This window comes from Actinorhabdospora filicis (assembly GCF_030269765.1).
GTDB classification, from domain to species: domain Bacteria; phylum Actinomycetota; class Actinomycetes; order Mycobacteriales; family Micromonosporaceae; genus Actinorhabdospora; species Actinorhabdospora filicis.
In genome coordinates this window covers 1,179,508-1,237,178 of sequence record NZ_BSTX01000001.1, presented here as the reverse complement: position 1 = coordinate 1,237,178, position 57,671 = coordinate 1,179,508, and the positions used below count along the sequence as shown (strand labels likewise).

The window sequence follows — 57,671 nt, the reverse complement described above, 5'->3', positions numbered from 1 at the left end:
GCTCAGCGCAACGGTGATCGTGGAGGTGCAGCGCAAGCGCGACGACATGAAGCAGCGAACCTGGCCGCTGTACATGGCCAGTGTCTGGGCGCGCAAAGGCTGCGCGGTCTACCTTCTCGTCATCTGCCCCAGTGCCAAGATCGCGACGTGGGCGGGAGAGCCGATTCGGATCGGCTCGCAGATGGTCGTACAGCCGACTGCCATCTCGCCGGAGAGCTTCCCAAAGGTCACCGATTCAGACGATTACGAGGAAGACGCGGAGATCGCCGTTTTCTCGGCTCTACTGCACGCGAAGAAACCTGATATCGAAGAGGTGCTGGAGGCACTGATGACCGTGCTCGCGAAAATCCCGGTTGACCAGGCACAAGGCTATGCTGGGGTCTTGGACGAGGTGCTGCCCGTCCAGGCCCGAGAGATCCTGGAGAGGTTGATGGCAACCGGCACTCACGAGTTCCAGCGGATGAACGAGCGGATCTACTCGCGAGGGATCTCCGAGGGTGAAGCGCGAGGTGAGGCCCGAGGTGAAGCGCGAGGTGAGGCCCGCGGCGAGCTGAGGCGGCAGCGTCAGATGACGGTGGCACTGCTCGCGATCAGGGGAATCGGCACGCCCGAGGCCGTCGAGCGCATCGAGTCCTGCGAGGACCTCGACACGCTCACCATCTGGTTCACCCGCGCGGCCACCGCCGCCACCGCCGAAGAGATCTTCGGCTAGCGCGACCCAACCCCTCACACCCCTCACCCCTCACTTCCCCAGCCGTCCCCCTCCCGCGATCGCGTTCCCCTGCGCGTACTCCCGGTACCAGTCCAGCTTGTGCTCCACGCGGGCCTTCTTCGACAGCAGGTCGCCGATGTGGTCCTCCACGCGGGAGTTGTGGGTTTCCAGCAGGGCGATGCGCTCGGGGATCGTGTGGTCGCCTTCGCGGCACAGTTCGGCGTAGCGGCGCATCTCGGCGATCGGCATGCCGGTGTCGCGCAGGCAGGCGAGGGTGCCGAGCCAGGCGAGGTCGTCATCGCTGAAGCGGCGGTGGCCGGAGCTGGCGCGGTGGGGCGCGTCCAGGAGGAGGCCGGCCTTCTCGTAGTAGCGCAGCGTGTCGAGGCTGAATCCGGTGCGCTCGACGGTTTCGGCGGGGCTGTAGTAGGTCGTCATGCGGGCAAGGATATTGACCTGGAGCGCGCTCCAGGTTGCACGCTGGGACGCATGACTTACGAACTCGCGCTCGGATCGTGCGGCTGGGGCACCGTTGTCGACGAGGACCGGGTCTTCCGGCTGCTGGACCGGTTCTTCGAACTCGGCGGGCGGATCATCGACACCGCCGACAACTACTCCTTCTGGGACGAGGGCGCCACCGGCCGGGAGGCCGAGGAGGTCATCGGACGCTGGCTCGCCTCGCGTAAGCCCGCCGACGCCGTGGTGGCCACCAAGCTCGGCGCGCAGCCGACCGGCCCGAAGGAGGACTGGCCGGGCAACTGGGAGGGCCTGTCGGCCGAGACCGTGCACGGCGCGCTCGACGGTTCGCTGGAGCGGCTGGGCGTGGACCGGGTCGCCGCGCTGTACGCGCACATCGACGACCGGACGGTGCCGCTGGCGGAGACGCTGGAGGCCCTGCACGAGGAGGTCGTGGCCGGGCGGGTGGAGCGGCTCGGCCTGAGCAACTACGCCACGTGGCGCATCGAGCGGGCACGGGCGATCATCGAGGCGAACGGCTGGACGCCGGTGGAGTGGCTTCAGCACCGGCACTCCCTCGTCCGGCGGGCCACGCGCGGGGACCTGTGGGAGGCGCGCTTCAACGACGCCGGTCCCGAGCTGATCGACTACCTGCGCGAGCACGAGGGCCTGACCCTGTTCGCCTACTCCTCGATGGTCTTCGGCGCCTACGCCGGGCGCGAGCTGCCCGAGGCCTACCGCGACTCGGTCACCGAGCGGCGGCTGGCGCTGGTCGGCGAGGCGGCGGAGAAGCTCGGCGCCACGCCGAGCCAGGTCGTGCTCGCGTGGCTCATGGGCGGTCCGGTGAAGACCGTCCCGATCCTGGGCACCACGCGGCTGGAGACGCTGGAGGAGAACATGGCCGCCCGCGAGCTGAGCCTCCCGGACGAGGTCAGGGCCACTCTGGACGCCGCGTAGGCTCACCGCATGACCATCCCGGAGCTCTTCGCCGCCGCCGCGGGCGCCGACCCCGCGCGACCGTTCCTGACCTACTACGACGACGCGACCGGCGAGCGCATCGAGCTGTCCTACCTGACCCTGGCCAACTGGGCGAACAAGACGGCGAACCTGCTCGTCGACGGCCTGGGGCTGGACGCGGGATCGGTGGCGGCGGTGGACATGCCCGCGCACTGGCTGACGGCGGCGCTGCTGACCGGCTGCTGGAGCGCGGGCCTGGCGGTCGCGCACGAGCCGTCCGATGTGGACGTGGCCTTCGTGGGCGAGGACCGGCTGGGCGAGGCGCCGAAGGCGCCGGAGGTCTTCGGCGTGGGCCTGCGGCCGATGGCGTTGCGGCTGGCGCAGGAGCATCCGGGAGTGGTCGACTTTCTGACAGAGGTCCGCACCTACGGTGACCACTTCCGGCCGGTCGCGCCGGTCGCCGGGGACGCGCCCGCGCTCGTCGCGCTGCCGCGCGGTGGGCAGCGCACGCAGGACGAGATCGTGGCCTCCGCGCGGGCTCGCGCGCAGGAGCTGGGGCTGGCGCCGGGCGCGCGGGTCCTGGTCGCCGGTGAGCGGCTGCGTCCACTGGACTGGCTGCTCACGCCCATGGCCGCGCACGGTTCGGTGGTGCTGTGCCGCAACGCCGAGGGCGTGGACCTGGACGCGCGGGCGGCCAGTGAGCGGGCCGTCCGGCTCGATCTGGGGTAAGGACCGGGCCGCCGATCATCCCTGACATTATCTAGTGTGATCCGCATCACAGTTTTGCGTCAGGGATTCGGCGGTTACCTCCCTATCTTGGGTGGTCATGGGGCTTTCCCGGGTCCATTTCGCGTGGAAAAACCAGGAGAGGACCGTCCGACCTGGCGGTTAATGTTCGGGCCATGCCCTCAACCACACATCCTCCTGATGCCGAGCCGCGTCCACAGCGGCACGCCATGTCCAATTTGTGGCGACTTCGCGAGTACCTGAGGCCCTATGCGGGCCGCATGGCCGCGATGCTCGTGCTGGCCGTCTTCGCCTCCCTGGCGGCCCTCGCCACGCCCCGCATGATCCAGGCCGTCATCGACGGTCCCGTCACGCGCGCCGACGACGACGGGCTCTGGTGGCTCGCGGCGGCCATCCTCGCCCTCGGTGTCGCCGAGGCCTTCCTGGTGTGGCTGCGGCGCTACATCCAGGCCACCGTGGCGCTCGGCGTCGAGGCCGACATGCGCCGCGACATCTACGCCCACGTCCAGAAGCTGCACGCCGGTTTCCACGACAGGTTCCAGACCGGGCAGCTGCTGTCCCGGGCCACCGGCGACCTCGGCCGCATCCGCAGGTTCGCCGCCTGGGGCATGATCTTCCTGGTCATCAACGTGTTCACCTACGTGGCCGTGATCGCCCAGCTGCTCCAGATCTACTGGCCGCTCGGGCTCGTGGTCGCCGCCAGCGCCGTCCCGCTGTTCTTCCTGTCCCGCAGCTTCGCGCGCGGCTACATCCGCGCCTCGCGCGCCGAGCAGGACCAGGCCGGCGAGGTGGCCAACACCGCCGAGGAGACCGCCCAGGGCATCCGTGTGGTGAAGGCCTTCGGCCGGTCCCGGCACGTGATCGAGCGCTTCGAGGGCGAGGCGGCCAAGCTGCGCGACATCTCCGTCGGCAAGGTCAGGATGCTGTCGAAGTCGTGGTCGATGTTCGACGCGATTCCGAACCTGGTGCTGGCCGCCGTCCTCATCGGCGGGTCCATCGCGGTGGCCGCCGGCGCCATGACCATCGGTGAGCTGGTCGCCTTCGTGACCCTGCAGCTGATGCTGGTGTGGCCCATCGAGGCGCTCGGCTGGATCATCGCCAACGGCAATGAGGCGATGACGGCCGCCGACCGCATCTTCGACGTGCTGGACACCGAACCGGCCATCGTGGACCGGCCCGGCGCCACCGACCTGGACCGTGCGGACGCCAAGGGACACCTGCGTTTCGAGGGAGTGCGGTTCGGTTACGAGGGCACCGGCAAGGAGATCCTCACCGGCCTAGACCTGGACGTCCGGCCCGGCGAGACCCTGGCCATCGCCGGTGTCACCGGCTGCGGCAAGACCACGCTGCTGTCGCTGGCGCCGCGCCTCTACGACGTCACCGAGGGCCGCGTGACGATCGACGGCCGCGACGTGCGCGACCTGACCCTGTCCAGCCTGCGCCGCAACGTCGCCACCGCCTTCGAGGACCCGACCCTGTTCTCGATGAGCGTCCGGGAGAACCTGACCCTGGGCCGCGAGGACGCCACCGAGGCCGACATCGAGGAGGCCCTCCAGGTCGCGCAGGCCGAGTTCGTCTACGACCTGCCCTGGGGCCTGGACACCCGCATCGGCGAGCAGGGCCTGTCGCTGTCCGGTGGGCAGCGGCAGCGGCTGGCGCTGGCCCGCGCGGTCATCGTCAAGCCCGCCGTGCTGATCCTGGACGACCCGCTGTCGGCGCTCGACGTGCACACCGAGGAGCTGGTGGAGCGCGCGCTGGCCTCGGTGCTGAAGGGCACGACCGCGCTGGTGGCGGTGCACCGTCCGTCCACGGTGGCGCTGGCCGACCGGGTGGCGCTGTTGCAGGACGGGACGATCGTGGCCGTCGGCACGCACTCGGAGCTGCTGGAGTCCACCCCCGCCTACCGGGCGGTGCTCTCCGCCGAGGCCGACACCGTGGGAGCCGCCGCGTGACAGTCCAGACACCCCCGAAACCCGAGGTCAAGGAGTCTCACGCGTGGCGTGGGATCGCCGACACCGAGGAGGCGGAGCGCACCTCCGCCGAGCAGGACGACGCGAGTTCGATCAAGGCGCTGCGGGCCCGCGGGCGCAAGCTGCTGGGCTCGCTGATCCGGCCCTACCGCAAGGTCCTGCTGTGGACGGTCGTGCTGCTGCTGATCCAGAACGCGGCGGGCATGGCCGGTCCGTTGCTGGTGAAGCTCGGCATCGACGCCGGCATCCCCCCGATCGTGGAGAACGAGAACTACGCGACGCTGATCGCGGTCGGCGCGGCCTTCCTGGCCGCGATCGCGGTGGAGTACCTGACCAAGCGCGGCTTCCTGTCGCTGTCGGGCAAGGTGGGGCAGCAGATCCTGCTCGACCTGCGGCGGCGGGTCTTCACGCACTTCCAGAAGCTGTCGATCGCCTTCCACGAGCGTTTCACCTCCGGCCGGGTGGTCGCCCGTCTCACCAGTGACATGGACGCCATCCGCGAGCTGGCCGACGGCGGCGTCAACGACCTGGTCCTGTCGGCCCTGAGCATCGTCACGATCTCGGTGATCCTGCTGGTGCTGGACCCGATGCTGGCGCTGGTGGCGCTGCTGTCGTTCCCGGTGATGCTGTGGCTGTCCAACTGGTTCCGGGTCAACTCCGCCCGCGTCTACCGCCGGACCCGCGAGACGATCGCGCTGGTGATCGTCTACTTCGTGGAGTCGATGGGCGGCGTGCGCGCGGTGCAGGCCTACCGGCGCGAGCCGCGCAACCAGCGCATCTTCGACGACCTGAACGAGGACAACCGCGCCGAGAACGTCGCCGGGCACCGGCTGTCGGCGACCTTCGCCGGCGGCGTCAAGGGCATCGGCAACCTGACCACGGCGCTGGTGCTGGCCTACGGCGCCTACCGGGTCCTGCACCACCAGACCGACGTGGGCGTGCTGGCCGCGTTCGTGCTGTACCTGCGCCGGTTCTTCGACCCGATGCAGGAACTGTCGATGTTCTACAACACGCTCCAGTCGGCCAACGCCGCGCTGGACAAGCTGGCCGGGGTCCTGGCCGAGGAACCGGACGTGCCCGAGCCGGCCGAGCCGAAGCCGCTGCCCGCCGCCCGTGGCGAGCTGCGCTTCGACCGGGTGCGCTTCTGGTACCACAAGGACAAGGTGGTCCTGCCGACCTTCGACCTGCACATCCCGGCGGGCCAGACGGTGGCGCTGGTGGGCGCGACCGGCGCGGGCAAGACCACGATCGCCAAGCTGGTGTCGCGGTTCTACGACCCGAGCGAGGGCGTGGTGAGCCTGGACGGGGTGTCGCTGAAGGACATCGCCGAGCCGGAGCTGCGGCGGGCGGTGGCGATGGTGACGCAGGAGAACTTCCTGTTCGCCGGGACCATCGGGGAGAACATCGCCTTCGGGCGTCCCGACGCCACCCGCGAGCAGATCGAGGAGGCCGCCCGGGCCATCGGCGCCCACGAGTTCATCACCGGCCTGCCCGAGGGCTACGACACCGACGTCCGCAAGCGCGGCGGCCGCCTGTCGGCCGGGCAGCGGCAGCTGGTGGCGTTCGCGCGGGCGTTCCTGGCCGACCCGCGCGTCCTGATCCTGGACGAGGCGACCAGCTCGCTGGACATCCCCAGCGAGCGGCTGGTGCAGCGGGCCCTGCGCACGATCCTGGCCGACCGGACCGCGATCGTCATCGCCCACCGGCTGTCCACGGTCGAGATCGCCGACCGGGTGCTGGTCCTGGACGGCGGGCAGGTGGTCGAGGACGGACCGCCGTCGGCGCTGATCGACGGCGGCGGCCGGTACGCCAAGCTGCACGAGCAGTGGCAGGACAGCCTGGTCTGACGGGCTGTGGAGGGCGGGCGCTTCGGCGCCCGCCCGCGATGTTTCAAAGATCGGGTCATGCTCGCGCGCGGCCCTCGGGGATCACGATCGGCGTCCCCGCCACCGGGCATTCGATGACCCGCACGGCCAGCCCGAAGACCTCGGCGACCAGTTCCGGGGTGACCACCTCGGACGGGTCACCGGCGGCGATCACCTCGCCGCCCTTCATCGCCACCAGGTGGTCGGCGTAGCGGGCGGCCTGGTTGAGGTCGTGCAGGACCATCACCACGGTCGTCCCGTCGCGATGGTTGAGGTCGCGGACGAGCTCCAGCACGTCCACCTGGAAGGCCAGGTCGAGGTAGGTGGTCGGCTCGTCCAGCAGCAGCACGCCGGTGTCCTGGGCCAGCGCCATGGCGATCCAGACGCGCTGGCGCTGCCCGCCGGACAGCTCGTCGAGGGTGCGCTCGGACAGGTCGAGCGCACCGGTGGCGCGCAGGGCGGCGTCCACGGCCTTCGCGTCGGCCGCCGACCACTGCCGCCACCAGCGCTGGTGGGGCGTGCGGCCGCGCGCGACGAGGTCCCACACGGTGATGCCGTCGGGCGCGACGGGCGTCTGCGGGAGCAGCGCCAGGCGCTGCGCCAACTCGCGTCCGGGCAGCTCGGCGATGGGGTCCTCGCCCAGGTAGACGGCCCCGTGCCTGGGGACCAGGAGCCGGGCCAGGGCGCGCAGGGCGGTGGACTTGCCGCACGCGTTGGGGCCGACGAGGACGCTGACCTTCCCGGCGGGCAGGGCCAGGTCGAGGTGCTCGGCGACGACGCGGTCCCCGTAGGACAGTCGCAGGTCCCTGCCGGTGAGGGCGGCCGATTCCTTATAGACCATGTCAGCCTCCCGTTCCGGCCCGGTTCTTACGGGCCAGCAGCCACATCAGGTAGGGGGCGCCGATGGCGCCGGTGACCACGCCGACGGGCAGTTCGATGTCCCCGAAGGCGGTGCGGGCGATGAGGTCGGCGATCATCACCAGCGCCGAGCCGACCAGCCCGCTGGTCAGCAGCGGCAGGTTCGCCGTCCCGGTCAGCCGGCGGGCGATCTGCGGCGCGGCCAGGGCCACGAAACCGATCGGGCCCGCGGCGGCGGTGGCGAAGGCGGCCAGGACGACGCCGAGCAGCAGCAGCGCCATGCGGGTGCGGGCCAGCGGCAGCCCGAGGCCGCGCGCGGTGTCGTCCCCGTACTGGAGGAGCTGGTAGGGCCGCGACAGCGCGATCGCGCACGGCACGACCACGGCCAGCGCGCAGCCGATCCAGGTCGCGTGCTCGAAGCCGCGCCCGTTCAGGCTGCCCGTCAGCCACACCATGGCCCGCCCGGCCTGGTCGATGTCGGCGCGGGTGAGCAGCCATCCGGTGAGCGCCGAGAGCGCGCCGTTGACGCCGATGCCGACCAGCACGAAGCGGTAGCCGGTGACCGTCCCGCCCCGGAAGGCCATGACGTAGATGAACGCCGCCGCGGCGAGGGCCCCGGCGAACGCGCCGAAGGGGACCGTGCCCAGCGAGCCCGCGCCCGCCGCGGTGACCCCGCTGAACAGGATCATCGCCACGCCACCGGCGCTGGCCCCGGCCGAGACGCCGATCAGGTCCGGGCTGGCCAGGGGATTGCGGGTGACGGCCTGGAACAGCGCACCCGCCAGCCCGAAGGCCAGCCCGACGAGGACGCCGGTGAGGGCGCGCGGCATGCGCAGCTTGAAGACGATGAGTTCGCTGGCGCGACTCCCGTCCCCGAACAGGGTCTCGATGACCTTGGCGGGCGGGGTGAAGGTCAGGCCCAGGCACAGCGAGGCCACGAACCCGGCGGCGATGACGGCGAGCACCAGCGCGAAGACCAGGCTCGTGCGCAGCCGGAGCGGGAAGCCGACCGCGCCGATCTGCACGCCCTTCACCGGGTGTGCTCCTTCAGACGCCCGCGTTTGACCAGGTACACCAGGAACGGCGCGCCGATCAGCGCGGTGACCACACCGGCCTGGAGTTCGCCCGGGTAGTCCAGGAGGCGCCCGGCGGTGTCGGCGGTCAGCAGCAGGATCGCGCCGCCGATCGCCGAGAACGGCATCAGCCAGCGCAGGTCGGGTCCGGTGAAGGCGCGCACGACGTGCGGCACGACCAGCCCGACGAAGGTGATGGGCCCGGCGGCGGCGACCGAGGCGCCGGTGAGCAGGATGACGGCCACCGCGCCCAGCGCGCGCGTGACGCCGACCTTCGCGCCGAGCGAGGTCGCCAGGTCATCGCCGAGGGCGAGGGCGTTCAGGCGCGGCAGCAGGCCCACGGTGAGGGCGGTGCCGATGACGATGAACGGGAGCATCCGCAGCGCCAGCGAACCGTCGCGGCCGGCGAGCGAGCCCACCGCCCAGTGCCGGTACTGGTCGAGGGTGCGCACGTCCAGCAGCACCAGCGCGTAGGTGACGCTGCCCAGCAGCGCGGTCACCGCCGCCCCGGCCAGGGCCAGTTTCGCCGGCGAGTTCTGCGAGCGTCCCGCGCCGCTGACGGCGTACACCAGGATCCCCGCCAGGGCCGCCCCCAGGAACGCGAACCACACGTAGGCGAACGGGCTCGTCAGCCCCAGCACGCCGATGCTGGCCGCGACCGCGACGGCCGCGCCCGCCGAGACGCCCAGCAGCCCCGGGTCGGCCAGCGGGTTGCGGGTCAGCTCCTGCGCGAGCGCCCCGGCCAGGCCGAGCGCGAGTCCCACGATCAGGCCGAGGACCGTCCGGGGCATGCGCAGCGAGGCGACGACCAGCGCGTCGCCGTCCCGGTTCCCGAAGACGGCGGCGAGGACGTCGCCGAACGCGATCGCCTTCGACCCGACCGCGAGGCTGAGAACAACCGCCGCGGCCAGGCCGAAGACGAGGACGGGCGCGATCAGCGCCCGCCGGAGGCTACTTCGCGGCATCGACGCCGAAGGCGGCCGCCAGGTCGTCCAGGATCATGTGCGCGCCCTGGACGGAGACCGAGGTCATCCAGATCTCGTCGCGGACGTCCTTGACCTGCCCGCTCTTGACGCCCTCCAGCCGCTGCCACAGCGGGTTCGACTCGAACTTGGACTTGCTGTCGGCGCCGCCCTTGTAGGTGGTCACGAAGATCCACTTGGCGTCGGCCTTCTCGATCTGCTCCTCGGAGATCTCCACGGAGAACTCGTCGACGTTCTGCGCCTCGGGCCGCGCCAGGCCCGCGTCGGACAGCACGATGCCGATGAAGGACTTCTTGCCCATCAGCCGCGTCGGGCCGTCCAGGAACCGCACGATCGAGATGGTCGGGTTCGCCGCCTTCGCGTTGATCGCGTCGCCGACCTTCTTCGCGCGCGCCTTGAAGTCGGCGAGCTTCGTGGCGGCCTTCTGCTCCTCGCCCATCGCCTGCGCGACCAGGCCCAGGTTGTCCTGCCACTGCGGGCCGGTGGTCTTCACGAACACCGTCGGGGCGATCTCGGACAGCTTGTCGTACAGCGCGTCGTGGCGGACCGTCGCCGAGACGATCAGGTCCGGCTCCAGCTGCGCGATGAGCTCCAGGTTCGGGCTGTCCAGCGGCCCGACCTCCTTGGTGTCCTTCACCGCGTCACCCAGGTACTCCGGGAAACCCGTCAGGTTCCGGTACGAGCCGATGCCGCCCACCAGCTTCCCGTCCAGCAGCACGACCGCCTCGACCAGCGAGTTGTCCAGCGCGACGATCTTCTGCGGCTTCGCGTCGATCTTCGTCTGGCCCTTGTCGTGGGTGACCGTGCGCGGCCAGGAACCGGCGTCACCGGACGCCGCGGCGTCGGGCTTGTCGTCCTTCGCACTGCCACACGCGGCCAGGCCGAGCGTCAGCACGGCGGCGGCGAGCATGGCCGTGAGGGCACGGCGGATCGGGCGGGACATGAAGGGCTCCTCGCGATCGGGGGGTCGGCGCGAGTGAGGTTAGCCTTAGCTTTGCTGGTCGTCCATCTGGGGGGTGGCGCGGGGGAGGCGAGTCACCTCGGCGGTGTGCCGCGCGAGGGTGACGGGGTCGAGGCGGGCGAGGGCGGCGGAGTACCAGAACTCGCCGCGCAGGTCGCCGTCGAGCTGGAAGGTGAGACCGTCGCCGTGGACGGCGGCGGAGCCCACCTCCAGGGAGATGAGGGTGGTGACGTGCTCGCCCTGGGGGGTCCAGATGCGCAGGAGGCCGTCCTGGCCGCCGGTGAGGAGTTTGGTGCCGTCGGGGGAGAAGGACATCGTGGTGACGGGGCCGTCGTGGGCGGTCCAGGAGTCGATGACGGGGCCGGCGCGCCAGGTTTTGACGAGGCCAGAGTCATCGGCGGAGGCCACCAGGCCGGTATGCCGGGCGACGTCGATCGCGAAGACGGGGCGGTCGTGCAGGTCGAACGTCGCCACGGAAGCGTCCCGGTCCAGATCGAAGATCTCAATGGCACCGTCGGCCAGTGCCCTGAGCACGGTGCCATCGTCGAGGATCGCGAAGACGGGCAGGTGGTGTCCGCTGCCGGGGACGACGCGGATGTCGCCGTTCCTGAGTGGCAGCCGCCGGATGGTCCCGTCTTGGCCGACGGCGAGCAGGAGTTCCTCGCTCAGCCAGCGTGCGTCGCGGATCCCGGTGATGTCCCAGCGGGTGTTCTCCTCCGGCAGGTCCACCGGCCGGACCACCAGACCCCGCGCGTTCCAGATGGCCAGCAGATCGCCGGATGGGGAGTGTCCGGCCGCCGCCCCCGAAACCTCAAGCCGCGCATCGGTCGGCTGGCCGCTTCTCGCCTGCACGTAGCGGATGAAGCCGCCGCGCTCGACGGCGATCCGGTCGCCGCTGCGGTCCCAGTCGGCCCAGGAGGCTTGTTGCGACCAGAGTGCGGTGGACGACTCGACCGACCACGCGGTGAGCCGGTCGCGGCCGTGCACCGAGGCGATCCGGTCACCCGAGGGCGACCAGGCCGCGCCGGTGACGGCCGCGCTGGACGGGGCGAAGGGCTCCCGGAGCGAACCGTCGGCCAAGTCCACCATGCGCAGCTCGCCGGGGCCCAGTAGGAGACACGTTCCGTCGAGGACGTAGGAGGCTTCGGTGCCCTTGTGCGTGATGGCCGGGGTCCGTCGCTCGACATCGTCGACGTAGGTCTCACTGAGGTAACCGAATCCATCAGCGGCCAGGATCCGTTCGCCATCGCCGGACCAGTCGAGCGAGGTGATCCCCGTGGTGTGCGCGCTAGGCAACGTCACCTCGCTCTCGCCGGACGGCGTTCGGCAGCGCAGTCTCCCGTGGGCGTCGCCGTAGGCGAGTCGGGACCCGTCCGGTGACCAGGCCACGGCCGTCGCCGACAGCGGCAGCATCGGCAGCGGGTCGGAGACGAAGGGCCCGGCCAGCAGGATGCCGTCCGGAGAGAAGGCCATCGGCCCGCTCGTGACGGCGAGCCGGCTCAGGCGGGAGACGCCGTCGTTGATGAAGTACAGGCGCCCCTCGGCGGTGGTAACGGCGATCTCGCCGTCGCTCGACCAGGTGACCGCCAGGATGTCGCTGGGGAGGACCACTTCCCACAGGACCCGCTCGCTGACCACGTCCCGGGCTCGCAGCACGTCTCCGATGCCGATGGCCAGCAGAGTTCCTTCCGGTGACCAGCGCAGTACCGCGATCACGGTGTCGCATTCGCGCCACTGCTTGAGCAGCCGTCCCGAGGCGAGGTCGGTGATCCGGACCCAGCCGACGGGATCGCAGGTGGCGACCAGGGTGGAGGTTGGGCTCGGCACGTGGAAGCCGCTCAGGTGGCATGGCTTGTACTGCACGCTCACCGGCTCGCCGGGCAGGGCGGTGCCGAATAGCGAGGCGGCATCGGCGAGCTGCGCCAGGGTGACCTCGGTGCCCAGGAGAGAGACGAAGTCGAGGGCCGACCCGTCGAACCTGGTCCGCTCCAGTTTCGCCCCGGAGAGGTTCACCCCGGTCAGGTCCGAGCTCAGGAACTTCGTCCCGGTGAGATCGTGCCCGGCGAGGTCGGCATCGGCGAGCGTGGAGTTGCGGTAGGTCGCTCCGATCAGGGTGTCGGCGCTGAAGTCATGCCCCCGCGCATCGGTGTCCCCGAAGTACAAGCCCTCGGAGTCCCCGATCAGCGCGATGTTGCGGCCCTCCACCTCCCCCGACGAACTCCCGGTGACCGTCCCGCCGAGCTCTCGATAGAACCGCGCCGCCTGCCCGGACAGTGTCCGCCTTCCCAGGAGCCCGGGGTCGGCGACCATCGACTTCGCCACCAGCCACTCCTGCACCGAGCGGTGGATGAACCCCAGATCGCCGTCCTCGTGCCGGATCAGCACGCTGCCCGAGCCGACCTGCCGGATGCGCGCGTCGGCGTCCACATGCGACAGCAGGTCCGCCGCCGCGCCCAGGTCCTCCACCGCGATCGATTCCCGCTCGGTGGTCCACAGATAGACCGCCAGCTTCGTGACCGCCGCCCACAGCTCCTCCGTGGTCAGCGCGGGCTTCTCGCCGGGACGCCGGAGTCGCTCCGCCTCGCGGTCCATCCACTGGTTCAGCAGGGCGCGGTAGAGCTCGGCGGAGTTGATCTCGCCGCCGCTGTCGTCGGCGGCCCGGCGCAGCCGGTCGGGTTCCAGGAGCGCCAGGAAGGAGAGCATGCGCGGGTTGCGTGCCACTTCCGGCAGCGGGCCGACGCTGCCGAGCAGCGCCAGGCGCTCGCGGGCGGCGGCGGGTGAGCCGAGGAATCTGGTCAGGAACTCCTCGACCTGGTCGTCGGCGAAGTCCTCCACGTGCAGTGCGCGGCGTCCGGACAGGGCGGCCGAGTTGCCGCCGAGGGCCTTGAGCACCTCTCGGTTGGACAGGAACTCGGTGTCGCGGGCGGTGATGACCACTTTCGCCTTGCCCTTGACCTTCTCGCTGATGGCCGACAGGTGTCCCACGGCACGGTCGTATCCACCGTGGACGGTCAGCTCGTCGAGCCCGTCCAGCAGCAGCGCGATGTGCCCCTGCTCCAGGTAGTAGTTGAAGCGGCCCATGTCGATGCGGTGTTCCTGGGCGTCGGCGAAGCGGCCCGCCACGTAGACGTCGAGGTTGGGGACGCGTTCCAGCTCGCGCAGCTGGAGGTAGACGGGGGTGAGCGGGCCGTCGTCGGCGGACAGCCGCTCGGCGAGGGTGCGCAGGAGGAAGGTCTTGCCGGCTCCGGCCGAGCCGAGGACGACCACGAGGCGGGCGGCGTCGTCGCCGAGCCAGGAGAGGATCTGCCGGTGCAGGTTCTCCTCGGGGGCGGGATCGCCGTAGCCGTCGTCGAAGGTCCCGCTGGAGGACACGCGGCGGTAGCGCTGGGGAATGTAGAGGTCGGCGGGGTAGCGGCGGTCGGCGGCGAGACGGGCCGTCTGCCAGCGGACGAAGGCGCGGGGGTCCCAGCTGAACTGGAACTGGCGGAAGCTGATCAGGCTCACCCGGTGGCGTCGCGCGTATTCGCTCACGCGCGGGTCGGGGAGGGGTCCGAAGTAGACGAGCTGCGCCTGGAGCAGGTCGTCGGTGGCGCGCAGCCGTTCGAGGACGCCGGTGGCGAACGCGTCCACATCGGACTCGTACACGCGGCCGGTGCGGACGCCCACCGCGTAGCCGCCGGTGGGCACCGCGCCGCCGCCGAAGTCGTGGGTGGTCACCACGTGGATGTACCGGTGGTCCCGGTGGACGATGAGGCGCGCGCCGGGCTCGCGGAACTCCAGGGCGCGCTGGACGCGGTCCATCTCGTCGGGTGCGGGCTTGGGCGGCCGGGTGATGACGGCTTCTCTGGCGGGCAACCCGATCGTCTCGGGTTCTGCCATCGCGAAGCCGGTGCCGTCGTGCGGGCAGCGCAGGGTCTTCAGCTCGCGTCCGTGGAGGACGTGCAGCTCGTAGCCGAACCCTTCCCCGGACAGCCGCACGTCGAGGTCCAGATCCCCGGCCGCGTCGTGCGCCGGGAACTCCGCGGCCACGCCGAGCCGGTGGGCCGTGGTCCCGACGGTGCCCAGGCGGGCGTGGAACCAGTCGGTCTGCTCGGTGCCGAAACCGGGTTCCCGCAGCAGATGCGTGTCGTGGACGGTGGAGTTCAGCCCGGCCACCACCAGCGGTGGGTCGGTCAACTCCACCCACCGCCACGGGGTTCCCTGCGGCAGCGGGTCCACAGTGGCGTACCTGCTCCACTTGCGCGCGTAGGGCCACACCGGTGCGGTCTCGGCGTCCTCGCAGTCCATGAAGTAGGCCCCGCACGCCTTCGCGCTCACATCCGAAGGCCCCGGCACGGTGACGATCCGCTCGGGACCGAGCCCGAACAGCGCGCGCAGGTCGGCGATGAGGGCCGCGACCAGCGCGTACTCCGTCGGGCGCGCGGAGGCGGCCAGGTTGCCGGAGAACACGACGGCGTCGGGACGGACGCCGTGGGCGAGGGCGCGCGCGGCGACGCTCGCCAGCAGCGCCGAGGCCCGCGCGGCCCCGTCCAGCCGCAGCCCGTGGACGTGCAGGACGTGCGCGCCGCCCACGTCACGCGCCGTGCGGGGCAACCGGTCGAGCGCCAGGCATTCCGCGTCGGACCGCCCCGCCCGCGCCGCCCGGACCAGCCCCACCACGCGCCCGTCATCCGTCCACACCGGACCACCGGAGTAGCCGCCGCGCACGCGGAAGGGCCCGTCGGTCTCCTGGTGCAGCTGCCACAGGCCCGGTGAGCGCTCACCGGCCAGGCGTCCGCGCACGTGGTCGAGGGCGGTGCCGTCGCGGTCGGGGCTCGGGCCGCAGACCCGCACGTCCATCGCCTCGGGAGCCGCCATGGCGGCCAGGACGGGGATCGCGGCGGGGACGGGGTCGAGCGCGGCGAGGACGGCGGTGTCGTCCCGGTCGGCCCACTTCCGGCCCGGGCCCCAGGCCGCGACCAGCGCGCGCAGCTCGGTGCCGTCGAAGAGGCGCAGGCCCAGGATCCCCTCGGGGACGCCCGGGTCGCGCCGGTCACGGCCCAGCGCCGAGTTCACCACGTGGGCGCAGGTGGCGAAGCGCCCGGGCGCGTGCTGGAACGCCAGTCCGGCCGCGCGTCCGTCCCCTGTGGACACTCGGGCGACGCCGTGGACGGGATGCTCAGTCAAGGCGGCGGACCTCCCCGGTGTGGGCGGCCAGTTCCACGGGGTCCATGCGGGTCAGCCCGGCGGTGTACCAGAACTCGCCGCGCAGTTCGCCGTGCAGGACGAAGGCGTTCTCGTCGTGGCGGATGGCGGCCGATCCGTTGCCGTCGAGGGGGACGAGGGTGGTGAGCAGGCGGCCTTCCTCGGCGTCCCAGACGCGGGTGAGGCCGTCGCCGCCGCCGTAGGCGAGGAGGCGGCGGTCGGGGGAGGTGGCGAAGGCGGTGACGGTTCCGGCGGGGGCGTCCAGGGCGAGGTTCGCCGCGCCTTCACGGGGTGCGGTGACCCATTGGCCGGACGGCGGCGCGTCGTCGGCGAGCCGGGTCGCCCTCATGGTGCCCAGGTCCCAGCTCAGGGCGGCGGTCGAGGTCACCGCGAGGATCGCCGTGCCGTCGCGGTTCCAGGCGAGATCGGTGACGGGATCGAGGTGGCTGATCCGGGACCAGACCCGCTGGCCGCCGCGCGGTTCCCACACCATCACCTGGTCGCCGGTGACGATGAAGAGGCCACCGGTGCCGGGGACGCGGCCGATGGCGGTGACGGTGCCGAAGAGTTCGAAGCCGCGGTGGGGGCCTTGCGGCCGGTCGAGCCGGATCTCGTGCACCGTGCTCCCGGACGCGCAGTAGAGCGAGCGGTCGTCGCCCGACCAGCACAGGGCCGCGACGGGGCCGTCCAGCTCGGCGCGCAGGTCGGTGTCCCACACGGTGATGGTGCCGTCGGCCTCGGCCCAGGCGAGGTGGTGCTCGACGGGCGACCAGGCCAGCGCGGTCACGCCGGGTTCGGCGGCGATGACGGTGCCGCCGGAGTCGCCCGCCTCGCGGAAGGTGACGGCCGCGCCGGTCGCGGTGGCCAGGCTGGTGCCGGTGGGGGACCAGTCCATCGCCGCCACGTGCTCGCGGTCCTGGAGGTCGAAGACGCCCTTGGCGCCGATGTAGAGGTCGTCGCCGACGGTCACCGCGATGGCCCCGTCGTGGGACGCCGCGATGGCGACCGTGCCGGTCTTGGCCAGCCGGGTCCGCCAGATCGCTCGCCCGGTCAGCGGATCCCACGCCGCCATCACCCCGTCGCCGCCGATCAGCAGCCCTTCGGCCGACCACGCCACCGTGTCGACCCGCTCCGGCAGCGCCCGCCACCGCCGGATCGGCGTCCCGTCCTCGGCGTCGAAGATCTGGACCCAGCCGAAGCGGTCGCCGGTGGCCAGGAACCCGCCGGACGGGTCGGCGGCCGCGACGTGCCCGGCCAGCGTCGGCTCGAACTGGATCTCGGCGGGCATCCCGGGTAGCGCGGCACCGTACGTGGACGCCGCCGTGCCCAGTTGCGCGAGCGTCACCCCCGTCCCCAGCAGGGCCGCGCGGGTGAGGTCGGCGTCGCTCAGGTCCGCGCCGGTCAGGTCGGCGCCCAGGAGCCGCGCGCCGGTCAGGTCGGCGCCCACGAGGTTCGTGTCGCGCATCAGACGGCCATTGAGGTCCAGGCCCGGCAGTTGCGCGTGGCCGAAGTCGCGCCCGGACAGGTCGCGCGGCAGGTCGGCGCCGCGCAGGTCCTGCCCGGAGTAGTCCATCACCGCGTCACCGGAGGCCGCCTCCAGCAGCCGCCGGTTCGAGGTGCTCGACCCTATGCCCAGGACGGCGCTCAGGTCGCCGCCGAGCTCGGTGTAGAACTGCGCGGCCTGCCCGCTGAGCCGGTAGGTGGTCATCGCCTCCGAAGGGCGCGGGTGGTCCAGGATCGCCTTCGCCACCAGCCATTCCTGGATGGAGCGGTGGATGAAGCCGAGCTCGCCGTCCTCGTACTGGACCAGGACGCTGCCGGAGCCGATCTGGTGGACGCGGGCGTCGTCGGGCGCCAGGGCCACCAGCCCGGCCCGGTGACCGAGCTCGGCGACCGGCACGCGGTCGGTCCCGGCGCCCCACAGGTTCAGCGCGAGGGCCTTCATGGCGTCCCAGACCTGTTCGCGGGTCAGCGCCGGCGCCTGGCCGGGACGTTCCAGGCGCTCCTGCTCGCGGTCCATCCACTGCTCCAGGACCTGCCGGTACAGCTGCGCGCCGGTGAGGGTTCCGCCACTGTCCTTTTTGGCCTTCAGCAGCCGCTCGCGGTCGATGTGGGCGATGAAGGACAGCATCCGCGGGTTGCGGGCCACGCCGGGCAGTTCGCCGAGGGAGCGCAGGAGCTCCAGCCGCTCGTGGGCGGCCCCGGCGTCCTTGAGGAGGCGGATCAGGAAGTGCTCGATCTGCTCGGTGTTGAAGCCCTCGACGTTCAGCGCGCGCCGGCCGTCCAGGGCGGCCTGGTTGCCGCCCAGGACGCGCAGGACCTCGGCCTTGGACAGGAACTCGGTGTCGCGGACGGTGATGACAACCTTGGCCTTGCCGCGCACCTTGTCGCGGATCTCGTGCAGGTGCTCCAGGGCCTGCTCGTAGGTGTTCTGCGAGGTCAGCTCGTCCAGGCCGTCCAGCAGCAGCGCGATGTCGCCGTGTTCGAGGTAGTAGTTGAACTGCGGGACGGTGATGCTGTGTTCCTGGGCGCGGGCGAAGTTCGCCGCGACCACCTCGTTGAGGCTGCGGATCCGTTCCAGGTGACGCAGTTCGAGGTAGACCGGGGTGATCCCGCGCGACCGCTCCGACAGGTGCCGCGCCAGGGTCCGCAGCAGGAACGTCTTGCCCACGCCCGCGCCGCCCAGGACCACCACCAGGCGCGGCGCGTCATCGTCCAGCCAGTCCAGGATCCGCCGGTCCAGATGCTCCGACGGGGTCGCGGTGGCCTTGCCGAACTCGTCGATGAACGTGCCGTGCGCCGAGACCTCCCGGTAGCGCTGCGGGATGTACAGCTCGGGCGGGTAGCGGTGATCGGCGGCGAAGAAGCGCGACTGCCAGTCCAGGAACTCCGCCGGATCCCAGCTGAAGCGCAGGCGCTTGATGGACACCAGCCCGATCCGCAGCTCCTTCGCCAGCCGGGCGAGCTCCGGCGCCGGGAGCCGTCCGAAGTAGACGATGCGGGCGGGCAGCTCGCCGTCCATGCCGTGGAAGCGGTCGAAGGCCGCCCGGTACCGGTGCAGCGCCTCGGCGGTCACCTCGACGGCCATGCCCAGCAGGTACGCCCCGGTCGGGCGCGGGCCGACGCCGAAATCGTGCATCCGCAGCACGTGCAGGTGGACGGGCTCACCCAGGTGCCGGGTGATCACCGCGTGCGGCTCGTGGTTGCGGATGGCGTCCTCGACCGGTGCGATGAGCGCCGCGATCGCCGGATCACGCCCCGGGCGCGTCGTGCCGCGCGGACCCGGGACGCGGGCGCGCGAACCGTGCCGCACGGGCTCACCCTCGCGGTGCCCCCAGGTCTCCACCCGCTCGGCGGTCAGCCGCACGAACTCGAAACCACCGCCCTCGTCGCCGGTCACCACATGGTCGAACGGGCCCGGATCGGCCGGCGGAGCCGCGCTCAGCGCGATCAGCGCGTGCCCGTCCGGCGCGGGCGCGCTCAGCGCGGCCACCTGCTCCTCGCCGAACTCGACCCGCCGCGTGTCGTGGGTATCGGCCATCGTCGCGTTGAAACCCGCGACGACCAGCCGCAACGCGGGCAGCTCCACCCGCCGCCAGGGCGCGGCCCGGTCCAGCGGATCGAAGTCGGCGTAGTTCATCCACTTGTCCCAGAACGGCGCCTTCGGCGCGATCCCCCGCGCCTCGCAGTACAGGAAGTACGCCTCGCACGCCTTCGCGCTGACGTCGGAGGGCCCCGGCACCGTCACCACCCGCCCCTCCGGCAGCCCCAGCGCCCCGGCCAGCCCGGCGAGCAGCTCGCCGACCCGCGCGTACTGGGCGGGCTCGGCGCTCGCCGCCAGATTCCCCGACAGCAGGACGGCGTCCGGCCACACCGAGTGCGCGAACGCGGCGGCCAGGACGTCGTCCACAAGGGACGCCGGAGTCGCCTCGCCCACGCGCAGCCCGTGCAGGTGGAGGAGGTCGACGGCGTCCGGCGGCCTGGTCAGCCGCAGCAGCTCGGCGCGCAAGCCCGTCAGGTCCAGGCAGTCGGCGTTGGTCTCGGCGGTCTCGTCGGCGGTGCGCAGCACGCCCAGGACCGCCCCGGTCTCCGGCACCCACACCGGACCGCCGCTGTAGCCCGGCCCGGCCACGAACGGTCCCCCGTCGCTCTGGTGGATCTGCCGCAGCCCCGGCGCGGAGTCGCCCATCAGCGTCCCCGCCACGTGGTTGAGGCCGCGCCCGCCGTGCTCGTCGCTGGGACCGCAGAGCTGGACGGCGCCGGTCGCCGCGACCGGCGCGATCCGCAGGGGCGCCAGCCGCTTCGGCGTCTCCGCCCGCAGCACCGCCCAATCGTCCCGGGCCCGCCACTCCCGCCCGGGCCCCCAGCCCACCAGCTCGGCCTCGCAGGCCCCGCCGAAGGCGAAGACCAGCCGGACCCGCGCGTCCCCCGGCCGCGAGGCCGTCCCGCGCTCGCGCCGCAGCGCCGAGTTCACCACGTGCGCGCACGTCACCAGATGCCCGTGGGCGTACAGGAACGCGAGCCCGACCCGGCGACCCTCCAAAGTGGTCACGAACGCCACCGCGTGTTCCGGTTTCATGGATCCCCCAACTCGGTGTACCTCATTGATACCAAGCCGGTTCACGGGCCGAAGGTCCCGTCAGAGCGCGTATGCGCTAAAGCAGGGGCGTGTCCTCGGCGACCCGTTCGAGCTCGTGCACGTACTCGTCGGCCTCACCTGCTTCAAGACGGACCTGCGCGCACGCGTACCAGAATCGCCCGTCGGTGTTCCCGGTGAGCTTGTAGCGCAGGCCGTCGCCGTAGAAGACGGCCTCGGTGTCGTTCCGCAACGGCAGCAGCGTCGCCACCGGGTCGCCGGTGTCGGCCAGCCACACGCGGACGACGTTGTCGCGGCCGGTGGTCAGCAGGTGGCGCCCGTCGGGCGACAGCGACATCGAGGTCACCGGGCCGGCGTGCGCCTGCCACTCCTGGATCACGGTGTAACCGCCGGTGCTCCAGACGCGGATCCGGCCGTCGTCCCCGGCGGTGTGGAAGGTGTGGGTCTCGTCGTTCCAGGAGATCGCGGTGACCCGGCCGTGCCCGGCGGTCCGCCGGTCGTAGTCCTCGCCGGTCTCGGCCGAGCGGATGCAGATCTGATCGGCCGAATCCCCGGTGATCAGGATGATCCCGGCGGCCGACACGCACAGGGCCGTGATCGCGTTCCCCTCACCCGCGACACGCCAGCTCAGCCCGCCGTCGCGCACATGACGGCAGGCCAGACCGCCGGTGGCGTCCCCGATGATGAGATTGTGGCTGTCCGGCGACCAGGCCAGGGCCCGGATCCGGCCCGGCACGCGCCAGCGCCGGACCGGCTCGTGGTGCGCGCGGGTCCAGACGCGCACGAGCTGATCGTCGCCACCGGTGGCGAAATGCGTCCCGTCGGGGGACCAGCGGGTCGCCCAGACCCACGCGCCACGGTTGAAGGACGGCCGGATGCTCAGATCGCGATCCCACAGCAGCGTCTCGCCGTTGTCGCTGCCGGTGATGATGCGCTCGCCGTCGCGGCTCCAGTCGGTGGCCAGGATCGAGCCCTCGGCGCGGTTGCTGCGGGCGGTGAGTCCGGTGGACAGGTCCCAGACGCGCAGTTCGCCGTCGCTGGCGCCGGTGAGGGCGTAGCGGCCGTCGGGCGACCAGGACGCGGTATTGATCCACTGTGGACCGGCGGTGCCCTCCCAGCAGGGGCGGTTCTCGTCGAGATTCCAGGCGTGCAGGACGCCGGGGCCGCCGCAGGTGACGAGGATGCGGCTGTCGGTCGCGTACAGCAGTGAGCGCACGTCCTTGACCAGGGTGGGGATGGTGCGCCCGGCCGACAGGGTCCACGACTGCCACTCCAGGACGCGCCGGTCGCTCCCGGCGCTGTAGAGCTGCCGCCCGTCGGGCGACCAGGCCAGCGCGGTGACCGCGCCGGTGTGCGCCGACTGGGCGTCGTGGCGGCGGAAGGCGGGGACCCGCCAGGTCTCCACGCGCCCGTCGGCGTGCCCGGTGGCCACGTGCAGCCCGTCGGGCGACCAGGCCAGGGACGTGATCGGCGATTCGGCGGCGTACACCTCGTTCTCGTCCCCGGAGGGGCGCACCACCGCCAGTCCCTCGTAGGTCGCGGCGGCGAGCCGGTCGCCGTCGGGCGACCAGGCCAGGCGGGTGGCGGTGACGTCGGGCAGGCAGAGGTGCCCTTCGTCGCGGTTGTCGGCGGACTCGATGGTCACGCCGCCTCCGGCGAGGGCCATGGCGTAGCGGCCGGGGACGGGACTCCAGGCGGCGGCGATGACCTCCACGTCGTCGCGGGTGGACTGGACGCCGCCGTGGACGGCGTCGGCGACGCCGAGGCCGCGCCCGGCCACCAGCAGGCGGCGGCCGTCGGGGGACCAGTCGAGGGACACGATCGGTCCACCGAGGACCCGCCACTGCCGCACGGGCCGTCCGCTCTGGAGCTCCCACAGCCGGACCCAGCCCTGCGCGTCGCCGGTGGCCACGAGCTGCCCGCCCGGGTCGAGGGCGGCCACATCGCCCACCATGGACGGTCGCAACTGGACGGACAGCGGCTCGCCCGGCAGGGCCGCGCCGGTCAGGTCGGCGTTGTGGAGGCGGACGTCGGTCATGGTGGCGCCCAGGAGCTTCGCCCGGCGCATGCGCGCCTCGTCGAAGCGGGCCCGGGTCAGGTTGGCGCCCATGAGGTCGGCGCCGGTCAGGTCGGTCTCTTCGAGATGGGCGTCGGTGAGGTCGGTGAGGGTCAGTTTCGCCTCGGTCAGGTCCGACTCGGTCCAGAAGGTGCCGCGGAGGTTGCCGCCGGTGAAGTCGGTCTCGATGAAGTGGGCGTAGCTGAGGTTGTAGCCCATCAGGTCCTGGTCGCGCAGGTCGCGGCCGGACAGCCGGGCGCCGATGAACTGGCGGTCGTCGCCGGGCACGAACAGGTCCTCGGCCGGGGGCGGGCTCAGGACCCGGGGACCGGCGAAGCGCTGGAGCAGCAGGGCGTTGTCGCGGCCCTCATCGGTGGCGTCCTGGTCGCGGGAGAAGCCGTCGATCCAGGACCAGACCGCGGCCTTGTCGTTCATCTCGCACAGGAACTGCGCGGCCTGCCCGGTGAGCCGGTGGTGGGCCAGCGGCGAGATGGGGTGGTAGTCGCCCAGGGGGGTGAGGGCGTCGGCGACCAGCCACTCCCTTATGGACCGGTGGATGAAGCCGAGCTCGGCGTCCTCGTGTCGCACCAGGAGACTGCCCGCGCCCAGCTGGTGGATCTGCCCGTCGTGCTCGGGACGCGGCGGATCCAGATCGTCCAGATGCGACAGTGTCGAGGCGGCCACGCCCAGGCCCTGGATGGTGATGTACTCGCGCTCGGTGCGCCACAGGTGCTGGGCGAGGGCGCGGACGGCGAGCCAGAGCTGCTCCTTGGACAGCGGCGGCGGCTGCCCGGGCCGGGCCAGGCGGACGATCTCGCCGGTGATCCACTGGTCGAGGACCTGGCGGTACAGGTCGGCGCCGGTGAGCTGGCCCTCGCCGGCCTCCTGGGCCTCGATGAGGCGGCGCTCGTCGATGGCGGCGATGAAGGAGAGCATCCTGGGGTTGCGGGCGACCTCGGGGAGCTCGCCGAGCCCGGAGATGAGCCGGACGCGGCGGCGGGCGGCCTCGCGGTCGCCGAGCAGGCGGGTCAGGAACATCTCGATCTGCTCGGCGGAGAAGGCCGAGATCTGGAGTGCGCGGCGGCCCTCGGTGACCGCCGAGGCGCCGCCGAGGGCGTCCAGGACGGTGGTGTTGGACAGGAATCCGACGTCGCGGGCGGTGACCACGATCTTGGCCAGGTGCTCGGCGCGGGACCCGATCTCGCGCAGGTGCCCGATGGCGCGCTCGTAGGTGCTCAGGGCGGTGAGCTCGTCGAGCCCGTCGAGGAGCAGCGCGATGCGGCCCTCGCGCAGGAGGTACTCGAAGCGGGTGGTGGACAGCCGCTCCTCCCCGGCCCGGGTGAGGTAGGCGGCGACCACCTCGTTGATCTCGGGCAGCCGCCCCAGTTCGCGGACGGGCAGGTAGATCGGGGTGACCGGGGAGTCCACGTCGGACAGCTCGCGGGCCAGGGTGCGCAGGAAGAAGGTCTTGCCGGACCCGGCCGCGCCCAGCACGACGATGAGGTGCCCGTAGGGTTCGCGCAGCCACCCGGCGACCCGCTCGGGCAGGGTCGGGCGGGCGTCGGCGTCACGGGAGGGGACGGGCATCCCGCGCGGGCCGAGCTCCCGGTAGTCCTGCGGGACGTAGAGCTGCGGCGGGTAGCGGGGGTCGGTGGCCAGGTCGGTCTCCTGCCAGGCCACGAAGGGCCGCGGGTCCCAGCCGCGCTGGAACTGCAGGAAGCTCTCCACGTGCATGCCCAGGCCGCGGCCGTGCGAGACGGCCTTGGCGGTGGCCAGTTTCCCGAAGTAGATGACCCGGGTCAGCGGCGCCGAGCCGGGGCTGCGGAACAGGGCCACCACCTCGCGGTGGAAGCGGTCGAGGACGTGGCGGCACGGCGGTCCATTGAGGACGCCCAGGAGGTACTGCCCGGTGGGTTCCAGCCCGTTGCCGAAGTCGTGGCGGGTGATGACGCGCAGGTAGGCGAAACCGCCGTCCCCGTCATCGGTCTCCTCCATGCCCCCGGCGACCGGTTCGGTGATCTCGAAGACGGCGTCGGGATCGCGCAGCTCGGCGGCCTCGGCGACCAGGCGCAGGTTCTCCATCGGCCGCGACGGCGACGGCGGTGGCGGCTCGGCGGTGGCGGGTTTGGGCCCGCTGGAGCGGCGGCGCAGGCCGAAGCGCCAGTTCTCGCCGTCGGGATCGGTGCCCGTGTCGCCGACGAACCGGCCGCCGTCGCGCCTGCGGGCGAAGACCTCGGTGCGCTCGGGATCCAGCCGCACCACGTGGAAGCGCCGCCGGGAGGAGACGGTGAGCACGGGCCGCATGCCGCGCCGGTCCAGGCCGGGCACGCCCTCCTCACCGGCCAGGATCAGGTCGGCGACGGGCCCGACGAGCCGGGCGGCGCGGCGGATCTCCGGCGAGCGGGTGGGCGCGGGCACCAGCGCGCGGTGGCTGACCACGACGTGCGGGACGGCCCCCGACTCCTGCGCGCGGGCGGTGATCCAGCGCAGCTGCGCGTCGCCGTAGACCGGCTCGTCGACGTCGGGCAGATGGGTGACGCCGAAGGTTGAGTTGAGGGCGGTGACGATGACCGCCGGATCGCCCAGATCGTGGGCCAGCCACGGTTCGGCGCGCGGCAGCGGCCGCCCGGTGACCCGGGTCAGCAGGTTGGAGTAGGGCCGCCACTTCTCCCAGTAGGGCGCCACGGGCTCCTCGTCGAGCTCGCGGCACTGCTCGAAGTAGGCCCGGCACAGGGTCGCGTTCACGTCGCTGGGGCCGGGCACGACCACGATCTGCTCGCCGGTCAGGCCGAGCGGTTCGGCCAGCGCGGACAGATATCGCCGGGCCACGTCGAATTCCCTGGGCCGGGCGTTGGCGGTCAGGTTCCCGCACACCACCAGCAGGTTGGGGCGCGCGTCGTGGTCGTGTTCCAGCCGCGCCAGGTCGGCCAGGACCTGCTCGGCCAGCGTCTCGGCCTCCGGGCCGTCCTCGCCGGCGAAGCGGGTGCCGCCCAGTTGCAGGACGGTGGGATGCCCGGCGCCGGGGGAGGGTTTGGCGTCGGGATGGCGTCCGCTGCGGATGCGGTGCAGCAGGGCCACGTCCAGGCATTCGGCGGCCGAGGCGCCCACGGCCACCGCGCGCAGCACGCCCACGACCTCGCCGGTCGACTGCCGCCACACCGGGCCGCCGCTGTAGCCGGGCTCGACCCGGTAGGCGCCGCCGCGGCTCTGGTCGATCTGGAGGCGGCCCTGCCCGGAGCGCCCGACCAGCAGGCCGCGCACGTGGATGAGGCGGCCGTCGTCGGCGGGCCCGCACATCTGGACGTCGATGCCGGTGTCGGCCTGCCGCGCCAGCGGCAGCGGGACGATGCCGTCGGCCGCGCCGGGCGGGACGGTGAGCAGCGCCAGGTCCAGGTCGGCGCCGTCCTCGCCCCGGAACCAGCCGGTCACCGCGGCGGTGGTCTCGCCGGACCCGGGCCCGAACGGCAGGCGCAGCCGCACCGGCCCCTCGGGCGTGGACCGGGTGCCGCGTTTGCGGCCCAGCGCGGTGTCGACCACGTGGGCGCAGGTCGCCAGCTCGCGCGGGCCGATCAGGAACGCGAGCCCCGCCTGCCGCCCCTCGGAGTTCAGCACGATCGCCACGGCGTGCTCCGGTGGCCGCATCCGACCCCTCCCGCCACTGTCGGTGAGAGTCATTGATACCAAACGCAATCAACCACCGTCACCTGTGGACGATGAAGGCCCCCGGATCGCGCGGTGGACGGGGCCCGGGCGCGGCGGCCGGATGGCCCAGCGCGACGGCGCCCATGGGCTCCCAGCCGGCGGGCAGATCGAGGGCCTCGCGCACCACGTCCGGGCAGAAGAGCGTGGAGGAGACCCAGCAGGACGCCAGGCCCTCGGCGGCCAGTGAGACCAGGAAGTTCTGCACCCCGGCGCCCATCGCGACGTGGAACATGGTGCGCTCGGCACCGCTCCGCCGCGCGTCGGGGTAGTGGTGGGCGGCCTCGGCGACCAGGCACGGCACCACCAGTTCGGTGGCGTGCCACAGCAGGTCCCCGCGCCCGACGCGGGCGGCGACGGCCTCCTCGGAGCGCCCGTCGCCGCGCAGATCAGCGATCCACGCCTCGCGCATCGCGGTCAGCAGCCGGGTCCGGGTGTCCGGTGTGGACACGTGGACGAACCGCCAGGGCGTGGAGTGGTGCGGCGCGGGCGCGGTGAGGGCGGCGGCCACCGCGCGCCCGATCGCGGCGGGATCCACCGGCTCGCCGGTGAACCCGCGGACCGAGCGGCGCAGCCCGACGGCCTCGCGGTGGCCGAGGCGGCGGGCCTCGTCGGCGCCGAGGGCGAACATGTCCTCCTCGGCGGGGCGGATCAGCGCGGCCGCGCCGGGGCCGTCCTCTTCGGACACCCATTCGCCCAGGCCGCGCACGACGGCCACCGGCACGCCGCTGGTCTTGCCCTTGACCAGGTCGGCGGCCCCGGCCAGCTCGTCGGCGACGGCGGGGGCGGTCACGGTGAGCTTGTTGCCGTAGGGGTCGCTCTCCCCGGCGAAGGGACGCAGCGGCGCCAGCCCGGCCGCGCCGATCGCCACGTCGGTCTGCCCGAGCCGCCAGGCGCGCCCAAGGGTGTCGGTGACCAGCACGGCCACGGTGATCCCGGCGGCGGCCTTGATCGCGGCCCGCAACCGGCGCGCGGACCCGTCGGGGTCCAGGGGCAGCAGCACCAGCGAGCCGGGTGCGACATTGGAGGCGTCGACACCGGCGGCGGCCAGCACGAGCCCGTGCGCGGTCCGCACGATCCGCGTCGGCCCGCGCCGGGCCACCAGGCCCGCCGATTCGGCGGTGATGGCCTCCTCGCGGTCGCCGGTCACCACCCGGCCCTCGCTCTTGCTGACGATCTTGCTGGTCACCGCCAGGACGTCCCCGTCGGCCAGCCACGGCGCCGCCGCGCAGATCAGCGCGGCGAGGTCGGCGCCCTCGCCGACCTCGCCGATGCCCTCGACCGGGAGGATCTCCAGGCGCGTCACCGCTCGCCCAGCGCGATGGCGTCGGCGGCGATGGCGGCGGTCTCGGCGACGTCGGTCATCCACAGCGGGCGGGCCGACACCGTCACGCCCTCCACGGCCGCCCCGGCGTCGGCGGTGTCGACGAGCCAGCCGTCGAGCAGTTCGGGGCCGTAGAGGTCGCCCACGCCGGAGGCGGTGACCTCGATGCCGAGGGTCTCCAGGCAGATGTCGGCCATGCCGCGCACGGGCGCGCCGCCGATGATGGGGGAGACGCCGACGACCGGCGCGGGCGCGGCGACCAGGGCGTCGCGGACGCCCGGCACGGCCAGGATCGGCGCGATCGACACCACCGGGTTGCTGGGCGCGATGAGGATCGCGTCGGCGGCGGCGATGGCCTCCAGGACGCCGGGCGCCGGCTTGGCGGCGGCCGCGCCGGTGAACACGAACCGCTCGGTGGGCACCTGGCCGCGGTGCCGCACCCACCATTCCTGGAAGTGGATGGCGGTGCCCTCGGTGATGACGTGGGTCTCGACGCGGTCGTCGGTCATCGGCAGCATCCGCACGCCCGGCTTCCACCGGTCGCACAGTGCCTCCACGACCGCCGACAGCGGGTTTCCGGCGGCGAGCATGCGGGTGCGGACCAGGTGCGTGGCGATGTCCCGGTCGCCCAGCCCGAACCAGGTGGGCTCGGCGCCGTAGGCGGCCAGTTCCTCCTTCACCGTCCACGTCTCGCCCGCGCGGCCCCAGCCGCGTTCGGCGTCGGCTCCGCCGCCGAGGGTGTACATGACGCTGTCCAGATCGGGGGTGATGCGCAGTCCGTGCATGGTCACGTCATCGCCGGTGTTGATCACCGCGGTCACCTCGTGGCCCAGCTCGCGGACCCCGGACAGGAACTTCGCGCCGCCGATGCCGCCGGCCAGGACCACCACATGCATGGGCCCAGTCTCGCCGACTCTCGACCCGATGCGCCTACCGGGTTGGACTCGACCGATAGGCTCATCGCTACCACAGGTCTCGCCGAGGAGGAATCGTGACAACCCCGACCACCGATACCGCCAATGACGACACGGCGGCGGTGTCTGCGAAACCACTGCGGCCGATCGTCGCCATCGGGCTGATCGCCTCAGCCGCTCTCCTGATGATCATCGGCCTGGTGTACGCCTTCCAGGCCGTGACCTTCGAGGACGGCGCGGCGAGCACGATGCTGGGCGACAACCCGATCATCCTGGCCGGACCGCTCGTGGCAGTGCTCCTGCTGACCGCCATCAAGCCGGTCGACGCCACCGCCAAGCTCTTCTCGATGGTGGCCCTGATCGTCTACGGCCTGCTCATCCTGCTCGACCTGATCTTCCTGATCTTCGACGTGGTGCACAACTCCGGCGGCGAGGCGGTTCCGCTCATCCTGAGCGTCCTCACCCGGCTGGTGTACCTCGCCCTGACCGGCATCGGGCTGTTCGTGGTCCTGAAGATCTTCACGTCCTTCCCGTCGGCCGCCCCGGCGGCTCCCGCCTACCCCTACGGCCAGCAGCCGTACGGACAGCAGCCCTACGGCCAGCCGCAGCAGGCTTACGGCCAGCCGCAGGCTCCTCAGCAGCCCTACGGTCAGCCGCAGCAGTACGGCCAGCCCCAGGCACCCCAGCAGCCCCAGGCCGTCCCGCAGGCCCCGCAGCAGCCGGTCTACGGCCAGCCGCAGCAGCCCTACGGCGCGCCGCAGCCTCCGCAGCAGCCCTACGGGGCCGCCGACGAGCAGGCGACCCAGATGTTCCCGCAGCAGCCTCCGCAGGCCCCCCAGCCGCAGCAGGCTCCCCAGGCACCGCCGCAGTACGGCAACGAGGCCACTCAGTTGATCGGCCAGCCGCAGCCGAACCCGTACGGCCAGCCCCCGGTGTCGGCGCCTCCCGCGCCGATCTCGGGCGTCCCGGCCCCGACCTCCGGCCCGGCCGCGCCCGGCGTCCAGCAGCCTCCCGCGCCTCCGGCGTGGGGTCAGCCGGACGACGAGCACACCCAGGTCATCGGCAAGCCGCAGCCGCCTCAGCAGTAATCCCAAGCGGCCTTCACGTGCGAAAAGCCCCGGTCACCCGACGGTGACCGGGGCTTCGCCATGTGTGAGGGGGTGCCTCGCGACGCGCTACGCGAGTGCACTACTGTCCGTTATCGGTCGGTGCCAACACGTCGCAGCGTGGTTCAGTGTGGGCGGAATCTGAGAAAGTCTTGGCCCGAACGGGCCCTATATCAGAGTTCTGCTTGACGAGCCCTGGATGACACGCGTGTAATTCAGCAGAGGGGTGTGACGGAAACCCGTCGCAACGGACCGCCGATGTCCGTCAGGCGGTTCCGCACAGCGGGGGGTTGGCGCCAATTACCACCGGACAGGTGAGCGAGGAGGCGTACATAATGGACGGCCAAGACATCCTGGCCGACCTGCTGGGAAGCGTCCCCGAGTGGCAGGAGCGCGCGTTGTGCGCGCAGACCGACCCGGAGGCGTTCTTCCCGGAGAAGGGGGGGTCGACACGTGAGGCCAAACGAATCTGCTCGCGCTGCGAGGTGACCACCGAGTGCCTTGAGTACGCGATGCGTCATGACGAGCGCTTCGGTATCTGGGGCGGAATGTCGGAACGGGAACGGCGCAAACTCAAAAGGCGCGCCAATGAGGCCCGCGCCGCCGCGCAGGCGGCCATGGCCCCCGTCTCGATCACCGTTCCGGTCCCGGTCGCGATCCAGCCCTATGACGGCGAGATCGAGTCGCCCAGGGCCGCCTGACGTGCCGGGTGGGGCGCCCCACCCGCACCGTCACTCGGGCGGATCGAAGTCGGCCGGATCCAGCCCCAGCAGGTTCGCCACCTGCTCGGTCACCACGTCCTTGATCAGCGCCGCCAGATCGTCACCGTCCCCGCGCAACTCCAGCGGACGCCGGTACAGCACGATCCGCGGCTGCGCGCCGGCCGTACCCGGCTGCGCGGGCAGCAACCGCGCCAGCGGGACCTGACCGTCCTCCAGCACGTCGGTGTCGTACACATTGAACTCGCCGGGCACGTCCTCGACGGCGAACTCCACCTCGCGCAGCCGCCGTGCGGCGCGCCGGTGCTCGTCGGTGTCGCGCCCGGCCAGATGCCGCTCCAGCTGCTCCACCGCCGACAGCACCATGTCATCGAAGGTCTCCGCACGCGTCCGCGCCATCGGCACCGACGACGGGACCAGGCGCCCGCGCAGCCCGCGCCCACGGCGGTCGCGAGCGCCGCGTCTGGCGGATCGGGGTACTCGGGTCATCCCGCAAGCCTAGAACCGCCCGGCCCGGGGCCCGCACACGGCGGCCGCCCGGCGTGTCGGACCGATATCGGATGCAGCCGCCCATCGCGCGGCGGTACCGTTCGGCGCGTGAGGTCACATCGGCTGTGTTCGCGAAACGGCTGCCGCAACAGCGCGGTCGCCACATTGACGTACATCTACGTCGACTCCACCGCGGTCGTCGGGCCGCTCGCCACCTCCGATGAACCGCACTCCTACGACCTGTGCGAAACCCACGCCACCCGCCTCACCGCGCCCCGCGGCTGGGACCTGGTGCGCCACGAGGGCGAATACGCCGCCCCCGAACCCAGCACCGACGACCTCGTCGCGCTGGCCGAAGCCGTCCGCGAGGCCGCCCGGCCCCGCGACGACGGGCCCCCGGAGCTGCCCTTCCCCGACGCCCCCGCGCGCCGCGACCCCCCACCGCAGCCGCCCTCACCCGCCCCGCGCGACGCCAACACCGGACGACGTGGCCATTTGCGCATCGTGGACGACCGGTAGTCTGAGGCACTGGTCATCCATCCGAGGAGAGGGGCGCCAGTGCCGGACCTGGCCAGCATCGTCAAGGCGTACGACATCCGGGGCACCGTCCCCGACCAGTTCGACGCGGCGGCCGCGGCGGCCCTGGGGACCGGCTTCGCCGACCTCGTCCGCGCCGAGGGCGCCACGAAGATCGCCGTCGCCCACGACATGCGCGACACCGGACCCGAACTGGCCCGCGCCTTCGCCGAAGCCGCCACCCGCGCCGGACTCGACGTCGTCCTCGCCGGACTGTGCTCCACCGACGAGCTCTACTACGTCTCGGGCATCCTCGACATCCCCGGCGCGATGTTCACCGCCAGCCACAACCCGGCCCGGTACAACGGCATCAAGACCTGCCTGGCCGGAGCGCGCCCCATCAGCCTGGACACCGGCCTGGCCGCCATGCGCGACCGCGCCCAGGCGATCCTGGACCAGCGGGAGGAGCCCACCACCGCCGACGTCCCGGGCACCATCACCGAACGCGACTTCCTCACCGACTACGCCGCCCACCTGCGCACCTTGGTCGACCTGAGCGGCATCCGCCCCCTCACCGTCGCCGTCGACGCGGGCAACGGCATGGGCGGCCACACCGTCCCCACCGTCTTCGAGGGACTGCCCGTCACCGTCGTGCCCATGTACTTCGAACTCGACGGGACCTTCCCCAACCACGAGGCCAACCCGCTGGAACCGGCCAACCTCGTCGACCTCCAGAAGAAGGTCGTCGAAGCCGGCGCCGACATCGGCCTGGCCTTCGACGGCGACGCCGACCGCTGCTTCGTCATCGACGAGAACGGCGACCCCGTGTCCCCCTCGGCGATCACCGCACTGGTCGCCACCCGCGAACTCGCCCGCGACCCCGGCGCCACGATCATCTACAACCTGATCACCTCGCGCGCGGTCCCCGAGATCGTCGCCGAGAACGGCGGCACCGCCGTGCGCTCCCGCGTCGGCCACTCGTTCATCAAGGCCGAGATGGCCCGCACCAACGCCATCTTCGGCGGTGAGCACTCCGCCCACTACTACTTCCGCGACTTCTGGTTCGCCGACACCGGCATGCTCGCGGCCATGCACACCCTGGCCGCCCTCGGCCAGAGCGACCGGCCCCTCTCCGAGCTCGCCCGCGCCTACGAGCGCTACGTCGCCTCCGGCGAGATCAACTCCACCGTCACCGACGCCGCCGCCAAGCAGGACCAGGTCGCCGCGCACTTCGCGACGGAGGAACTCGACCGGCTGGACGGGCTCACCGTCACCTTCGCCGACGGCGCGTGGCTCAACCTGCGCGCCTCGAACACCGAGCCCCTGCTGCGCCTCAACGTCGAAGCCCCCACCCCCGAACGCATGGAGGGGCTGCGCGACGAGGTGCTCGCCATCGTCCGCGGCTGAAGCCACGTAACAACGAGGAGCCACCTGTGTCACTCGACGCCACTCTCCTGGAGGTGCTCGCCTGCCCGGCCGAGCACCACGCGCCGCTCACCTATGACGCCGACGCCCAGACCCTGACCTGCACCGAATGCGCGCGGGTCTTCGCCGTGCGGGACGGCATCCCGGTGCTGCTGCTCGACGAGGCCGTGTCCGGGCCGAAGGCCGGCGCCGCGTGAGCCGCCGCATGGACGACGGCACCGCCGGCGTCAGCGGCGCCTGCCAGGTCGACGAGGGCCGCCTGGAGACCGCCGAGGCCATCGCCGCCGGCGACCCCGGCGGCGCGCTGCTCGCCGTCGCGCAGGCCGGACCGCAGATGCGCGAGGCCGCCGCGCTGGCCGCCGAGGCCAACCTGGCCTCCCTCGCCGACGAGGGCCGCCCCCGCGCCGTTGTCGTCGCCGGCGTCGGTACCGCCGGGCGCACCGGCGACATCCTGTCCACCGTGGCCGGGCCGCGCGCGCCCGTCCCCGTCGTCGCCCACCGCAGCGCGGGCATCCCCGGCTGGGTCGGCGCCGCCGACGTCGTGATCGCGGTGTCGGCGTCCGGGCGCAGCCCCGAGGCGCTCGCCGCCGCCGAGGCCGCCGCCCGCCGCGGCGCGCGCCTGGTCGCCATCGGCGCCCCCGACACCGAGCTCCAGGCCGTCGCCGAGCGCGCCCGCGCCCCCTACATCCCCGTGCCGCGCCGCGCTCCGGCCCGCATGAGCCTGTGGGCGCTGACCGTGCCGGTGCTGATGGCCGCGAAGTCCTTCGGGCTGATCCGCCTCAACGAGGCCGACATCGCCGAGACCGCCGCGCGCCTGGACGCCGACGCCGAGCGCTGCAAGCCCTCGGCCGACCCGTTCGTGAACCCCGCGAAGTCCCTCGCGCTGGACATGGCCAACTCCATCCCGGTCGTGTGGGGCTCCTCGCCCCTGGCCGGTGTGGCCGCCCGCCGCTTCGGCGACATGCTCGCCGCCAACGCGCGCTACCCCGTCGTCGCCGGTGAGCTCGGCGAGGTCGGGCGCGGCCGGGTGGGTCTGCTCGACGGCGTCTTCGGCACCCTCGCCGAGCAGGACCGCGACATCTTCGCCGACCCCGGCGACGACGACGTGAGCTCCACGCGCCTGCGGATCGTGCTGCTGCGCGACGACGGCATCGACGGCGAGGACGACGGGGCGCCCAATGACGTCCGCCGCGCCGACGCGGTGGTCGAACTGGCCGACCGGCGCGGCATCCGCTGCGACGTGATCAACGCCGAGGGCGCCTCGGCGCTGGAGCGGCTGGCGTCCCTGGTCGCCGTGCCCGACTTCACCTCGGTGTACCTCGCCCTGGCGCACGCGCTCGACCCGATGTCGGTGCCGGCGGTCTCGGAGCTCAAGGAGCTCTCCCGTTCCACCCTCGACTAGAACGACATGCCCTTGACCAGGGCCTTCGCGGTGACGGGGCCGGTCGCGTGCCTGCGCGTCGGTCCCCGTCCGCTATCTTGTTGCCCAAACCGCGCCCGCACCGCCCGTACCCCCGGGCGGCGCGGCGGCGCGAATGCCCGACCTAGCCCAATCGAAAGCGGGGAGATCACGTGAGCGCCGGCGGCGGAACCAAGGCCATCATCGCGGCACTGGGGGCGAACCTGGGGATCGCGGTGACGAAGTTCGTCGCGTTCGGTCTCACCGGGTCGTCGTCCATGCTCGCCGAGGGCATCCACTCGGTGGCCGACTCCGGCAACCAGGCGCTCCTCCTCGTCGGCGGCAAGCGCGCCGCCCGCAAGGCGACGCCCGAGCACCCCTTCGGTTACGGCCGCGAGCGCTACATCTACGCGTTCATCGTGTCGATCGTGCTGTTCAGCGTCGGTGGCCTCTTCGCCGTCTACGAGGGCTATCACAAGGTCACCGAGAGCATCGAGGGTCACCCCAACGACCTCCTCGAATCGAAGTGGTGGTGGGTGCCGCTGGTGGTGCTGGTGATCGCGATCGGGCTGGAGTCCTACTCCTTCAAGACCGCCATCACCGAGGCCAACCGGGAACGCGGCAAGACCACCTGGAGCAACTACATCCGCAACGCCAAGGCGCCGGAGCTGCCGGTCGTCCTGCTGGAGGACCTGGCCGCCCTCGTCGGCCTCATCCTGGCGCTGTTCGGCGTGGGACTGACGCTACTGACGAAGAACGGCATCTTCGACGGCGTCTTCACCGTCCTCATCGGCGTCCTGCTGGTCATCGTCGCGATCATCCTGGCCATGGAGACCAAGTCGCTGCTGCTGGGCGAGTCGGCGACCAAGGAGCACGTGGCCGCCATCGAGAAGGCCCTGGTCGGCGAAGAGGTCGACCACATCATCCACATGAAGACGCTGCACCTGGGCCCCGAGGAGCTCCTGGTCGCCGCCAAGATCGCCGTCCGCCACGACGAGACCGCCGCGGAGATCGCCCGCGGCATCGACAAGGCCGAGGCCCGCATCCGCGAGGCCGTCCCGATCGCCCGCGTCATCTACCTCGAACCCGACATCGACCGGGCGCAAAGCGGCACGAAATAGCAAGACTCGTCACCAAGCCATACGCCCGGCATCATCGGGCGTTCATCTGCCGAAGGACGATAGAACCGTGGAACTGCTGGAGAACCCGATCCGCCACTACGCGTGGGGCTCGCACACCGCCATCGCCGCCGTCCAGGGACGCAAGTTCCCCGCCGAGCAGCCCGAGGCCGAGCTGTGGATGGGGGCGCACCCCGGCAACCCCTCGGCCGTGGTCGCCGACGGACGCTCGCTCCTCGACGTGATCGCCGCCGACCCCGTCGCGCTCCTGGGCGCCGACAACGTCCGCCGGTTCGGTGAGCGCCTGCCGTTCCTCATGAAGGTCCTGGCCGCCGACGCGCCCCTGTCCATCCAGGCGCACCCGGACGCCGCGCAGGCCCGCGCCGGGTTCGACGCCGAGGAGACCGAGCAGATCCCGCTGGACGCCACCGTCCGCAACTACGTCGACCCCTACCACAAGCCCGAGCTGCTGGTGGCGATGTCGGAGTTCGACGCCCTGTGCGGCTTCCGGGACCCGGTGCGCTCGGCGGAGCTGCTGGCGCGGCTGGACGTCCCCGCCCTCGCCCCGACCGTCGATCTGCTGCGGCACGGCGACCCCGGGCAGGCGCTGCGCGAGGCGGTCACCACGGTCATGACCGTGCCCGAGTCGATGCGCGGGCCGCTGCTGGACCAGGTCGTCGCCGCGTGCGCCGCGCTGGCCGGCGACGGCGAGGACGGGCGGACCTACGCGATGGCCGCCGCCCTGGGCAAGGCCTACCCGGGCGACATCGGCGTCCTGCTGGCGATGATGCTCAACCACGTGGTCCTCCAGCCCGGCGAGGCCATCTACATGCCCGCCGGCAACGCCCACGCCTATCTGCGCGGCGTCGGGGTCGAGATCATGGCCGCCTCGGACAACGTCCTGCGCGGCGGGCTCACCGCCAAGCACATCGACGTCCCGGAGCTGCTGCGGGTCCTGCGCTACGAGCCGCTCGCCGACCCGCGCGTCACACCCGTCGAGGTCGCCCCCGGCGTCAGCGAGTGGCCGACGCCGATGCCGGAGTTCCGGCTGACCCGCGCGCGCGTGGGCGGTCTGGTGGACGAGGCGAAGCTGATCGCGAAGGGGCCGCGGGTGTTCCTGTGCTGGTCGGGTCAGGTCCGGCTGGACGACGGGGTGTCGGAGGTGACGCTGCTGCCCGGCCAGGCGGCCTTCGTGTCCGCCGACGCCGGTGACGTCGTTACCGCCACCGGCTTCGGCGAGCTGTATCAGGCCGCCGTCAGCTGACGGATCGCGTCGATACCGAGCCAGATTCCGAAGATCACGAACAGCGCGGCCGCGCCGTACTTGATGACCTTCTCCGGGAGGCGCTTGCCGAGCGCGCGCCCGACGACGATGGCGAGGGCGTCGGCGGCGACCATGCCGACCGTCGAGCCCAGCCACGTCCCGAACCAGCCGTGCTGGGTGGCGAGGGTGATGGTGGCGAGCATGGTCTTGTCGCCGAGCTCGGCGAGGAAGAAGGCGATGCCGACGGCCCAGATGGCCGACTTGGTGGTCTTGTTCGCCTTCTCCTTCTCTTCGTCGGTGAGTTTGTCGCCGCGCAGCGTCCAGGCGCCGAAGCCGAGGAACGCGACGGCGGCGGCCAGCGAGATCCAGCCGGTCGGCAGCGTGGCCCCGAGGCCGTAACCCACGGCGACGGAGACGGCGTGCACGATCGCGGTGGCGACGGTGATGCCGATGAGCACCGGCAGCGGGCGGAATCGTGTGGCGAAGGTGAGCGCCATGAGCTGCGACTTGTCGCCGAGTTCGGCGACGAAGATGACGGCGAAGCTGATGCCGAGGGCGGTGATGAAACCCGTCACGGGACCTTCCAGGTTCAGCCCGGGAGGGGGTCCCGGGAAGATGGCACCGGGACGGGGGCATGGCTGACCTCGACCCGGCTGTAACAGCGGGTCGAAGGTCTCGTCCGCCTCGCGGGTCACAACGCGTGAACCTTCGAGGCCGCCTGACCGGATCGCGGGCGATCAGTGTGTCGATCAGGCAGTTGGAGGACTACTCCCCTTCGCGTCGGAGAGCCTACCCCGGGCCTAGCACAGTGCGCCCCGGGGTGTGGTGCGGATCGCCGACCATTGGGGCGAATGGAGAATTTCGCAGTCTTTTCGGCTTTCCGCTTGACAGGCGATCGGCGGAGGGTGAGGATCTAAGTACGCAGCGTCATCGCGACGTAGACCTCGCTGGGAAGTGAGAGTGGACCGTCCGAGCCGCGCGGGGGAACCAAACCGGGGGGAGTACGGGGCGGTCGGGATTCGGCGAAAGTAGCCGGGCACCGGGCGCCCCGTACGTATGCCCGCGATGCGGGGTCTTCTCGTCGCCGGTCGGGCGTCCGCCGTCGGGTGAGGACGTCTCGCCGGGCGATGCGCGCAACCTCCGGCAAACCCCACTTCACGGATTCTTCACTTAACCCTGGCCCAAATCGGCGCAATCCCATATCCTAAGGAAGCTTTCCTACCCAAGGAGATCGCATCGGAAAGGCCCCCGGCATGACACAAAGCAAGAGAAAGAACCTGCGGCGAGCCGCGTTAACCCTCCTCGCCTCGGCCGTCGCCACGCTGCTGCTCCTCCTCGCGGGCGGCGAGGCCTACGCGCACGGCTACACCAACGCGCCGATCAGCCGCGCGCTCTACTGCCAGATGGGCACCGCCAGGAACTGCGGCCCGATCCAGTGGGAGCCGCAGTCGGTGGAGGGCCCCAAGGGCTTCCCCAACGGCGGACCCTCTGACGGGCGCCTGTGCAGCGCCAACCTCTCGCAGTTCGGTCAGCTCGACGACCAGCGCAACGGCGGCTGGCCCGCCAACAGCGTGAGCGGCGGATCGTCCTACACGATCAAGTGGAAGCTCACCGCGGCGCACGCCACCACCGATTTCAAGTACTACCTCACCAAACCCGGCTGGAACCAGACGGCGAAGCTGACGCGCTCCGCGCTGAACCTGACGCCGATCGCGACGTTCCCCTACGGCGGCCGGCAGCCTCCGTCCTCGGTCTCGCACACCGTCACGCTCCCGGCATTGAGCGGGCGGCACATGCTGTACGCCGTTTGGACGATCGCCGACACCGGCAACGCGTTCTACCAGTGCTCCGACCTCCAGTTCTGATCCGAGTCCAGAGCGGCCGCCCGGGGAGACGGGTGGCCGCTCGCTCGTGACGGTCCGGTTGCCGACGGTGCCACCTCTTCCGGCGGACCGTAAGATTTCCCCCATGACGAGTACCGTGCCGCAGACCCAGGACTTCAAGGTCGCCGACCTCACGCTCGCGGCGTTCGGCCGCAAGGAGATCACCCTCGCCGAGCACGAGATGCCCGGTCTGATGTCGGTGCGCGCCGAGTTCGCCGCCACGCAGCCCCTCGCGGGCGCGCGCATCACCGGCTCCCTGCACATGACCGTGCAGACCGCCGTGCTGATCGAGACGCTCGTCGCGCTGGGCGCGCGCGTCCGGTGGGCCAGCTGCAACATCTTCTCCACCCAGGACCACGCGGCCGCCGCGATCGCCGTCGGTCCCGAAGGGACGCCGGAGAACCCGCAGGGCGTGCCCGTCTTCGCCTGGAAGGGCGAGACCCTTGAGGAGTACTGGTGGTGCACCGAGCGCGCCCTCGACTGGGGCACCGAGGAGCCGAACATGATCCTCGACGACGGCGGTGACGCCACCCTCCTGGTCCACAAGGGAGCCGAGTACGAGCGGGCGGGCGCGGCCCCGGACCCGTCCACCGCCGACTCCGAGGAGTTCCAGGTCATCCTGGAGCTGCTCAACCGGTCCCTCAAAGAGGACACCACCCGCTTCTCGCGCATCGCCGAGTCGGTCAAGGGCGTCACCGAGGAGACCACGACCGGCGTCCACCGCCTGTACGAGATGCAGCGCGAGGGCACCCTGGCGTTCCCGGCGATCAACGTGAACGACTCGGTCACCAAGAGCAAGTTCGACAACAAGTACGGCTGCCGCCACTCGCTCATCGACGGCATCAACCGCGCCACCGACGTCCTCATCGGCGGCAAGACCGCCGTCGTGTGCGGCTACGGCGACGTCGGCAAGGGCTGCGCGGAGTCCCTGCGCGGCCAGGGCGCGCGCGTCATCGTCACCGAGGTCGACCCGATCTGCGCCCTCCAGGCGGCCATGGACGGCTACCAGGTCACCACCCTGGAAGACGTCATCGCCACCGGCGACATCTTCGTCACCGCCACCGGCTGCAAGGACGTCATCACCGCCGACCAGATGTCGCGGATGAAGCACCAGGCGATCGTGGGCAACATCGGCCACTTCGACAACGAGATCGACATGGCCGGGCTCGCCGCGCGCACCGACGTCCGCCGCGAGAACATCAAGCCCCAGGTCGACGTGTGGGAGTTCGACGGCGGCAAGAAGATCATCATCCTCTCCGAGGGCCGCCTGCTGAACCTGGGCAACGCCACCGGGCACCCCAGCTTCGTGATGAGCAACAGCTTCGCCAACCAGGTGCTGGCGCAGATCGAGCTCTACACCAAGCCCGAGCAGTACCCGATCGGCGTGTACACGCTGCCCAAGCAGCTCGACGAGAAGGTCGCGCGCCTGCACCTGGACGCCCTCGGCGTCAAGCTCACCGAGCTGAGCAAGGAGCAGGCGTCCTACCTCGGCGTGGCGATCGAGGGCCCGTACAAGCCGGAGCACTACCGCTACTGAGCCCGCGCCGCCGAACCACCGCCCCGCGGTGATCCACGCGTGAGAAGGCCCCGGGAGTCACCTCCCGGGGCCTTCGCTCGTTATCCGTTCACCGACGGAGACCCGGCACGCGGACGGGGCTCCGCGCACTTGCTGGACTCCGCTTGCTGATGCGGCTCTGCTTACTGGTGGGGATACTGCGGCGGCTGGGGCTTCTGCCCGGCCGGGGGCGGCAGCATCGTGGTGGGCGACTCGCCGTCGTCCACGTACATGGACGGCTGCGAGGGCACGGCCGGAGCCGGTTCGTAGGTCGGCGCCTGCGGCGCGAACGGGTCGATCGGCTGCTGGCCGTAGGGGTCGTAGCCGGAACCGAGGGGAGGTTCGGAGGCCAGGTAGTCGGTCGGGGCCGGCGTCTCCTTCTTGGGGGTCTGCCAGCGGGCGGCGCTCGCGGCGGCCGTCAGCAGGATCACGCCGACGATGACGGGCGCGTACATGGACGCCGGGTAGACCAGCGCTTCCTTCGGGAGCTTGAGGCCGTCGGTGAGCCAGGCCATCTGGAACAGGCTCGGCTTGTTCTCGTAGACCGCCTGACCCGCCAGCAGCAGGACACCGGCCAGGATCGGGCCGGCCGGGGACAGCCGCAGCGTTGCCAGGAAGCCCAGGATCAGCCCTGCGACGACCAGTCCCGCGTACCCGATGAGCTTGGTCTTGGCCCACACGTCCCCGGGCACTTCGCCCGGAGCGTTGGCGTACACGAGCGCGGTGGCGCCGATCGCGGCGGCCAGCCACGCGACGAGCGTGCCGAAGAGGCCGTAGATGAGACTGAGGACGTGCCGCATTGGGCCCTCCCATGCGGTGTAGGGGTCGGTGGGTGGTGGGGCTCCTCATCCTCGCCCATCAATGCAACAGGGCACTCCTCGACCCCGTGGTGTGCGTCACACCCGCCGGGCGGGGACAATGGCCGGGTGAAACTGACCATCGGCATCGTGGGCCTGCCCAACGTCGGCAAGAGCACCCTCTTCAACGCGCTGACCCGCTCGGACATCCTGGCCGCGAACTACCCGTTCGCCACCATCGAGCCCAACACCGGCGTCGTCGGAGTGCCCGACCCCCGGCTGCCCAAGCTCGCCGAGGTCTACTCCTCGCAGCGGATCCTCCCCGCCACCGTCACCTTCGTCGACATCGCCGGGCTCGTCCGCGGCGCCTCCGAGGGCCTCGGCAAGGGCAACCAGTTCCTGGCGCACATCCGCGAGGCGAACGCGATCTGCCAGGTCGTCCGCGTCTTCGCCGACGGCAACGTCACCCACGTCGACGGCCGCGTGTCCCCCGCCGACGACATCGAGACGATCAACACCGAGCTGATCCTCGCCGACATCCAGACCATCGACAAGGCCCTTCCCCGCCTGGAGAAGGAAGCCCGCGTCAAGGGCAACGACAAGGACCTCCAGTCGCGCCTGGCCGCGATCAAGGCCGCCCGCGAGATCCTCAACGAGGGCAGGACCGTGTTCAACGCCGGTCTCGACCTCGAACCCCTCCGCGAACTGCACCTGCTGACCGCCAAGCCGTTCCTCTACGTGTTCAACGTGGACGAGTCCCAGCTCGGCGACGAGACCCTCCTGGCCTCCCTCCGCGAACTCGTCGCCCCCGCCGACGCGGTCTTCCTGGACGCCAAGATCGAGTCCGAGCTCATCGAACTCGACGAAGAAGAGGCCCTGGAGCTCCTCCAGTCGACCGGCCAGGCCGAACCCGGCCTCGACCAGCTCGCCCGCATCGGCTTCCACACCCTCGGGCTCCAGACCTACCTCACCGCCGGCCCCAAGGAGACCCGCGCCTGGACCATCCGCCAAGGCGCCACCGCCCCCGAAGCCGCCGGTGAGATCCACACCGACTTCCAGCGCGGCTTCATCAAGGCCGAAGTCGTGTCCTTCGACGACCTCATCGACGCCGGCTCCATGGTCGAAGCCCGCTCCCGCGGCAAGGTCCGCATGGAGGGCAAGGAATACGTGATGCGCGACGGCGACGTCGTGGAGTTCCGCTTCAACGTATGACCCACCTGTACCTCGACGTCGACGGCCCGCTGATCCCGTTCGGTGGGCCGTCGGCGTATCCGGCGTTCCGGGAGACCGGAACCCTGCTCGACCGCGTCGACCCCGCGCACGGGCCTCGGCTGCTCGCCCTCGGCTGCGAGCTCATGTGGGCGACGACGTGGGGCGAAGACGCCAACGCGCACATCGCGCCACTGCTGGGGCTGCCCCGGCTGCCCGTCGTGGCCTGGCCCGACGAGGACCCGCCGCCGCGAGTGCACTGGAAGACCCCGGGCCTGGTGGCGTGTGCCGCCGGGAGACCGTTCGGGTGGCTCGACGATGAGATCACCGACGCCGACCGGGCGTGGGTGGCGGCGATGCACCCCGGGCGTGCGCTGCTGCGCCGGGTCGACGCCCGGGTGGGGCTCACCGAGGAGGACTACGCGGCGGTGCGGGCCTTCACCGCGTCCTGATCGGGCCGCCGGGACGTGACCGAGAACACGTGATGTGCGACGGCGACGTGGTGGAGTTCCGCTTCAACGTCCAGGCCGCTCCCGGGCACGAAGTGCCGGACAGCGCGACAGGGGTCCCGCCGACCACGGCGGGACCCCTTTCTCGTACCCGATTCGCGGATGCGGGAATGCCGCTCGTGGCTCCCTCTTGAGACGAGCGTGACCATTCAAAAGGATTCCGGTGAATCCATGAAATGGCGCTGCCGTGTCGATTCATGCGGCCCGAACGCCATTTCACGGCGCGCCCGCCGCCCGAGGCGGGCGCGCCGCGCCGACGTGACCGACCCCACTGTCACGCGCCCTCTCCCAGCGCCGTCTTACTGGCGGAACGAGAGAAGGAGACGGCCATGAAAAAGGTGCTCATCATCGGCGGCGGCTACGTCGGCCTCTACACCGCCCTCGGCCTGCGGAGCCTCGTGCGGCGCGGCGAAGCCGAGGTCACCGTCGTCGACCCACGCGGATACATGACCTACCAGCCGTTCCTCGCCGAGGCGGCCGGTGGCGCCATCGAACCGCGGCACGTCGTCGCGCCGCTGAACCGGACGCTGCCCGGCATGCGGGTCCTCACCGGGCGCGTGACCGACGTCGACCACGCGGCGCGGCGGGCGACGTTCGTCCCCGCGCAGGGGCGCGCCTACCAGCTCGACTACGACATCGTCGTCATGGCCGCCGGGTCGATCACGCGCGGGCTGCCGATTCCCGAACTCGCCGAGCACGCCGTCGGCTTCAAGACCGTCGGCGAGGCCGTCCACCTGCGCAACCGCGTCCTGGCGCAACTCGCCGCCGCCGCGTCGACCGACGACCCGGACGTCCGGCGCCGCGCGCTCACCTTCGTCGTCGTGGGCGGCGGGTTCTCGGGTGTGGAAGCGCTCGCCGAGATGCAGGGACTCGCCGACGACGCGCTGCGCTACCACCCGCAGATCGCGCGCGACGAACTCAACTGGAACCTCGTCGAGGCCACCGGCGCGATCCTGCCCGAACTCGCCCCGCAACTCGGCGAGTGGACGGTCAAGGCCCTGCGCAAGCGCGGCGTCCACGTCCGCCTCAACGCGCGCCTGGAATCGGCCACAGGTGGCCTCGCCGTCCTCAGCGACGGCACCGAACTGGACGCCGGGACGCTCGTCTGGGCCGCCGGTGGGCGCCCCAACCCACTCGCTGCCGACAGCGGACTGCCCGTCGACGCGATCGGGCGCGTCAAGGCCACGCCGTACCTCACCATCGACGGCCTCGACGACGCCTTCGCGGCCGGTGACGGCGCCGCCGTCCCCGACCTCACCAACCCCGGCGCGTTCACCGCGCCCAACGCGCAGCACGCCGTCCGGCAGGCGAAACTGCTCGGCCGCAACATCGTCGCCCACATCCGCGGCCGCCGCATGAAGGCCTACAAACACGCCTACCTCGGCTCGGTCGCCGGACTCGGCCACCACCAGGGAGTCGCGCAGGTCTACCGCGTCCGGCTCACCGGCTTCCTCGGCTGGCTCGCGCACCGCGCGTACCACCTGGCATGGGTACCGACCCTCAACCACAAGGCACGCGTCCTCGTCGACTGGCTGCTGGCGGGAGTGTTCCGGCGCGAAGCGGTGCAGCTCACCGGGCTGGAACACCCGGAGACCGACTTCCAGGAAGCCGTCAAGGGTTATGCGAAAGCGGCGTGAAGCGGGCTAGTCGCGGTGCCGCAGCCGCTTCTCCTCCGCGCGCACCTTCGCCTGCGTCTCGCGCTCGCGGATCAGCCACTGCGGGTTGTCGGCCTTGATGGCGTCGATCTGGTCGGTCGTCAGGGCCTCGGTCACACCGCCACGGGCGAGGCCCGCGATGGACACGCCCAGCCGGGCGGCGACGACGGAGCGGGGGTGCGGGCCGTCGCGGCGGAGGTCGCGCAGCCAGGCCGGCGGGTCCGCTTGCAGGGCGTTCAGTTCGTCGCGGGAGACCACGCCTTCGCGGAACTCGGCGGGCGTGGCCTCCAGGTAGATCTCCAGCTTCTTCGCCGCCGTGGCGGGCTTCATGGTCTGGGCGGTCTTGTGCGACGTCATGGGAACACCCTAACCAGCGCGGAGATAGCCTGAGCCGGTGACAGACACCTTCCGCCTCGCGTACGTGCCAGGAGCCACACCGGCGAAGTGGGCGAGGGTGTGGGAGACACGGCTCCCCGACGTCCCCCTCGAACTGATCGCCATGGAGGCCGCCGAGGCCCTGGACGCCGTCAAGCGCGGCGACGTCCACGCCGGACTCGTCCGCGCCCCCCTCGACAAGACCGGCCTCAACGCCATCCCCCTGTACACCGAGGTGACGGTCGTGATGGTGCCCAAAGGGCACGTCGTCACCGCCGTCGAAGAACTCACCTGCGCCGACCTCGATGACGAGATCGTCTTCCACCCCCTCGACGACACACTGCCCTGGGACGCCACCCCGCCCGGCAAGGCCGCCGTCGAACGCCCGGCGACCACGGCGGACGCCGTCGACCTCGTCGAAGCCGGGATCGGCGTGCTCGTGGTACCCCAGTCGGTCGCGCGCTTCCACCACCGGCCCGAAGTGCGGTACCGGCCGGTGACCGACGCCGTCCAGGCGGGCGTCGCGCTGGCCTGGCCGGAGGGGGAGACGGGTGAGCTGATGGAGGAGCTCATCGGGATCGTGCGGGGACGGACGGCGAACAGCTCGCGGGGGAGGGGCGCGGGGGAGCAGTCGCAGCAGCCGGCCAAGAGCGCGACGAAGACCGCCGCGAAGGCCCAGGGGGCGAAGGGGCAGGGCGGCGGCAAGACCCAGGGCGGTAAGGCTCAGGGCGGCAAGGGACAGGCCGGGAAGGCGCGGCAGGGCGGGAAGCCGGTCGCGAAGAAGGCGGTGGCCAAGCCTCGCAAGCGGAGGTAGGCCGGGGGATCGTGCGGGGTTCGTCCTGCGGCGAGTGGGTCAGCGGGAGAGGCCGTAATGGGTCGCACTCGCCGTCGTGGTCACCCAGGTGGTCGAGCTGCCGCGTGTTCCGGCCGTGGCCGGCCGGAACACTTGCCCTCGGTTTCCGTACCCGGCGTTGCTGCCCCTAGAGCCGAGTCGGACGCTGGCCGAAGGGCTTGCGGCTCGGCTTGTGGTTGCGGTGACCGTCATGGTCTTTAGTTCGACGACTAAAGGGATGGAGAGATCTGCTCTTTCACCGTTGCCCCGGCCGGTCGTGAAGGGCGAGCTCTTAAAACCCGGCTTCAAACACGAAGGCGGGGGTTCGGGCCGTGGTTCGCACACGCCGGGGTACAAGGCACTTCAGTGGCAAGCATCCGGGTCGCCCTGCGACCTGGATGCGCGGCAGCCCAGACGCCAGCCCGAGCACTACGGCCTCAAGCCATACCGGGGCAGCTCAGGAACAGCCCCACCCCGAACGGCCGCAAGCTTCACACGTCCCGACACGGCCGAGAAGGCCCGCTCAAGCCCTCACGACCTCAACCCGCCACCAACGTCAAGTAAGCCTGCCCCATCACCCCTCGGTACCCCCGCAGGTACCGCGAGCGCTGGGTCGTCACCCGCTCGCGCAGCTTCTCGTCCTCGTTCGACGCCAGCCACACCTCGCACGCCGCCAGGTACGCCGACTCGAAGGCGTCCCATTCGTCCAATGTCGCCGTCTCCACCCACTGCACGCGGAAGCCCGCTGCGACGGCGGCGTCGGTGAGGTCGGCGAGGTATCCGTGTTCGCTCGCGGAGGCGTCGGGCCACATGTGGGCGAGCTCGTCGAGGGTGGGGGTGCGGGTCCAGTGGCTTTCGCCGAGCAGGACGCGTCCGCCGGGGTTGACGAGGGCGCGCAGGGCGACGAGGGCGGCGGCGGTGTGGGCCGGGGGTTCCAGGTCGGTGAGGGCGTGGCTGGAGCCGAGGCAGAGGACGAGGTCGGCGGGGCCGTGCTCGGTGTTGGTCGCCGACTCCTCCAGGAAGCGGACGCGGTCGCCGAGTCCTCGCGCGGACGCCGTGGCGGCGCCCGCGGCGAGGTCGGGCGCGTGCAGGTCGACGCCGGTACCGGTGGCGTCGGGGAGGGCGGACAGGAGCCGCAGCATGAGCTCGCCCCGGCCGCAGCCGAGGTCGAGGATGGTGCGGGGCCGGGGTTCGGCGGTGAGGCGGGTGATGAGTGAGGCGGCGCGTGCTTCGGAGAGGGGACCGTGGAAGACCAGGCCGTCGCCGGGGGTGGGGATCATGGGGGCGACGATAGCGGGCGGCTGCGTCAGGTGGTGGTGGTGCGGCGCTTCCACCAGCCGGCGAGGCTCCAGGTGGAGCGGGCCGGTTCGATGTCGGTGATGTGCGCGATGGAGCGGTAGGCGTCCTCGACTCGCGCGGCGAAGGCGATGTCGTTGGCGGAGACGCCGTCGGGGTTGCGTACGGAGACCGTGGTGGCGCCGTCGTGGCGGCGGACGAAGGGGCGCAGTTCGAGTGTGTCGGCGTACACCTTGATGCGTTCGGTCATCTCGGCGTGCTGGCTGTCGTCGATCGGCAGGGTCCGGCTTATGCCGGTCGTGTCGCCGGTCCAGCCGGACAGTTGGCGTAGCGCGTCTTTGAGCAACTGTTCACCTAGTGTCATGGGCACCTCCGCGGCGGTGGCCTTCATCGGGTTGTGTCCGAACCGCCGTCGCGCCTTAACCATCGGTGCCTAGAGTCTTGCCGCAAGCGAGGCCGGTGTCTACGCGGGCAATTCGGCCATATCCGGCTGTTCGTGATTGGGCGGTCGTCCTGTATCGCGCCCAGTGGCGTCCGACACCAAGTACTGACCGGAAGGACGATGCCTCTCCGGCCGGGCGGTGGAGCGGTGGGCGACCTCGGACGGTGATCAACGGAAGATCTTGTGGCACTGTTGAGCGCCGTGACGACACAAAAGGTCATCGTGGGCGCCGCGATCATCTCCGGTAAGCGTGTGCTGGCGGGCGCGCGTTCCGATCCGCCGGCCGCGGCGGGGCGCTGGGAGTTCCCCGGCGGCAAGGTCGAACCCGGTGAATCCGAGGTGGACGCCCTGGTCAGGGAGTGCGACGAGGAGCTCGGCGTGAGCATCGAGGTCGGCGAGCGCGTCGGCGGTGACGTGATCATGGCGGGTGGGCGGGCCACGCTGAAGGTGTGGCTGGCGACGCTGCGTGAGGGGACGCCTCAGGCGCGGGAGCACACCGAGTTGCGGTGGCTGGCGGTGCACGAGCTGGATTCGGTTCCGTGGTTGCCCGCCGATGCTCCGATCGTCGCTGAGTTGCGGAGGTTGCTGGCATGAGGCCCGAGGATCTCGACGGTTATGTCGATGTGATGGTGGGGTGTTCGCCGGATCCGGTGTCGCGTGAGTCGGTGCTGAAGCGGGCGACGCTGGCCGATAATGCGGCGCGGCGGTTCGAGCGGGTCGTGGTTCGTGATGGTGGCCGTGTGGTGGCCGCCGGTGAGCTGTTGATGCGCGATTCGGACAATACGCATCTGGCGTTCGCGACTGTCGCGGTGGACGCGGCGTTCCGGCGGCGTGGGCACGGGTCTGCGGTGTTGCGGGAGCTGGCCGGGCTGGCCGGTGGCCGTTCGGTGCTGATGATCGAGGGTGTGGACGAGGACGGTCCGGGACGCCCGTGGGCCGACGCGCTGGGTTTCAGCGTGGCGCAGCGGACGGTGCGGCTGGTGCGGGACATGGCGGTGCCGGTGGAGCCGGTGGCGGTGCCCGATGGTTACGTGCTGGAGGGCTGGAGGGCTGGACGGCGACGCCGGAGGCGCGGCTGGCGTCCTTCGCGCGGGCGCGTTCGGCGATCGCCGATGTCCCGCTGGGTGATCTGGCCGTGCAGATCCCGGAGTGGACGCCGGAGCGGGTGCGGGAGCGTGAGGCGGGTCAGGCGGCGCGTGGGCTGCTCGGGCACATCATCGTCGCGGTGCATGCCGCGTCGGGTGAGGTGGCGGGCCTGACCGAGCTGGAGGTGGGCCTGGACGGTGCCGGGCAGGCCGTCCAGCAGGACACCGCCGTGCTCGGCGCGCATCGTGGCCTGGGTCTGGGCGTGGTGATGAAGGTGGCGAACCTGGCGTGGCTGGCCGGGCGGTATCCGGGTGTGGAGGGGGTCCGTACGACCACCGCCGCCGATAACGCGCCGATGCTGCGGGTGAACGCCGCGGTCGGGTTCACGGTGGCGCGCAGGACGCAGAACCGGCAGCTGGCGCTCTAGCGCATCCCCCCGACGGCGTTCTTCAGGCGGTGGAAGTCGCGGCGGCGCTGCTCGAAGGTCGCGCCGGTGACCAGGAGCAGCACGGCGGCCACGGCGATGGGCAGCCAGGCGGGCACCAGCGTCCACAGCAGCGCCATTTCGTGGACGGTGACGGCGAGCAGCACGATCGCGCCGAGCACGGTGGGCGCCTGGAGGCGGCGGGCCGCGCCCAGCAGCAGGACCAGCAGCGCCGCCGCGCCCAGCGCCAGCCGCCGCCACGGCTCGCCGTGGCCGACCAGGACCGGCGCGAGCGTCGGCAGGAAAGCGGCGAGCAGGCCGGGCGCGAAGGCGACCCAGCTGCGCAGCCCGGGGCGGCGGCGGAACTCCAGGACGCCGGCGGCCAGCGCGATCGCCGCCACCGGCAGCGTGTAGGCCTCGGCGGTGCCGACGTCGGCGGCGGCCAGCAGCAGCCAGTAGGCGATGAGTTCGGCGAGTGCGGCGACCAGTGCGTACACGCGTCCGGCGCGCAGGGCGTAGAGGCCGAGGGCGGCGCCGTAGACGGCGATGACGATGGCGAGTGGGCGGGGTCCGGCCGCGGCGAAGCCGATGGCGGGCAGCAGTCCGAGGTGGGCGGCGACCTCCATCGGGAGGTACTCGGCGCGGGGCCGCAGCAGCGCGGCCACGGCCAGCTGCGCGACGGCGGCGGCGAGGACGCCGATGGCGACCTGTTCGCGGGGCAGCCCGGCGGCGAGTCCCGCCGCGCAGGCGGTGGCGGTGAGCGCGAGGCCGCCGACGACGAGTCCGGCCTCGCGGCGTCCGGGTCCGCCGCGGACGGCGATGAGCGCGCCGGCCGCCACGAGCGCGCCGGCGGCGATGAGGGTCGTCGGTTTCGCCGCCAGGGACCAGGCGAGCGCGGGCGCGCCGGTCACGGCGGCGATGACCAGGCACGTCACGGCGGGCGGGCCGGGTCGGCCGAGGGCGGCGGCCAGGGCGGCGGCGAGCGCGATGGCCAGCGCGGTGAGCGGGCCAATGGGCCAGGGGAGGTCGAGGGCGACCGGTGCGGCGAGCAGGACGACGCCGCCACCGCCGATCGCGGTGGGGACCGTCCACCGTCTGGGGGCCAGGCCGAGGACGGCGAGGCACGCGGCGATGGCGACGGCGGCGAGGACCGCGACGTCCAGCGCGCTGCCGACGCCGCTCGGCGGGCGGGGCGCCAGGCCGTCGGCGGTGGAGGTGGGCACGCGTCCCCACACGTCCCGCAGCCAGTCGTACGGGTAGGTGACCGGCGCGATCGCCGCCGGCAGGGACACCGCGGCGGCCAGGGTGAGGGTGGGCGCGGCGAGCGCGGCCCGGGCGCGCGCGAGCGGGCGGTCGGGTAGCTGGAGCAGGGCCGAGCCGAGGCCGATGAGCCCGGCGACGGCCGCGTACAGGCGGGTCGGCTCGGTCGTGGGCAGGGAGGCGAAGGCGACGATGGCCGCGCCGAACGGCACCGCGACCGTCGCGTACGGCAGGTTCGCCGACGCGGTGACGCGCAGCAGCCCGGTGATCAGCAGCCCCAGCGCGGCGGCGCCGGTCGCGGCGATGAGGGACGTGCGTGCAGGGGCGCCGGGGACGAAGGTGGCGACCGCCGCGACGGCCATGCCGGGCAGTACCAGCAGCGCGGCGGTGGTGGACAGCCCGGCGGCGATCTCCTGGCGCCGGGCGGCCAGCAGGGCGACGAGGAGCCCGGCGGCGGCGATCGTCGCGCCCGCGATGAGCGTCGCGGTGGGCGTGGGCAGCGCACCGGCGGCCGCGTACAGGCCCAGGACCGCGCCCGCGGTGTAGCGGGCGAGTGCGAAACGGTCCTTGCGCGCGGCCGAGACCGCCAGCAGCACCGCCACGGTCATCGCCAGGACCGGCGCGACCGGCCAGTCCAGCCGCCACGCCACGGGTGCCGACAGGGTCGCGGCGGACAGCGCCAGCAGCGGCAGGTGATGCCGGAGGGGACCGCGCAACAGCAGCGCACCGGCCGCCCCGGCGATCAGCAGCACTACCGGCGGCTGCCATCCCAGGAACCGGAACCGCTCCACCTCGGCGAGCCACCCCGACGGCGTCCCCGCCCACACCGGCAGGCCCGCCGCGATCGCCGCCGCCGACCCCACCAGCGCGACACCCGCCGCGACCAGCGCGGCCACCCCGGCCGCGAGCGCCGCGCCCCACGCCGGTCCACGGCGCGCGCCCACCGGCAGCAGCATGACCAGCCCGCCGATCACCGCCGCCACGACCACCGGGGTCAGCGTCTCGAAACCGGGCGCGACCCGGTACGTCCACGTGGTGAGCACCGCCAGCAGGACGAGGACCGCGCTCGCCGAGCCGATGGCGCGGGCGAGGCCGGTGGTGGCCTTCTCGGCCGCGCCGGTGAGGACGGCGATGGCGACGGTCACCGACGCCACCGCCACGTACATCTCGGCGCGGTTCTGGAGGATGACCGCGACGGTGGTGGCCGCGCCGATCAGGCCGAGCGCGGCGGCGGCCGTGGGCGCGATCGCCCGGTCGAGCAGCGGGACGACGGCGGCCAGCGCGGCGGCCGCGCCCAGCACGAGCGCGCCGGTGTGCGTGGCGGGCGTGCCCGCCAGGTCCGCCCACAGGCCCAGCGCGGCGGGCAGCATGGCGACGGTGACCGCGCGTCCGGCCGGGCCGAGCGGCTCGCGCCGCCACAGCGCCAGCGCGGCACCGGCCAGGACGAGGGCCGTGCAGGCTCCGGCGAGGAGGGGCCGGTCGGGGACGGCCAGGCCGAGGGCGAACAGCGCGGCGGCGCCCGAGGCGGCCAGGCGCGAGGTGTCGCGGGGCAGCGCCCGGACGGTGAAGGCGGCGGCGATGGCGGCCGCCAGCAGCGCCGGGACGGTGTAGCGCCGGTCGAGCGCGAACGCGCCGGGCAGCGCGAACAGCACCAGCGGGACGGTGACCTCGGCGATCAGCCCGCGCCAGCGGTGGGCGGGGACGGCGAACTCGGCCGCCGCCAGCAGCGCCAGGATCACCGGCCCCTGCCACAGCCGCTCCGGCATCTGCCCGGCGGTGGCCGGGTCCAGCGCCCGCACGATCAGCATCACTGTCGCCGCCAGCGCGAGCAGGCCGAGGACACCGGCGCCCGCCGCGCCCACGATCAGCGGGCCGGTGCGGCGGACGGCGGGCATCCGGCGCGCGGCGACGAGGATCGCGATCGCGGCGGCCGCGGGGACCAGTGGCGTCAGCGCCGGGAGGTCGCGGACGGACACGTAGGACACCAGCGCGAGCAGCGAGGCCGCCGTCAGCCCGCCGGTCAGCTCAGAGGCGATCCGGTTACGGCTGGTGTAGGCGGCCGTCGCGGCCAGGGCCGTCACCGCCACCAGCATCGAGAGGCCGGTCAGCGTGTGGTCGCGGGTCAGCGCGACGACCGCGGCGAACGCGCCGAGCGCGGGGACGGCGAACAGCGGCACGAGCAGCCCGCTCAGCCGGTGGTAGAGCAGGCCGAAGAGGGCCGCGGCGAGCGCCGTCCAGCCCACGAACGGGGCCGCGCCCACGTCCGAGACCACGCCCAGCAGCCACAGCGCGACGCCGTCGAGGACCACCAGCAGCAGGCCCACGGCGCTGACCGCCTCGGCGGTGGCGCGCAGGTTCTTGCGCGTCAGCAGCAGCGGGAGGCCCAGGGCCAGCAGCGTGACCACACCCAGGATCGCCGCGCGCCCGGCCGTCCCGAACGTCACCCACGCGACGGTGGTGAAGCTGATGCCCGCGATCGCGGCCAGGATCGCGCCCAGCGTGAGCAGCGTGTTCTGCGCGACCTTGCCGGAGGTCTCCTTCGGGCGGGCCTCGGGCACCGGGACGGGCATGGGCACGGGTGCGGGCACCGGACCTGGGACGGGCACCGGCATGGGCACGGCGAGCGGCGGTGAGGGGATCTCCCACGGCTGCGGGAGCGGCGGCCGTGGCCGCGGCGGCGGTGGGACGGCGGGGGCGCGCAGCTCGCGCTCGCGCGCGCCGAGGCGGGCGAAGAGCCCGGCGCGCTCGGCGGCCAGCTGCGCCAGCCGGGCCCGGGCCTCGCGCAGCTGCTGCTCGTGGCGGAGCATCGCCCCCTCGGCCTGGGCCATGCGGCGGTCGAGGGCGGAGAGTTCGGCCAGCAGCGGCTCGGGACCGCGTCCGCAGGCCCCGCAGCCCTCGGCGGAGGAGGGGCGGGCACATCGGGGGCACGGGTAAACGCTCACCCTCGCAGAATGCCGCGCTCACGCAACGTTTCGGTATTCGCAAAGGCGACGCGCATCACGATTTGACTACGCTCAATGCCTTTGACCTGCGGTTTCGCCGAAACGATCAGTGGCGAGATTGAAATGTTGCGCCGAGGTGGCAACCAGCGTGCTCCCAGCAACCGTCTTCACCCGTGCGATACGCGGAAACGGGGAATGGACATGGCGCAAACCTCGCCGAACGGCGGTGAACCGGCCCGGCTCGGCCGGTTCTTCTGGGCTTCGCTCGCGGTGCTCGGCATCGTGATCCTGGCCGCGGTGGTGACCTTCGTGGGCCGGCACCACCGTCCCACGGCCGATCCGGGCCTGGGTTTCGCCGATTCCGGCGCGCCGGACCCGGTGCCGGACGCCAAGATCGCCATCGGCGGCACCCTGTACTACCTCAAGGCGGGGGACAAGACCAGCCAGCTGTGGTCGTGGCGGACCGGCGGCGAGGGCAAGTCGGTGTACTCGGTGAACGGCCGGTGGATGTTCGACACCGCCGGGCTGTCGGCCGACGGGCGGTTCCTGGCGTACGTGTCCGACCGGGCCGAGCTGGTCGTCCGCGACCTGAGCGCAGGTACCGAGCGCGTCGTCGTCGCCGGGCTCGCGCTGGGCGAGCAGGTGTGCCAGGACGCGGTGTGGGCGCCCGACGGGAAGCCGATGGTGCTCACCCAGAACGGTGTCGACGCCTCCGGCGCCCCGAAGCTCCAGTGGTTCGACGTGACCACCGGCGCGGCGGCCAGCACCGCGGTCAAGGTCGGCGGGTGCTTCGCGCGCCCGGTGGCCCGCACCGATGGCGGTTACGACCTGTACTACCTGAGCAAGGGCGACGTGTACTGGCAGACGCCCGACGGCAACGCCGCCGCGACCGGGCTCGGCCCGGCGGTCTCCGACACCGTCGGCGAGCCGGTGCGGGCCCTGGGCGGGGTGAGCCCGGACGGGAAGAAGGTCTGCGTCCTCACCGGTGACGGCGGGCCGCTGAAGAAGCGCGCCCTGGACTGCTCGGTGATCGCCGACATCGCCACCACGCGGGTGGAGCCCCTCAAGGACGTGCCCGACAGCGGTGTCCGCGGGCCGGTGCTGTTCATGCCGGACGGGCGCCGGGTCGCGCGCTTCTCGAACTTCGTGTCCCTGCGGGGACTGGACGGCATCCCCACCGGGACCGAGCCGGAGCCGGAGTCGATCAAGGACCTCTGGCTGCTGGCGTACGTCTCCTGAGGCGGCACTTTCCGAAGGGGCGATGGGGCGGCGGCCCGTCACCGGTTCTCCGGTGACGGGCCGCCTACATTTTCAGGAAGCACGGGTCCTCAGATGGAGGGGCGTCCCATGCCGCGGTAGGTCCATCCGGCGCCGGTCCACAGGGTGGGGTCGACGGAGTTGGTGCCGTCGATGATGCGGCGGTGGCTGACGAGTTCGGCGAGGGCGGCGGGGTCGGCGTGGCGGAACTCCTCCCACGCGGTCAGCACGCACACCAGGTCGGCGCCGGCCAGGGCCTCGTTGACGCTCTTGGCGTAGGCGGCGTCGGGGACGACGTTCTTGGCGGGGATCATGCCCTCGGGGTCGTAGGCGGTCACCACGGCTCCGGCGCGCATGAGTTTGCGGGCCACCGACAGGGCGGGGGAGTCGCGGACGTCGTCGCTGTTGGCCTTGAAGGTGACGCCGAGGATGGCCACGCGCAGCCCGGACAGGTCGGGGCCGTTGGGGCCGGAGGTGCGCCCGCACATCTCGGCGACCATCTGGACGACCTTGGTGCGGCGGCGGGCGTTGACGCGGTCGACCTCGTGGAGGAAGCGCAGGGAGTCGCCGACGCCGAGTTCCTCGGCGCGGGCCACGAAGGCGCGGATGTCCTTGGGCAGGCAGCCGCCGCCGAAGCCGACCCCGGCGCGCAGGAACTTCGGGCCGATGCGGTCGTCGTAGCCGATGGCGCGGGCCAGGAGGGTCACGTCGCCGCCGGTGGCCTCGCACAGGTCGGCCATGGCGTTGATGAAGGAGATCTTGGTGGCCAGGAACGCGTTGGCGGCGACCTTGACCAGCTCGGCGGTGGCGAAGTCGCCGACCACGACGGGGACCTCGCGGTCCTCGACGGCGGCGAGCTCGAAGACTCCCTTGTGGACGGCGTAGAGCATGTCGCGGGCCCAGTCGCTCTTGACGCCGAAGACCACGCGGTTGGGGCGCAGGACGTCCTCGACGGCGAAGCCCTCCTGGAGGAACTCCGGGCTCCAGGCGACCTCGACGCCGGCCTCGGGCGGGGCGTGCCGCTGGACGAGGGTCTCGACCCATTCGGCGGTGCCGACCGGGACGGTCGACTTGCCCAGGATGAGGGCCTTGCGCCGCAGGTGCGGGGCGAGGTCGGTCACACACGTCTCGACCTGGGAGAGGTCGGCGGCGTCGGAGTCGGGCCGCTGGGGCGTGCCGACGCAGATGAAGTGCACGTCGGCGAACTCGGCGATGTCCTCATACGAGGTGGTGAAGCGCAGCCGCCCGGAGTCGAGGTTGCGGCGCAGCAGCGCCTCCAGTCCCGGCTCGTGGATGGGCAGGTCACCGGCGGCGAGTTTGGCCACCTTCTCGGCATTGACGTCCATGCCGACCACGTCGTAACCCAGCTCGGCGAAGCACACCGCGTAGGTCGTGCCCAGGTAACCGCAGCCGAGGAACGCCAGCCGGGGCCGCACCGCGCCCGAGGGTGGGGACACATGGTGCGACGATGACGGTCCGTTGACCTGGACGCTCACTAGACCGACCCCCTACTGGCGGGTAACTCGCTGGACGAATATCGTTCATGACTGCCGTACCGCTATGCCTAGGTATCCTCACAGCCGAAGCGAGCACGCGGTGTCCTGGTCATTGACGACGGGTGAAGGGCGAGGTAAATGGTGTTCGAAGCGTATCGGCTGCCCGAGGAGCACGAGGCGATCCGGGCCGCGACCCGCGAGGTCTGCGACGCGGAGGTCGCGCCCCGCGCGGCCGAGGCCGATGAGACCGCGGAGTTCCCACGCGAGTCGTACGAGGCGCTCCGCGCCGCCGACCTGCACGCCCCGCACATCCCAGAAGAATACGGTGGCGCGGGCATCGACGCGCTCGGCACGGCCATCGTCATCGAAGAGGTCGCCCGCGCGTGCGCGTCCTCCTCGCTGATCCCCGCGGTCAACAAACTGGGCTCCCTGCCGTTGCTGCTGGCCGGATCCGAGGAACTGAAGAAGAAGTACCTGCCGGCCGTGGCCTCCGGCGAGGCCATGTTCAGTTACTGCCTGTCGGAGCCCGAGGCCGGTTCGGACGCCGCCTCGCTGAAGACGAAGGCCGTCCGCGACGGCGACCACTGGGTCCTCAACGGCGCCAAGCGCTGGATCACCAACGCCGGCGAATCCCAGTACTACACCGTCTTCGCCGTCACCGACCCCACGCAGCGCAGCCGCGGCATCTCCGCGTTCGTGGTGGAGAAGGACGACGAGGGCGTCAGCTTCGGGGCGCCGGAGAAGAAGCTCGGCATCAAGGGTTCCCCCACCCGCGAGGTCTTCTTCGACAACGTGCGCATCCCCGCCTCCCGCATCATCGGTGAGGAGGGCGAGGGCTTCAAGACCGCGATGCGCACCCTCGACCACACCCGTGTGACCATCGCCGCCCAGGCCCTCGGCATCGCCCAGGGCGCTCTCGACGCCGCCGCGGCCTACGTCCAGGAGCGCCAGCAGTTCGGCCGCGCCATCGCCGAGTTCCAGGGCATCCAGTTCATGCTCGCCGACATGGCCATGAAGCTCGCCGCCGCCCGCCAGCTCACCTACGCCGCCGCCGCCAAGTCCGAACGCGGCGACGACGACCTGACCTTCTTCGGCGCCTCCGCCAAGTGCTTCGCCTCCGACGTCGCCATGGAGATCACCGTCGACGCCGTCCAGCTCCTCGGCGGCTACGGCTACACCAAGGACTTCCCCGTGGAGCGCATGATGCGCGACGCGAAGATCACCCAGATCTACGAGGGCACCAACCAGGTCCAGCGCATCGTCATCGCGCGGCAGGTGCTGGCCAACGTGGGCGGGGTCTTCGAGTAGAGCTCACCCCGAAAGGGCCCGCCGATACGGCGGGCCCTTCGCCGTACTCAGTTCAGGGCCGCCGCCAGGTCGCTCCCCAGCGGCTGCTCGGCACCGTTGACCAGGACCGTCGGCACCGCCGGGATCGCGGCCTTCTCCGTGCCGGTGCGGACCCAGTCGAGGAAGCGGCCCTCGGACACGCAGGTGGCGAAGGCGTCACCGAGGCCGATCTGCTCGCCGATGGAGATGAGGGCGGGGTCGCCGGGGTGTTCGGCGGACTCTGGGGGCTGGTTCGCCCAGAGGGCGTCGGTGTAGTCGAACCAGCGGTCCTCGTCGGCGGCGCAGACCGCGGCGGCCGCCGCGCGGGTGGAGTACTCGCTGGACGACATGCGGTCGAGGATGGCCAGGGGGTGCAGGACGGCCTTGATGGTCGAGTCGGCGATCGCCTGCTTCAAGACCCGGCCGTTGGTCTCGTGCCAGGTTTTGCAGGCGGGGCACAGGAAGTCCAGGTAGACCTCCACCGTCTTGTCCTTGCCGGACGCGCCGAAGACCAGCCCGTAGTCGGGCGTGGCGTTCTTCGGGGTGGCCGAGAGGGTGGGCTCGTCGGCGCCGTCGGAGGTCAGCCAGACCACGCCGCCGATCCCGGCGGCGACGAGCACGACCACCGCGATGACGATCGTGAAGATGAGGCCGGTGTTCGGCCGCTTCGGCGGTGGCGGGACGAAAGGCGGCGGACCGTAATACGGCGGGGGCGGCCCGTGCGGCGGGACGTGGCCTCGCAGCGGCGGCTGGACCGGGTGCGCGGGCGGCGGCTGCCAGGGGTCCGTCATGCCGGGATCCTAGCGGGCGCGGTCACCTCCGCCCACGGTCGTACACGACGTCCCGACCGCGATCCGACGCGCCGGAGGGCCTCCCGGCAGCAGACTCGGCACATGATCAAGAACCCCTTCGCCCGTCTCCTGCCCGTCGGCTCCGAC

42 protein-coding genes and 2 pseudogenes (2 of these 44 only partly in view) are annotated in these 57,671 nt (G+C 72.1%); 25 read left to right on the top strand and 19 right to left on the bottom strand.

The window, feature by feature from the left end; all coding sequences use genetic code 11:
• A protein-coding gene (locus QSK10_RS05660) for an RpnC/YadD family protein (RefSeq protein ID WP_285661518.1) crosses the window boundary here: on the top strand, nucleotides 1-712 show its 3' portion. It extends 200 nt beyond the left edge of the window; only the last 712 of its 912 coding nucleotides appear in the window; its start codon lies off the left edge, out of view; the stop codon is at nucleotides 710-712.
• A gap of 30 nt (nucleotides 713-742) precedes the next feature.
• Here QSK10_RS05660 and QSK10_RS05655 read toward each other — a convergent pair whose 3' ends face one another.
• On the bottom strand, nucleotides 743-1,147 hold the full coding sequence (locus QSK10_RS05655) for a MerR family transcriptional regulator (protein WP_285661517.1): 405 nt from the start codon (nucleotides 1,145-1,147) through the stop codon (nucleotides 743-745).
• A 51-nt stretch (nucleotides 1,148-1,198) separates the two neighbouring features.
• Here QSK10_RS05655 and QSK10_RS05650 point away from each other — a divergent pair, with 51 nt between their 5' ends.
• From QSK10_RS05650 to QSK10_RS05635, 4 genes are all read left to right on the top strand, one after another.
• A complete protein-coding gene (locus QSK10_RS05650; protein ID WP_285661516.1) occupies nucleotides 1,199-2,122 on the top strand; it encodes an aldo/keto reductase in 924 nt (307 codons plus the stop codon).
• A 9-nt stretch (nucleotides 2,123-2,131) separates the two neighbouring features.
• On the top strand, nucleotides 2,132-2,851 hold the full coding sequence (locus QSK10_RS05645; protein WP_285661515.1) for a TIGR03089 family protein: 720 nt from the start codon (nucleotides 2,132-2,134) through the stop codon (nucleotides 2,849-2,851).
• 173 nt (nucleotides 2,852-3,024) lie between these two features.
• On the top strand, nucleotides 3,025-4,821 hold the full coding sequence (locus QSK10_RS05640; RefSeq protein WP_285661514.1) for an ABC transporter ATP-binding protein: 1,797 nt from the start codon (nucleotides 3,025-3,027) through the stop codon (nucleotides 4,819-4,821).
• Nucleotides 4,818-6,686 carry an ABC transporter ATP-binding protein gene (locus QSK10_RS05635; protein ID WP_285661513.1) on the top strand — a complete coding sequence of 623 codons (1,869 nt, stop codon included), beginning with the start codon at nucleotides 4,818-4,820 and terminating at the stop codon, nucleotides 6,684-6,686. Before QSK10_RS05640 ends, QSK10_RS05635 begins: the two co-directional genes overlap by 4 nt.
• Nucleotides 6,687-6,741: 55 nt before the next feature.
• Here QSK10_RS05635 and QSK10_RS05630 read toward each other — a convergent pair whose 3' ends face one another.
• The 9 genes from QSK10_RS05630 to cofD form a co-directional block, all read right to left on the bottom strand.
• Complete coding sequence (locus QSK10_RS05630) at nucleotides 6,742-7,545, bottom strand: ABC transporter ATP-binding protein (protein ID WP_285661512.1); 804 nt, start codon at nucleotides 7,543-7,545, stop codon at nucleotides 6,742-6,744.
• 1 nt (nucleotide 7,546) lies between these two features.
• Complete coding sequence (locus tag QSK10_RS05625) at nucleotides 7,547-8,596, bottom strand: FecCD family ABC transporter permease (RefSeq protein WP_285661511.1); 1,050 nt, start codon at nucleotides 8,594-8,596, stop codon at nucleotides 7,547-7,549.
• A complete protein-coding gene (locus QSK10_RS05620; protein ID WP_285661510.1) occupies nucleotides 8,593-9,600 on the bottom strand; it encodes a FecCD family ABC transporter permease in 1,008 nt (335 codons plus the stop codon). Before QSK10_RS05620 ends, QSK10_RS05625 begins: the two co-directional genes overlap by 4 nt.
• Nucleotides 9,587-10,561 carry an ABC transporter substrate-binding protein gene (locus QSK10_RS05615; protein ID WP_285661509.1) on the bottom strand — a complete coding sequence of 325 codons (975 nt, stop codon included), beginning with the start codon at nucleotides 10,559-10,561 and terminating at the stop codon, nucleotides 9,587-9,589. Before QSK10_RS05615 ends, QSK10_RS05620 begins: the two co-directional genes overlap by 14 nt.
• A 45-nt stretch (nucleotides 10,562-10,606) precedes the next feature.
• Nucleotides 10,607-15,745, bottom strand: coding sequence for a trypsin-like peptidase domain-containing protein (locus tag QSK10_RS05610; RefSeq protein ID WP_285661508.1), 5,139 nt, complete (start codon nucleotides 15,743-15,745; stop codon nucleotides 10,607-10,609).
• Nucleotides 15,738-20,342 (bottom strand): NACHT domain-containing protein, encoded by a 4,605-nt coding sequence (locus QSK10_RS05605; RefSeq protein WP_285661507.1) that lies wholly within the window; start codon nucleotides 20,340-20,342, stop codon nucleotides 15,738-15,740. The genes QSK10_RS05610 and QSK10_RS05605 overlap by 8 nt, the downstream gene beginning before the upstream one ends.
• A gap of 76 nt (nucleotides 20,343-20,418) precedes the next feature.
• Nucleotides 20,419-26,058, bottom strand: coding sequence for a pentapeptide repeat-containing protein (locus tag QSK10_RS05600; RefSeq protein WP_285661506.1), 5,640 nt, complete (start codon nucleotides 26,056-26,058; stop codon nucleotides 20,419-20,421).
• Nucleotides 26,059-26,116: 58 nt separating this feature from the next.
• On the bottom strand, nucleotides 26,117-27,421 hold the full coding sequence (locus tag QSK10_RS05595) for a coenzyme F420-0:L-glutamate ligase (RefSeq protein WP_285661505.1): 1,305 nt from the start codon (nucleotides 27,419-27,421) through the stop codon (nucleotides 26,117-26,119).
• On the bottom strand, nucleotides 27,418-28,335 hold the full coding sequence (gene cofD / locus QSK10_RS05590) for a 2-phospho-L-lactate transferase (protein ID WP_285661504.1): 918 nt from the start codon (nucleotides 28,333-28,335) through the stop codon (nucleotides 27,418-27,420). Before cofD ends, QSK10_RS05595 begins: the two co-directional genes overlap by 4 nt.
• A 95-nt stretch (nucleotides 28,336-28,430) precedes the next feature.
• Here cofD and QSK10_RS05585 point away from each other — a divergent pair, with 95 nt between their 5' ends.
• Both QSK10_RS05585 and QSK10_RS05580 read left to right on the top strand, forming a co-directional pair.
• Nucleotides 28,431-29,441, top strand: coding sequence for a hypothetical protein (locus QSK10_RS05585; RefSeq protein WP_285661503.1), 1,011 nt, complete (start codon nucleotides 28,431-28,433; stop codon nucleotides 29,439-29,441).
• A gap of 353 nt (nucleotides 29,442-29,794) precedes the next feature.
• Nucleotides 29,795-30,046: pseudogene (locus tag QSK10_RS05580) on the top strand (WhiB family transcriptional regulator); the annotation flags it as partial.
• A 144-nt stretch (nucleotides 30,047-30,190) separates the two neighbouring features.
• Here the strand turns inward: QSK10_RS05580 and QSK10_RS05575 are convergent.
• The gene (locus QSK10_RS05575) at nucleotides 30,191-30,667 is read right to left on the bottom strand and encodes a metallopeptidase family protein (RefSeq protein WP_285661502.1); all 477 of its coding nucleotides are present in this window, start codon (nucleotides 30,665-30,667) and stop codon (nucleotides 30,191-30,193) included.
• Nucleotides 30,668-30,775: 108 nt separating this feature from the next.
• Here QSK10_RS05575 and QSK10_RS05570 point away from each other — a divergent pair, with 108 nt between their 5' ends.
• The 6 genes from QSK10_RS05570 to manA all read left to right on the top strand — a co-directional run bounded on the left by QSK10_RS05570 (nucleotide 30,776) and on the right by manA (nucleotide 36,389).
• Nucleotides 30,776-31,186, top strand: a complete 411-nt coding sequence (locus QSK10_RS05570) for a DUF3499 domain-containing protein (RefSeq protein WP_285661501.1) — start codon at nucleotides 30,776-30,778, stop codon at nucleotides 31,184-31,186.
• Nucleotides 31,187-31,225: 39 nt separating this feature from the next.
• Nucleotides 31,226-32,590, top strand: a complete 1,365-nt coding sequence (locus tag QSK10_RS05565) for a phosphomannomutase/phosphoglucomutase (RefSeq protein WP_285661500.1) — start codon at nucleotides 31,226-31,228, stop codon at nucleotides 32,588-32,590.
• A 26-nt stretch (nucleotides 32,591-32,616) separates the two neighbouring features.
• On the top strand, nucleotides 32,617-32,805 hold the full coding sequence (locus QSK10_RS05560) for a Trm112 family protein (protein WP_285661499.1): 189 nt from the start codon (nucleotides 32,617-32,619) through the stop codon (nucleotides 32,803-32,805).
• 8 nt (nucleotides 32,806-32,813) lie between these two features.
• Nucleotides 32,814-34,010 (top strand): SIS domain-containing protein, encoded by a 1,197-nt coding sequence (locus QSK10_RS05555; protein WP_285662927.1) that lies wholly within the window; start codon nucleotides 32,814-32,816, stop codon nucleotides 34,008-34,010.
• A gap of 170 nt (nucleotides 34,011-34,180) precedes the next feature.
• Nucleotides 34,181-35,128 (top strand): cation diffusion facilitator family transporter, encoded by a 948-nt coding sequence (locus QSK10_RS05550; RefSeq protein ID WP_285661498.1) that lies wholly within the window; start codon nucleotides 34,181-34,183, stop codon nucleotides 35,126-35,128.
• A gap of 67 nt (nucleotides 35,129-35,195) precedes the next feature.
• Nucleotides 35,196-36,389 carry a mannose-6-phosphate isomerase, class I gene (gene manA, locus QSK10_RS05545; RefSeq protein WP_285661497.1) on the top strand — a complete coding sequence of 398 codons (1,194 nt, stop codon included), beginning with the start codon at nucleotides 35,196-35,198 and terminating at the stop codon, nucleotides 36,387-36,389.
• On the opposite strand, the gene QSK10_RS05540 is transcribed toward manA, so the two are convergent.
• The gene (locus tag QSK10_RS05540) at nucleotides 36,371-36,964 is read right to left on the bottom strand and encodes a TMEM165/GDT1 family protein (protein WP_285661496.1); all 594 of its coding nucleotides are present in this window, start codon (nucleotides 36,962-36,964) and stop codon (nucleotides 36,371-36,373) included. The two genes, manA and QSK10_RS05540, sit on opposite strands and share 19 nt — an antisense overlap.
• A gap of 678 nt (nucleotides 36,965-37,642) precedes the next feature.
• Between QSK10_RS05540 and QSK10_RS05535 the strand changes: the two genes are divergently transcribed.
• Together QSK10_RS05535 and ahcY are read left to right on the top strand one after the other, a co-directional pair.
• Entirely contained in the window at nucleotides 37,643-38,254 is a 612-nt protein-coding gene (locus QSK10_RS05535) for a lytic polysaccharide monooxygenase auxiliary activity family 9 protein (protein ID WP_285661495.1), read from the top strand.
• Between the two features lie 103 nt (nucleotides 38,255-38,357).
• A complete protein-coding gene (gene ahcY / locus QSK10_RS05530; protein WP_285661494.1) occupies nucleotides 38,358-39,809 on the top strand; it encodes an adenosylhomocysteinase in 1,452 nt (483 codons plus the stop codon).
• Nucleotides 39,810-39,970: 161 nt separating this feature from the next.
• Here the strand turns inward: ahcY and QSK10_RS05525 are convergent, their stop codons facing one another.
• The gene (locus QSK10_RS05525; protein ID WP_285661493.1) at nucleotides 39,971-40,627 is read right to left on the bottom strand and encodes a hypothetical protein; all 657 of its coding nucleotides are present in this window, start codon (nucleotides 40,625-40,627) and stop codon (nucleotides 39,971-39,973) included.
• Between the two features lie 126 nt (nucleotides 40,628-40,753).
• Between QSK10_RS05525 and ychF the strand changes: the two genes are divergently transcribed.
• The 3 genes from ychF (at nucleotide 40,754) to QSK10_RS05510 (ending at nucleotide 43,979) form a co-directional block, all read left to right on the top strand.
• Nucleotides 40,754-41,836 (top strand): redox-regulated ATPase YchF, encoded by a 1,083-nt coding sequence (gene ychF / locus QSK10_RS05520; RefSeq protein WP_285661492.1) that lies wholly within the window; start codon nucleotides 40,754-40,756, stop codon nucleotides 41,834-41,836.
• The gene (locus QSK10_RS05515) at nucleotides 41,833-42,285 is read left to right on the top strand and encodes an HAD domain-containing protein (RefSeq protein ID WP_285661491.1); all 453 of its coding nucleotides are present in this window, start codon (nucleotides 41,833-41,835) and stop codon (nucleotides 42,283-42,285) included. The genes ychF and QSK10_RS05515 overlap by 4 nt, the downstream gene beginning before the upstream one ends.
• A gap of 386 nt (nucleotides 42,286-42,671) precedes the next feature.
• Complete coding sequence (locus tag QSK10_RS05510; RefSeq protein WP_285661490.1) at nucleotides 42,672-43,979, top strand: NAD(P)/FAD-dependent oxidoreductase; 1,308 nt, start codon at nucleotides 42,672-42,674, stop codon at nucleotides 43,977-43,979.
• 6 nt (nucleotides 43,980-43,985) lie between these two features.
• Here QSK10_RS05510 and QSK10_RS05505 read toward each other — a convergent pair whose 3' ends face one another.
• Nucleotides 43,986-44,354: a DUF5997 family protein gene (locus tag QSK10_RS05505; RefSeq protein WP_285661489.1), complete on the bottom strand. Its 369-nt coding sequence runs from the start codon at nucleotides 44,352-44,354 to the stop codon at nucleotides 43,986-43,988.
• 37 nt (nucleotides 44,355-44,391) lie between these two features.
• Between QSK10_RS05505 and QSK10_RS05500 the strand changes: the two genes are divergently transcribed.
• Entirely contained in the window at nucleotides 44,392-45,186 is a 795-nt protein-coding gene (locus QSK10_RS05500) for a LysR family substrate-binding domain-containing protein (protein WP_285661488.1), read from the top strand.
• Nucleotides 45,187-45,743: 557 nt separating this feature from the next.
• Here the strand turns inward: QSK10_RS05500 and QSK10_RS05495 are convergent.
• The gene (locus tag QSK10_RS05495; protein ID WP_285661487.1) at nucleotides 45,744-46,484 is read right to left on the bottom strand and encodes an SAM-dependent methyltransferase; all 741 of its coding nucleotides are present in this window, start codon (nucleotides 46,482-46,484) and stop codon (nucleotides 45,744-45,746) included.
• Nucleotides 46,485-46,686: 202 nt separating this feature from the next.
• Nucleotides 46,687-46,864 (bottom strand): annotated as a pseudogene (locus QSK10_RS34240) (4a-hydroxytetrahydrobiopterin dehydratase); the annotation flags it as partial.
• Between the two features lie 279 nt (nucleotides 46,865-47,143).
• Here QSK10_RS34240 and QSK10_RS05485 point away from each other — a divergent pair.
• Genes QSK10_RS05485 through QSK10_RS05475 form a run of 3 tightly spaced genes read left to right on the top strand, consistent with a single transcriptional unit; the run spans nucleotide 47,144 to nucleotide 48,455 of the window.
• Nucleotides 47,144-47,536 carry a (deoxy)nucleoside triphosphate pyrophosphohydrolase gene (locus QSK10_RS05485; RefSeq protein WP_285661485.1) on the top strand — a complete coding sequence of 131 codons (393 nt, stop codon included), beginning with the start codon at nucleotides 47,144-47,146 and terminating at the stop codon, nucleotides 47,534-47,536.
• Nucleotides 47,533-48,201: a GNAT family N-acetyltransferase gene (locus QSK10_RS05480; protein WP_285661484.1), complete on the top strand. Its 669-nt coding sequence runs from the start codon at nucleotides 47,533-47,535 to the stop codon at nucleotides 48,199-48,201. The genes QSK10_RS05485 and QSK10_RS05480 overlap by 4 nt, the downstream gene beginning before the upstream one ends.
• The gene (locus QSK10_RS05475) at nucleotides 48,168-48,455 is read left to right on the top strand and encodes a hypothetical protein (protein ID WP_285661483.1); all 288 of its coding nucleotides are present in this window, start codon (nucleotides 48,168-48,170) and stop codon (nucleotides 48,453-48,455) included. Before QSK10_RS05480 ends, QSK10_RS05475 begins: the two co-directional genes overlap by 34 nt.
• Here the strand turns inward: QSK10_RS05475 and QSK10_RS05470 are convergent.
• On the bottom strand, nucleotides 48,452-52,654 hold the full coding sequence (locus QSK10_RS05470; RefSeq protein ID WP_285661482.1) for an SCO7613 C-terminal domain-containing membrane protein: 4,203 nt from the start codon (nucleotides 52,652-52,654) through the stop codon (nucleotides 48,452-48,454). The genes QSK10_RS05475 and QSK10_RS05470 overlap by 4 nt on opposite strands.
• Before the next feature lie 201 nt (nucleotides 52,655-52,855).
• Between QSK10_RS05470 and QSK10_RS05465 the strand changes: the two genes are divergently transcribed.
• Nucleotides 52,856-53,893: a WD40 repeat domain-containing protein gene (locus QSK10_RS05465; protein ID WP_285661481.1), complete on the top strand. Its 1,038-nt coding sequence runs from the start codon at nucleotides 52,856-52,858 to the stop codon at nucleotides 53,891-53,893.
• An 89-nt stretch (nucleotides 53,894-53,982) separates the two neighbouring features.
• Here QSK10_RS05465 and QSK10_RS05460 read toward each other — a convergent pair whose 3' ends face one another.
• Nucleotides 53,983-55,335, bottom strand: a complete 1,353-nt coding sequence (locus QSK10_RS05460) for a UDP-glucose dehydrogenase family protein (RefSeq protein ID WP_285662926.1) — start codon at nucleotides 55,333-55,335, stop codon at nucleotides 53,983-53,985.
• A 210-nt stretch (nucleotides 55,336-55,545) separates the two neighbouring features.
• On the opposite strand from QSK10_RS05460, the gene QSK10_RS05455 reads away from it, so the two are divergent.
• Nucleotides 55,546-56,715 (top strand): acyl-CoA dehydrogenase family protein, encoded by a 1,170-nt coding sequence (locus tag QSK10_RS05455; protein ID WP_285661480.1) that lies wholly within the window; start codon nucleotides 55,546-55,548, stop codon nucleotides 56,713-56,715.
• Nucleotides 56,716-56,762: 47 nt separating this feature from the next.
• On the opposite strand, the gene QSK10_RS05450 is transcribed toward QSK10_RS05455, so the two are convergent.
• The gene (locus tag QSK10_RS05450) at nucleotides 56,763-57,524 is read right to left on the bottom strand and encodes a DsbA family protein (RefSeq protein WP_285661479.1); all 762 of its coding nucleotides are present in this window, start codon (nucleotides 57,522-57,524) and stop codon (nucleotides 56,763-56,765) included.
• 102 nt (nucleotides 57,525-57,626) lie between these two features.
• Here QSK10_RS05450 and QSK10_RS05445 point away from each other — a divergent pair, with 102 nt between their 5' ends.
• On the top strand, nucleotides 57,627-57,671 hold the start of the coding sequence (locus QSK10_RS05445; protein ID WP_285661478.1) for a hypothetical protein. Its footprint extends 684 nt past the window's final position; 45 of the gene's 729 nt are visible here — the first part of the coding sequence; the start codon lies at nucleotides 57,627-57,629; its stop codon lies off the right edge, out of view.

Excerpts from the sequence above, each read along its gene's own strand:
- QSK10_RS05645 (WP_285661515.1), top strand. The coding sequence starts at position 2,132 with ATGACCATCCCGGAGCTCTTCGCCGCCGCCGCGGGCGCCGACCCCGCG.
- QSK10_RS05650 (WP_285661516.1), top strand. The coding sequence starts at position 1,199 with ATGACTTACGAACTCGCGCTCGGATCGTGCGGCTGGGGCACCGTTGTC.
- QSK10_RS05575 (WP_285661502.1), bottom strand. The coding sequence starts at position 30,667 with ATGACCCGAGTACCCCGATCCGCCAGACGCGGCGCTCGCGACCGCCGT.
- QSK10_RS05535 (WP_285661495.1), top strand. The coding sequence starts at position 37,643 with ATGACACAAAGCAAGAGAAAGAACCTGCGGCGAGCCGCGTTAACCCTC.
- QSK10_RS05505 (WP_285661489.1), bottom strand. The coding sequence starts at position 44,354 with ATGACGTCGCACAAGACCGCCCAGACCATGAAGCCCGCCACGGCGGCG.
- QSK10_RS05525 (WP_285661493.1), bottom strand. The coding sequence starts at position 40,627 with ATGCGGCACGTCCTCAGTCTCATCTACGGCCTCTTCGGCACGCTCGTC.
- cofD (WP_285661504.1), bottom strand. The coding sequence starts at position 28,335 with ATGCATGTGGTGGTCCTGGCCGGCGGCATCGGCGGCGCGAAGTTCCTG.
- QSK10_RS05515 (WP_285661491.1), top strand. The coding sequence starts at position 41,833 with ATGACCCACCTGTACCTCGACGTCGACGGCCCGCTGATCCCGTTCGGT.
- QSK10_RS05465 (WP_285661481.1), top strand. The coding sequence starts at position 52,856 with ATGGCGCAAACCTCGCCGAACGGCGGTGAACCGGCCCGGCTCGGCCGG.
- QSK10_RS05640 (WP_285661514.1), top strand. The coding sequence starts at position 3,025 with ATGCCCTCAACCACACATCCTCCTGATGCCGAGCCGCGTCCACAGCGG.
- QSK10_RS05450 (WP_285661479.1), bottom strand. The coding sequence starts at position 57,524 with ATGACGGACCCCTGGCAGCCGCCGCCCGCGCACCCGGTCCAGCCGCCG.
- QSK10_RS05455 (WP_285661480.1), top strand. The coding sequence starts at position 55,546 with ATGGTGTTCGAAGCGTATCGGCTGCCCGAGGAGCACGAGGCGATCCGG.
- QSK10_RS05555 (WP_285662927.1), top strand. The coding sequence starts at position 32,814 with ATGGACGACGGCACCGCCGGCGTCAGCGGCGCCTGCCAGGTCGACGAG.
- ahcY (WP_285661494.1), top strand. The coding sequence starts at position 38,358 with ATGACGAGTACCGTGCCGCAGACCCAGGACTTCAAGGTCGCCGACCTC.
- QSK10_RS05615 (WP_285661509.1), bottom strand. The coding sequence starts at position 10,561 with ATGTCCCGCCCGATCCGCCGTGCCCTCACGGCCATGCTCGCCGCCGCC.
- QSK10_RS05495 (WP_285661487.1), bottom strand. The coding sequence starts at position 46,484 with ATGATCCCCACCCCCGGCGACGGCCTGGTCTTCCACGGTCCCCTCTCC.
- QSK10_RS05600 (WP_285661506.1), bottom strand. The coding sequence starts at position 26,058 with ATGCGGCCACCGGAGCACGCCGTGGCGATCGTGCTGAACTCCGAGGGG.
- QSK10_RS05620 (WP_285661510.1), bottom strand. The coding sequence starts at position 9,600 with ATGCCGCGAAGTAGCCTCCGGCGGGCGCTGATCGCGCCCGTCCTCGTC.
- QSK10_RS05605 (WP_285661507.1), bottom strand. The coding sequence starts at position 20,342 with ATGAAACCGGAACACGCGGTGGCGTTCGTGACCACTTTGGAGGGTCGC.
- QSK10_RS05510 (WP_285661490.1), top strand. The coding sequence starts at position 42,672 with ATGAAAAAGGTGCTCATCATCGGCGGCGGCTACGTCGGCCTCTACACC.
- QSK10_RS05480 (WP_285661484.1), top strand. The coding sequence starts at position 47,533 with ATGAGGCCCGAGGATCTCGACGGTTATGTCGATGTGATGGTGGGGTGT.
- QSK10_RS05655 (WP_285661517.1), bottom strand. The coding sequence starts at position 1,147 with ATGACGACCTACTACAGCCCCGCCGAAACCGTCGAGCGCACCGGATTC.
- QSK10_RS05630 (WP_285661512.1), bottom strand. The coding sequence starts at position 7,545 with ATGGTCTATAAGGAATCGGCCGCCCTCACCGGCAGGGACCTGCGACTG.